Origin of the sequence: Pseudomonas sp. Yb2C2 (assembly GCF_052112325.1) — a bacterium.
GTDB lineage: Bacteria > Pseudomonadota > Gammaproteobacteria > Pseudomonadales > Pseudomonadaceae > Aquipseudomonas > Aquipseudomonas marginalis.
The window spans coordinates 1-57671 of record NZ_JAVAJK010000007.1 but is presented as its reverse complement, the minus strand read 5'-3'; the positions used below and the strand labels follow the sequence as shown (position 1 = coordinate 57671).

46 protein-coding genes, 1 tRNA gene and 1 rRNA gene (1 of these 48 running past the window's edge) are annotated in these 57671 nt (G+C 60.6%); 10 read left to right on the top strand and 38 right to left on the bottom strand.

Going from position 1 to position 57671, the window contains the following annotated elements:
* A protein-coding gene (gene purL, locus Q8X51_RS11660) for a phosphoribosylformylglycinamidine synthase (protein ID WP_407693874.1) crosses the window boundary here: on the bottom strand, positions 1-3115 show its 5' portion. 782 nt of this gene lie to the left of the window's left edge; only the first 3115 of its 3897 coding nucleotides appear in the window; it begins with the start codon at positions 3113-3115; its stop codon lies off the left edge, out of view.
* Positions 3116-3401: 286 nt separating this feature from the next.
* Between purL and mltF the strand changes: the two genes are divergently transcribed.
* A complete protein-coding gene (gene mltF, locus Q8X51_RS11655) occupies positions 3402-4862 on the top strand; it encodes a membrane-bound lytic murein transglycosylase MltF (protein WP_027605438.1) in 1461 nt (486 codons plus the stop codon).
* A gap of 128 nt (positions 4863-4990) precedes the next feature.
* Here mltF and Q8X51_RS11650 read toward each other — a convergent pair whose 3' ends face one another.
* The 5 genes from Q8X51_RS11650 to treP form a co-directional block, all read right to left on the bottom strand.
* Positions 4991-5263, bottom strand: coding sequence for a PTS transporter subunit EIIB (locus tag Q8X51_RS11650; RefSeq protein ID WP_065924849.1), 273 nt, complete (start codon positions 5261-5263; stop codon positions 4991-4993).
* Positions 5264-5265: 2 nt separating this feature from the next.
* The gene (ptsP, locus tag Q8X51_RS11645) at positions 5266-7791 is read right to left on the bottom strand and encodes a phosphoenolpyruvate--protein phosphotransferase (RefSeq protein WP_407693873.1); all 2526 of its coding nucleotides are present in this window, start codon (positions 7789-7791) and stop codon (positions 5266-5268) included.
* Between the two features lie 61 nt (positions 7792-7852).
* A complete protein-coding gene (locus Q8X51_RS11640; RefSeq protein WP_065947919.1) occupies positions 7853-9073 on the bottom strand; it encodes a maltoporin in 1221 nt (406 codons plus the stop codon).
* Positions 9074-9237: 164 nt separating this feature from the next.
* A complete protein-coding gene (gene treC / locus Q8X51_RS11635) occupies positions 9238-10884 on the bottom strand; it encodes an alpha,alpha-phosphotrehalase (protein ID WP_407693872.1) in 1647 nt (548 codons plus the stop codon).
* 56 nt (positions 10885-10940) lie between these two features.
* Positions 10941-12383, bottom strand: a complete 1443-nt coding sequence (treP, locus tag Q8X51_RS11630; protein ID WP_074847579.1) for a PTS system trehalose-specific EIIBC component — start codon at positions 12381-12383, stop codon at positions 10941-10943.
* Between the two features lie 238 nt (positions 12384-12621).
* Here treP and treR point away from each other — a divergent pair, with 238 nt between their 5' ends.
* Both treR and Q8X51_RS11620 read left to right on the top strand, forming a co-directional pair.
* Entirely contained in the window at positions 12622-13326 is a 705-nt protein-coding gene (gene treR / locus Q8X51_RS11625) for a trehalose operon repressor (protein ID WP_027605432.1), read from the top strand.
* Between the two features lie 65 nt (positions 13327-13391).
* Positions 13392-16451, top strand: a complete 3060-nt coding sequence (locus Q8X51_RS11620) for a membrane-targeted effector domain-containing toxin (RefSeq protein ID WP_065947922.1) — start codon at positions 13392-13394, stop codon at positions 16449-16451.
* 70 nt (positions 16452-16521) lie between these two features.
* Here the strand turns inward: Q8X51_RS11620 and guaA are convergent, their stop codons facing one another.
* The 4 genes from guaA to Q8X51_RS11600 form a co-directional block, all read right to left on the bottom strand.
* A complete protein-coding gene (guaA, locus tag Q8X51_RS11615; protein WP_027605430.1) occupies positions 16522-18099 on the bottom strand; it encodes a glutamine-hydrolyzing GMP synthase in 1578 nt (525 codons plus the stop codon).
* A gap of 80 nt (positions 18100-18179) precedes the next feature.
* Complete coding sequence (gene guaB / locus Q8X51_RS11610; protein ID WP_017478674.1) at positions 18180-19649, bottom strand: IMP dehydrogenase; 1470 nt, start codon at positions 19647-19649, stop codon at positions 18180-18182.
* Between the two features lie 104 nt (positions 19650-19753).
* Positions 19754-20302, bottom strand: coding sequence for a sugar ABC transporter ATPase (locus Q8X51_RS11605; RefSeq protein ID WP_065924854.1), 549 nt, complete (start codon positions 20300-20302; stop codon positions 19754-19756).
* A 91-nt stretch (positions 20303-20393) separates the two neighbouring features.
* The gene (locus Q8X51_RS11600; protein ID WP_065947923.1) at positions 20394-21161 is read right to left on the bottom strand and encodes a sulfite exporter TauE/SafE family protein; all 768 of its coding nucleotides are present in this window, start codon (positions 21159-21161) and stop codon (positions 20394-20396) included.
* Positions 21162-21260: 99 nt separating this feature from the next.
* Between Q8X51_RS11600 and Q8X51_RS11595 the strand changes: the two genes are divergently transcribed.
* The 5 genes from Q8X51_RS11595 (at position 21261) to leuA (ending at position 30832) form a co-directional block, all read left to right on the top strand.
* Positions 21261-22151 carry a LysR family transcriptional regulator gene (locus Q8X51_RS11595; protein WP_407693871.1) on the top strand — a complete coding sequence of 297 codons (891 nt, stop codon included), beginning with the start codon at positions 21261-21263 and terminating at the stop codon, positions 22149-22151.
* Positions 22152-22161: 10 nt separating this feature from the next.
* Entirely contained in the window at positions 22162-23541 is a 1380-nt protein-coding gene (gene xseA, locus Q8X51_RS11590) for an exodeoxyribonuclease VII large subunit (protein ID WP_065924857.1), read from the top strand.
* Positions 23542-23544: 3 nt separating this feature from the next.
* Complete coding sequence (locus Q8X51_RS11585; RefSeq protein WP_065924858.1) at positions 23545-24366, top strand: M23 family metallopeptidase; 822 nt, start codon at positions 23545-23547, stop codon at positions 24364-24366.
* Positions 24367-24861: 495 nt separating this feature from the next.
* Positions 24862-28782, top strand: a complete 3921-nt coding sequence (locus tag Q8X51_RS11580) for a dermonecrotic toxin domain-containing protein (protein WP_407693870.1) — start codon at positions 24862-24864, stop codon at positions 28780-28782.
* A 370-nt stretch (positions 28783-29152) separates the two neighbouring features.
* Positions 29153-30832 carry a 2-isopropylmalate synthase gene (gene leuA / locus Q8X51_RS11575; protein WP_027605424.1) on the top strand — a complete coding sequence of 560 codons (1680 nt, stop codon included), beginning with the start codon at positions 29153-29155 and terminating at the stop codon, positions 30830-30832.
* Between the two features lie 90 nt (positions 30833-30922).
* Here the strand turns inward: leuA and Q8X51_RS11570 are convergent, their stop codons facing one another.
* The 21 genes from Q8X51_RS11570 to trmJ all read right to left on the bottom strand — a co-directional run bounded on the left by Q8X51_RS11570 (position 30923) and on the right by trmJ (position 49894).
* Positions 30923-31714: an amidohydrolase gene (locus Q8X51_RS11570; protein WP_065924861.1), complete on the bottom strand. Its 792-nt coding sequence runs from the start codon at positions 31712-31714 to the stop codon at positions 30923-30925.
* On the bottom strand, positions 31702-32850 hold the full coding sequence (locus Q8X51_RS11565; RefSeq protein WP_407693869.1) for a pyridoxal phosphate-dependent aminotransferase: 1149 nt from the start codon (positions 32848-32850) through the stop codon (positions 31702-31704). Before Q8X51_RS11565 ends, Q8X51_RS11570 begins: the two co-directional genes overlap by 13 nt.
* 194 nt (positions 32851-33044) lie before the next feature.
* On the bottom strand, positions 33045-34514 hold the full coding sequence (gene der, locus Q8X51_RS11560; RefSeq protein ID WP_065924863.1) for a ribosome biogenesis GTPase Der: 1470 nt from the start codon (positions 34512-34514) through the stop codon (positions 33045-33047).
* A 204-nt stretch (positions 34515-34718) separates the two neighbouring features.
* Positions 34719-35870, bottom strand: coding sequence for an outer membrane protein assembly factor BamB (gene bamB, locus Q8X51_RS11555; RefSeq protein ID WP_065924864.1), 1152 nt, complete (start codon positions 35868-35870; stop codon positions 34719-34721).
* Positions 35863-36504, bottom strand: a complete 642-nt coding sequence (locus Q8X51_RS11550) for a YfgM family protein (protein WP_027605420.1) — start codon at positions 36502-36504, stop codon at positions 35863-35865. The genes bamB and Q8X51_RS11550 overlap by 8 nt, the downstream gene beginning before the upstream one ends.
* Before the next feature lie 41 nt (positions 36505-36545).
* Complete coding sequence (gene hisS, locus Q8X51_RS11545; protein ID WP_065924865.1) at positions 36546-37835, bottom strand: histidine--tRNA ligase; 1290 nt, start codon at positions 37833-37835, stop codon at positions 36546-36548.
* Positions 37836-37858: 23 nt separating this feature from the next.
* Entirely contained in the window at positions 37859-38968 is a 1110-nt protein-coding gene (gene ispG, locus Q8X51_RS11540) for a flavodoxin-dependent (E)-4-hydroxy-3-methylbut-2-enyl-diphosphate synthase (RefSeq protein WP_003175952.1), read from the bottom strand.
* 2 nt (positions 38969-38970) lie between these two features.
* Positions 38971-39972: a RodZ domain-containing protein gene (locus tag Q8X51_RS11535; RefSeq protein WP_065924866.1), complete on the bottom strand. Its 1002-nt coding sequence runs from the start codon at positions 39970-39972 to the stop codon at positions 38971-38973.
* Positions 39972-40730, bottom strand: coding sequence for a type IV pilus biogenesis/stability protein PilW (pilW, locus tag Q8X51_RS11530; RefSeq protein ID WP_407693868.1), 759 nt, complete (start codon positions 40728-40730; stop codon positions 39972-39974). The genes Q8X51_RS11535 and pilW overlap by 1 nt, the downstream gene beginning before the upstream one ends.
* Before the next feature lie 12 nt (positions 40731-40742).
* On the bottom strand, positions 40743-41891 hold the full coding sequence (gene rlmN / locus Q8X51_RS11525; protein WP_027605416.1) for a 23S rRNA (adenine(2503)-C(2))-methyltransferase RlmN: 1149 nt from the start codon (positions 41889-41891) through the stop codon (positions 40743-40745).
* A 29-nt stretch (positions 41892-41920) separates the two neighbouring features.
* Positions 41921-42346: a nucleoside-diphosphate kinase gene (gene ndk / locus Q8X51_RS11520; RefSeq protein ID WP_017846179.1), complete on the bottom strand. Its 426-nt coding sequence runs from the start codon at positions 42344-42346 to the stop codon at positions 41921-41923.
* Between the two features lie 91 nt (positions 42347-42437).
* Positions 42438-42638, bottom strand: a complete 201-nt coding sequence (gene iscX, locus Q8X51_RS11515; protein WP_065924868.1) for a Fe-S cluster assembly protein IscX — start codon at positions 42636-42638, stop codon at positions 42438-42440.
* Positions 42639-42652: 14 nt separating this feature from the next.
* Positions 42653-42994, bottom strand: coding sequence for an ISC system 2Fe-2S type ferredoxin (gene fdx, locus Q8X51_RS11510; protein WP_065924869.1), 342 nt, complete (start codon positions 42992-42994; stop codon positions 42653-42655).
* Between the two features lie 3 nt (positions 42995-42997).
* A complete protein-coding gene (gene hscA, locus Q8X51_RS11505; RefSeq protein WP_407693867.1) occupies positions 42998-44860 on the bottom strand; it encodes a Fe-S protein assembly chaperone HscA in 1863 nt (620 codons plus the stop codon).
* A gap of 53 nt (positions 44861-44913) precedes the next feature.
* Positions 44914-45435 (bottom strand): co-chaperone HscB, encoded by a 522-nt coding sequence (hscB, locus tag Q8X51_RS11500; protein ID WP_027605413.1) that lies wholly within the window; start codon positions 45433-45435, stop codon positions 44914-44916.
* A gap of 8 nt (positions 45436-45443) precedes the next feature.
* A complete protein-coding gene (gene iscA / locus Q8X51_RS11495) occupies positions 45444-45767 on the bottom strand; it encodes an iron-sulfur cluster assembly protein IscA (protein WP_024077295.1) in 324 nt (107 codons plus the stop codon).
* A gap of 28 nt (positions 45768-45795) precedes the next feature.
* Positions 45796-46182 (bottom strand): Fe-S cluster assembly scaffold IscU, encoded by a 387-nt coding sequence (gene iscU / locus Q8X51_RS11490; RefSeq protein ID WP_028617851.1) that lies wholly within the window; start codon positions 46180-46182, stop codon positions 45796-45798.
* A 99-nt stretch (positions 46183-46281) separates the two neighbouring features.
* A complete protein-coding gene (locus Q8X51_RS11485; protein ID WP_407693866.1) occupies positions 46282-47496 on the bottom strand; it encodes an IscS subfamily cysteine desulfurase in 1215 nt (404 codons plus the stop codon).
* 50 nt (positions 47497-47546) lie between these two features.
* Positions 47547-48038 carry a Fe-S cluster assembly transcriptional regulator IscR gene (gene iscR / locus Q8X51_RS11480; RefSeq protein WP_003194020.1) on the bottom strand — a complete coding sequence of 164 codons (492 nt, stop codon included), beginning with the start codon at positions 48036-48038 and terminating at the stop codon, positions 47547-47549.
* Between the two features lie 300 nt (positions 48039-48338).
* The gene (gene cysE / locus Q8X51_RS11475) at positions 48339-49121 is read right to left on the bottom strand and encodes a serine O-acetyltransferase (RefSeq protein ID WP_407693865.1); all 783 of its coding nucleotides are present in this window, start codon (positions 49119-49121) and stop codon (positions 48339-48341) included.
* A gap of 2 nt (positions 49122-49123) precedes the next feature.
* The gene (gene trmJ / locus Q8X51_RS11470) at positions 49124-49894 is read right to left on the bottom strand and encodes a tRNA (cytosine(32)/uridine(32)-2'-O)-methyltransferase TrmJ (protein WP_407693864.1); all 771 of its coding nucleotides are present in this window, start codon (positions 49892-49894) and stop codon (positions 49124-49126) included.
* Positions 49895-50039: 145 nt separating this feature from the next.
* Here trmJ and suhB point away from each other — a divergent pair, with 145 nt between their 5' ends.
* Positions 50040-50855, top strand: coding sequence for a type III secretion system regulator SuhB (suhB, locus tag Q8X51_RS11465; protein WP_003175971.1), 816 nt, complete (start codon positions 50040-50042; stop codon positions 50853-50855).
* A 108-nt stretch (positions 50856-50963) separates the two neighbouring features.
* Here suhB and Q8X51_RS11460 read toward each other — a convergent pair whose 3' ends face one another.
* The 6 genes from Q8X51_RS11460 to queA form a co-directional block, all read right to left on the bottom strand.
* Positions 50964-51506 carry a glycine zipper 2TM domain-containing protein gene (locus Q8X51_RS11460; RefSeq protein WP_015885750.1) on the bottom strand — a complete coding sequence of 181 codons (543 nt, stop codon included), beginning with the start codon at positions 51504-51506 and terminating at the stop codon, positions 50964-50966.
* A gap of 124 nt (positions 51507-51630) precedes the next feature.
* On the bottom strand, positions 51631-52545 hold the full coding sequence (gene secF / locus Q8X51_RS11455; protein WP_065924872.1) for a protein translocase subunit SecF: 915 nt from the start codon (positions 52543-52545) through the stop codon (positions 51631-51633).
* A gap of 9 nt (positions 52546-52554) precedes the next feature.
* Positions 52555-54423 (bottom strand): protein translocase subunit SecD, encoded by a 1869-nt coding sequence (gene secD / locus Q8X51_RS11450; protein WP_027605408.1) that lies wholly within the window; start codon positions 54421-54423, stop codon positions 52555-52557.
* A 62-nt stretch (positions 54424-54485) separates the two neighbouring features.
* Positions 54486-54824: a preprotein translocase subunit YajC gene (gene yajC / locus Q8X51_RS11445; protein WP_003175975.1), complete on the bottom strand. Its 339-nt coding sequence runs from the start codon at positions 54822-54824 to the stop codon at positions 54486-54488.
* Between the two features lie 43 nt (positions 54825-54867).
* Complete coding sequence (gene tgt, locus Q8X51_RS11440) at positions 54868-55983, bottom strand: tRNA guanosine(34) transglycosylase Tgt (RefSeq protein ID WP_003175976.1); 1116 nt, start codon at positions 55981-55983, stop codon at positions 54868-54870.
* Between the two features lie 5 nt (positions 55984-55988).
* On the bottom strand, positions 55989-57038 hold the full coding sequence (gene queA / locus Q8X51_RS11435) for a tRNA preQ1(34) S-adenosylmethionine ribosyltransferase-isomerase QueA (RefSeq protein WP_315872528.1): 1050 nt from the start codon (positions 57036-57038) through the stop codon (positions 55989-55991).
* Between the two features lie 108 nt (positions 57039-57146).
* On the opposite strand from queA, the gene Q8X51_RS11430 reads away from it, so the two are divergent.
* Positions 57147-57231, top strand: a tRNA-Leu gene (locus Q8X51_RS11430).
* Between the two features lie 338 nt (positions 57232-57569).
* On the opposite strand, the gene rrf is transcribed toward Q8X51_RS11430, so the two are convergent.
* Positions 57570-57671: ribosomal RNA gene (gene rrf, locus Q8X51_RS11425) — 5S ribosomal RNA — on the bottom strand; the annotation flags it as partial.

Below are 57671 nucleotides of genomic sequence, written 5' to 3'. Positions count from 1 at the left end.
TCTTGATGTACGGCGCGGCGATGTCCTGGTTGACGTCGAAGCTGAGCTTGGTGCTCAGGCCCGGGTTGTCTTCTTCCAGGATCACGTCGAATTCCTGCTCGGCGCAGTCGGCGTTGTCACGCAGGCGTTGGATCTGGTAGCTGGTCTCGGCCCACTGGCGTTGCAGCAAGCGGCGCTGGCCGGCAAACACGGTGTCGCCGTTGAACGAGATGTTGATTTCACCGTTGTTGATCGGCTGGCCGATCACCGCCACGCAGTCGTCCAGGCCAGCGGCGCTGAATTGTGCGAGGACGTCCGGCGTGGCGTCCTGGCGCACCTGGATCACCGCGCCCAACTCTTCGTTGAAGAGGATGCCGTTGATTTCAGAGGCGTCCTCGGCAACGCTGTCGAGCACGATGTTCAGGCCGCAGTGACCGGCGAAGGCCATCTCGACCACGCTGGTCAGCAGACCACCGTCGGAACGGTCGTGGTAGGCCAGCAGGTGGCCGTCGGCGTTGAGGCCCTGGATCACGGCGAAGAAGGCTTTCAGGTCTTCGGCGTCATCCACGTCCGGCGCCTGTTTGCCGAGCTTGCCGTGGGTTTGCGCGAGGATCGAGGCGCCCATGCGGTTCTGGCCACGGCCCAGGTCGATCAGGATCAGGTCGGTGGTGCCCTTGTCCATGCGCAGTTGCGGGGTCAGGGTCTGGCGGATGTCGGTGACCGGCGCAAAGCCGGTGACGATCAGCGACAGCGGCGAGGTGACGCTCTTGTCCACGCCTTCATCGTTCCAACGGGTGGCCATGGACATGGAGTCCTTGCCCACCGGAATGGTGATGCCCAGCTCCGGGCACAGCTCCATGCCGACCGCTTTCACGGTGTCGTACAGACGCGCGTCTTCACCTGGGTGACCGGCAGCGGACATCCAGTTGGCCGACAATTTGATGTCGGACAGCTTGCCGATGCGCGACGCGGCGATGTTGGTGAGGGTTTCACCAATGGCCATGCGGCCCGACGCCGGGGCGTCCAGCAGGGCCAGCGGCGTACGCTCGCCCATGGCCATGGCTTCACCGGTGTAGACGTCGAAGCTGGTAGCGGTGACGGCAACGTCGGCCACCGGCACCTGCCATGGGCCGACCATCTGGTCACGGGCCACCAGGCCGGTGATGGTGCGGTCGCCGATGGTGATCAGGAAGCTTTTGCTCGCCACGGCCGGGTGGTGCAGCACGCGTTCGATGCTGTCGGCCAGGTCCAGGGCGCTTGGGTCGAAATCATCGCCCAGCTCGGCTTCACGCACCGCCGAACGGTGCATGCGCGGGGCTTTGCCCAGCAGCACTTCGAGGGGCATGTCCACTGGGTTGTTGCCGAAGTGGCTGTCGGTCACCGTCAACTGCGGCTCGGCAGTGGCTTCGCCGACCACCGCAAACGGGCAACGCTCGCGTTCGCAGATGGCCTGGAAGCGCGCGAAGTCTTCAGGGCCGACCGCCAGCACGTAGCGTTCCTGGGATTCGTTGCTCCAGATTTCGTGCGGGGCCATGCCCGGCTCGTCGTTTGGAATATTGCGCAGTTCGAAACGGCCACCACGGTCACCATCGTTGACCAGTTCCGGGAAGGCGTTGGACAAACCGCCGGCGCCGACGTCGTGGATAAAGCTGATCGGGTTCTTGTCACCCAACTGCCAGCAACGGTCGATGACTTCCTGGCAGCGACGTTCCATCTCTGGGTTTTCGCGCTGTACGGAAGCGAAGTCCAGGTCGGCCGAGCTGGTGCCGGTGGCCATCGAAGAAGCCGCGCCGCCGCCCAGGCCGATCAACATCGCCGGGCCGCCGAGCACGATCAGCTTGGAGCCGACCAGGATCTCGCCTTTCTTGACGTGTTCTTCACGGATGTTGCCCATGCCGCCGGCCAACATGATCGGCTTGTGGTAACCGCGCACTTCATCACCATGAGGGGTGGTGATGGACTGTTCGAAGGTACGGAAGTAGCCGGTCAGCGCCGGGCGCCCGAATTCGTTGTTGAACGCGGCGCCGCCCAGCGGGCCTTCGATCATGATGTCGAGTGCGGTGACGATGCGCTCAGGCTTGCCGTACGGCACTTCCCACGGCTGCTCGAAGCCTGGGATCTGCAGGTTGGACACGGTGAAACCGGTGAGGCCGGCCTTTGGCTTGGCGCCACGGCCGGTGGCACCTTCGTCGCGGATCTCGCCGCCGGAACCAGTGGCCGCGCCCGGGAACGGGGCAATCGCGGTCGGGTGGTTGTGGGTCTCGACCTTCATCAGGATGTGCACCGGCTCCTGCACCGCGCCGTACTGGCGGGTTTCAGGGTCCGGGAAGAAGCGGCCGGCAACCGAGCCGACGATGACCGAGGCGTTGTCCTTATAAGCCGACAGAACGCCTTCGCTGTGCATCACGTAGGTGTTCTTGATCATGCCGAACAGGCTTTTTTCCTGGCTTTCGCCGTCGATGTCCCAACTGGCGTTGAAGATCTTGTGACGGCAGTGCTCGGAGTTGGCCTGGGCGAACATCATCAGTTCGATGTCGTGGGGGTTGCGCTTGAGACCGGTGAAGGCGTTGACCAGGTAGTCGATCTCGTCTTCGGCCAGGGCCAGGCCCAGCTCGGTGTTGGCCTTCTCCAGCGCAGCGCGGCCACCGCCCAGCACGTCAATCGCGGTCAGCGGCTTGGGCTCGGCGTGGCTGAACAGGCCGGCAGCCTGTTCCAGCTGGCTGACGATGATCTGGGTCATGCGGTCGTGCAGGCTGCTGGCGATCAGCTCGGCCTCGGCGTCGCTGAACCCACCTTCGACGTAGAACGCGATACCACGCTCCAGGCGCTGGATCTTCTCCAGGCCGCAGTTGCGGGCGATATCGCTGGCCTTGCTCGACCAGGGCGAGATGGTGCCGAACCGTGGTAGAACCAGGAACAAGCGGCCGGTCGGCTCTTGAACGGGAACGCTTGGGCCGTACTTCAGAAGGCGTGCGAGCACTTGCTGTTCGTCGGCGGTCAAGACGCCGGTAACGTCGGCGAAGTGAGCAAATTCAGCATACAGGCCTGTAACCGCTGGAACCTTCTGGCTCAGTTGTTCAAGGAGTTTGCTGTGGCGAAAGGCAGAAAGGGCAGGAGCGCCGCGCAGGATCAACATCTTCGGGACAGCCTCGGGAAGGGGTGTGCTTTGAGGCCGTGCATTCTAGCGTAAACCATCGCCAACGGCACCCGAAACGGCACCGCTGGCGGCTGCCGAACGTCAGTTGGCACGGTTTGCACGCTATCGGGGCGTTATCCAAGGCATTCCGCGCAGTTATTTTAACCGTCACAATCGGGCGCCAAGCCACGTTTCTGCGGGTTGCAGCACAGTTTTGGCGGCGCTAGCAGACAAGTCCGCCGCTGTCGAGATATGGCGCCGTGGGCCGTTTGCGTATACTGCGCAGATGTTCTCCCCAACTGCTTTGCGCCCGCGATGCGCCAGATGGCTCATCGTCACCGGACTCTTCCTGATGCTCAGCGCCTGTGTTGATAAACCCAGCACGCTCGAGCGAATCAAGGAGGATGGCGTATTGCGGGTGATTACCCGAAACAGCCCGGCGACTTACTTCCAGGACCGCAACGGTGAAACCGGTTTCGAATACGAACTGGTCAAGCGTTTTGCCGATGACCTGGGCGTGAAGCTGGAAATCGAGACCGCCGACAACCTCGATGACCTGTTCGGCCAGTTGGGCAAACCCAACGGCCCGGTGCTCGCCGCCGCCGGCCTGGTCAGCAGCGAGCAGCGCCAGCAACAGGTGCGTTTCTCCCATCCTTACCTGGAAGTCACCCCGCAGATCATCTACCGCAACGGCCAGTCACGCCCGACGAACGCGGCGGACCTGGTGGGCAAGAAGATCATGGTGCTCAAGGGCAGCACCCACGCCGAACAACTGGCGGCGCTTAAAAAGCAGAACCCGGCCATCGAATACGAAGAATCCGATGCTGTCGAGGTGGTCGACCTGCTGCGCATGGTGGACGAGGGGCAAATCGACCTGACCCTGGTGGACTCCAACGAAGTGGCGATGAACCAAGTGTACTTCCCCAACGTACGGGTGGCGTTCGACCTCGGCAATGCCAGCAACCAGAGCTGGGCCGTGGCGGCCGGCGACGACAACAGCCTGCTCAACGAGATCAACAGCTACCTGGACAAGGTGGAAAAGAACGGCACCCTGCAACGCCTTAAAGACCGCTATTACGGGCACGTCGATGTACTCGGCTATGTCGGCGCCTACACCTTCGCCCAGCATTTGCAGCAGCGGCTGCCCAAATACGAGAAACACTTTCGCGCCTACGCCAAGGAAGAAAAAGTCGATTGGCGCCTGCTTGCGGCTATCGGTTATCAGGAATCGCTGTGGCAACCGGCGGTCACCTCAAAGACCGGCGTGCGCGGCCTGATGATGCTGACCCAGAACACCGCCCAGGCCATGGGCGTGTCCAACCGCCTGGATGCCAGGCAAAGCATCATGGGCGGCGCCAAGTACCTGGCCAAGATCAAGGACGAGCTGGACGACAAGATCGCCGAGCCCGACCGCACCTGGTTCGCCCTCGCTGCTTATAACGTCGGCACCGGCCATCTGGACGACGCGCGCATCCTGGCGAAGAAGGAAGGCCTGAACCCGAACAAGTGGCTGGATGTGAAGAAGATGCTGCCGCGCCTGTCGCAGAAGCAGTGGTACAGCAAGACCCGCTACGGCTACGCCCGAGGCGGCGAGCCGGTGCACTTCGTGGCGAACATCCGGCGCTACTACGACATCCTGACCTGGGTGACCCAGCCCCAGCTGGAGGGTAACCAGGTGGTGGAAGGTAATCTGCATGTGCCGGGTGTGGATAAAACCAAGCCGCCGGAAGACACCCCGCAGCTATAAGAACACTGAAAAAACTAAAATGTGGGAGGGGGCTTGCTCCCGATGGCACAGTGTCAGCCACTGCATAGGCTGACTGATACACCGCCATCGGGAGCAAGCCCCCTCCCACATTTGGATCTCCACCGGTTTCAGAGGCCGGTGATCAGGTGTACCACTCCTCCCGCCAACACCATCACACCCGGCACACCTGCCGCTTTCAAAGCCGCCTCATCCAGCCGCCCCGCATCCTGCAATTGCACCCTCACCCGCGTCAGCGCCACCCGCCGCTGCGACTTGAGATTATCCGCCCCACCCAACGCGCTCAGCACCTCAGCCGACAACAAACCCGGCGCCGCTACGGTCTCGGCAATCAAGTCCGGCGTCAGAGCCTTCCAGAACGCCTGCTTCAATTTATCCAACATGCTCATTTCTCCAGCACAGGTGAAGTTTCAACGGTAGCCGCGTGATATTCGCGCAAGGCCTCGCGTACCTGGACAGCTTCTTCCAGGCCCAGTACCTGACGGGCGATGGTCTGGCAGTTGGCCAGGTCCAGTTCGCGCACGGTGGCCTTGATGGTGGGGATCAGCGGCACACTGACCGACAACTCATCCACGCCCAGCCCGATCAACACCGGCACCGCCAGCGCTTCGGAGGCCAGTGCACCGCATACACCCACCCACTTGCCATGGGCGTGGGCGGCCTTGACGGTGGTGGCGATCAGGCGCAGCACCGCCGGGTGAAAGCTGTCGGCCTGGCTGGCCAGGCGCGGGTGATCACGGTCCATGGCCAGGGTGTATTGGGTCAGGTCGTTGGTACCGATGGAGAAGAAATCCACATGGGGCGCAAACACATCGGCCATCAGGGCCGCCGACGGCACCTCGATCATGATGCCCAGTTTGGGCAACGCGTTGAGCCCAAGGACCCAGGCTTCTTCTTCCAGAATCTGGCGGGCCAGGTGCAGCTCCGACAGCAGACTGACCATCGGCAACATGATATGCAGGCGTGCCAGCCCGGCACTCGCAAGGATCGCGCGCAACTGTTCACGCAACAGCTCCGGGCGCTCCAGGCACAGGCGTATGCCGCGCAGGCCCAGGAACGGGTTGGTTTCACTGTCCATCGGCACATACGCCAGGGGTTTATCGCCGCCGACGTCCAGGGTGCGCACCACCAGATTGCGCTCGGTACCCAGGGCTCGGGCGATGGCGCTGTAGGTGGCGGCCTGCTCATCCACGCTTGGGGCGCGATTGCGATCCAGGTACAAAAACTCCGAGCGCAGCAGGCCGACGCCTTCGCCCCCGAGGGCCAGGGCTTGCTCCACCTCCTGCAACGAAGCGACGTTGGCAGTCACCTCGACGTGATGGCCGTCGCGGGTAATCGCAGGCACTGACGCCTGCGCCACGTCACGCTGGCGTCGCAGCACGTGCTGCTTACGCGCAGCTTCCAGCTGTTCGATCTCGACCAGGTTGGGGGCCAGGTGCAACTCGCCTTTGTCGGCATCGAGCAGGACCTGTTTGCCATTGGCCAGCGCCAGCACTTCAAGCCCGACCCCGCATATGGCAGGCAGGCCCAGGGCCCGCGCCAGGATCGCGACATGGCTGGTCGCCCCGCCGCCGACGGTGACAAACCCCAGCACCTTTTGGGGATCGAGGCTGGCGGTTTGCGAAGGCGTCAGTTGCTCGGCGACCAGGATCGCGCGGTCGGGCAGGTCCCAGGCGCGGTCTTGAATTCCGAGGATCAGCCTCAGCACACGCTGGCCGACATCCGCGAGGTCCGCCGCACGTTCGGCCAACAGGGCATTGCCCAGGTTCTGGAACAGCTGGGCAGTGGCGACCGTGGCGCTGTTCCAGGCAAATGCGGCGCTCTTGCCTTCGGCCAGCAGGCCGTGGGCTTGTTCCAGCAGCGTCGGGTCTTCGAGCAATTCCTGATGGGCGCGGAAAATCTCCGCCTGGGCACTGCCTGCCGCCTGGGTTTGCAGGGCTTGCAGCGCTTCGGTTGCAGCCAGCAAGCCACGGTCCAAAGCGCCGCGCTCGAACGCCTCGCCAGCGCCCTGTTCAGTCACCTTCAGCTCGGGTTCAGCAACCTGGACCACCTGGCCAAACGCCGATCCCGGCGATGCGCAAACGCCTCGCAGCAGCGTCGCCGACGATACCGGCACGGGCGCTTCAAGCTGTGCAGCCGGCGCCGCAATGGCCTCGCCGCAGCCTTCAAGCAACAGCGCGACCAGAGCTTGGATCGCCGCCTCGGCATCGTCACCGGCCGCACTCACTTGCAAGGTATCGCCCTGCACGGTTTGCAGCGCCATGATCGCCACCAGCGACTTGGCGTTGGCACTCTGGGTTTGCTTGTGCAGGTAAATGCTCGCGTTAAAACCTTTCGCGGCTTGTGCAAACACGGCGGCCGGGCGCGCGTGTAAACCGTTGGCGTTGGGTAAGGTCAACGGCTTTGAGAAGCGTGCATCGCCCTCCTCCTCATCGGCCTCCTCTACCCGGTTGCCGGGCGCTACCTGCAACACCGGCTGGCCCCGTTCCACCAGGCCGCTTGCCAACGGCGTGAACGGCTCGCCGCTGACCACCAGCATCAAGGTCAGCAAACTGCGTGCGTGGAGTGCCACATAGTCGGCATCGAATTCGATCAAGGCTTGCCCGGCTTCTACCCGCTGGCCTTCCTCGACCAGGCGGGTGAAGCCCTTGCCGGCCAGGCTCACGGTGTCCAGGCCGATATGCATCAGCACCTGCACGCCGTTGTCGTCGGTGACGCTGACCGCATGCCCACTGTCCTGGATATTGCTGATCACCCCGGCCAGGGGGGCGCACAGGGTCTGCGAGGTGGGATCGATGCACAGGCCGTCGCCGATCATGCGGCTGGCGAACACCGGGTCAGGCACCTTGTCCAGTGCCAGCAGCACGCCGGACAAGGGCGCCAGCAGTTCCAGGGGTTGAGTTGCGGTCATGACGTCACCTGCTGTTTTGTTCTGTAAAGATCCTTGGGTGGATGCCTATCCCATGGATGACTTATTTCCACCAGTATTCAACCTGCACGCCAACGTTCGACCCATGCCGCGCGGTGCCATAGGCGCCGGTGTCGGACAACGCCGAGCCCGCCGCCAGTTCATTCGCTGCACGCTTGGCCGCTTCGTTCCAGGTCGCATAGGTGTAGTACAAACGCACTTCCGGCCGCGCCCAGAAATCCGGGCCGTTGGGCGACCAGGTCGGGGCAAAGGTAAATTTGCTCAGCTTGCGCGTGCCGCCGGTGGCATCGACCTGATCATGCCCAAGCTCGGTGACCAACTTGAATTGTTCGCTGATCGCATACGCAGGGCGCACGCCGATGGACATCCAGGTCTGGTCCTGGCTGCCGGGGCGAATATCCTTCTGGTACACCGCCTCGATCTGCCCACCAAAACGCGGGGTCACCTGCCAGTCGAAGAACTCCACGGCGCGATAACTTTTGCTGCTGTTATCCAGGAAGGTATTGCCGGTGTAGCCCAGGCCGGTGCCGGGGCCTTCGCCGTACTGCAAAGCGAATTTGTTCTTGCCGCCCAGGAAGTTTTTTTGCACATGCTGCGCGGTGAGCGCCCAGCCGCTGTGGGTGTCGCGCCCGCCGGCCTTTTCGATATGGCTCAAGCCCAGCTCCAGCTCGCCGCCGGGGTTGGTCTTGAAGCCCGCGACGTTGAAGTCGTGACGGGTGGCGTATTCCTTCTGGTACAGGTTGTCCTTGCGCGAAATGGCGTAGCTGTACTTGAGGTCGCCGATCAGCACGTCCTCGATACCGCCGCCGGTGGCGCTCTGGTTCCAGTAGTAGAAGTCGGAAATATGGATGTCATTGCGTTTGTAGTAACGCCGACCGGCCCACAGCGAACCGCCATTGAGGGCAGGCAGGTTCGACCACTGCGCATACATCTGCGGCATGCGCGCCGAGCCGTTGTCTTCGCCCTGGAATTTAAGGGCGCGGTCGTATTGGTTGTACAGCGACGCCATGGCGTCGACGCTGAGCACCGAGCCATCGTCGAGGGTCAGCAGGTCCTGACGCAGTTCCAGTTCGGCGTACTGCTCGCATTCGTTGCCCAGTCGGTATTTGGTTTGCGCCCCCGGCAACTGGAAACATTGCTGCTTGCCACTGCCTGTCGACGTCCCCGCGCCGCTGCGCAAGTAACCGGCAAATTCCAGGGCCTGCGCGCCGAATGGCAGGCTCAGGCAGGATGCAACGAGGCCCAGCTTTATTGTTGTTTTCATGAATGCTCCTTCTATTTTTATTGTTTTATTACTGTCCTTGCACGACACGATTCCCTGTAGGAGCGAGCTTGCTCGCGAAGAACGCCAACGATTACGCAGCGATACTGGTTTAACGCGGCGCTCTCAGGTTTTTCGCGAGCAAGCTCGCTCCTACAGGGGGCGTATCAATCAATCAGGTGCAGCACGAACGATTCGTAGGGACGCAAGACGACCGTGGCCGAGCGTCGCGGGCAGTCGGGGTAGTTGCTGATCAGCAGGCGTTGCTCGGTCGCGGCGTCGATCACGTCGCCAGGCAGCTGGACCTCACAGGGCTGGCCATAGAAGTTGTTCAGCACCAGCAGGCGCTCGCCGTGGCCTTCGCGCAGGTACGCCCAGACCTGCAAATGGTCTTGCAGCAGTTGGCGGTAAACCCCCTCTTGAATCAGCGGTTCGTGACGGCGCAGGGCGATCAGTGCGCGGTAGTGATGCAGCACGGAGTCGGGATCGTCGCGCTGGTGTTCAACGTTGATCTGCGCGGCATTCGCCGGGAGGCCGATCCAGGGCTCGCCGCTACTGAAACCCGCATTCGGCTGCGCGTTCCACTGCATCGGCGTACGGCCGTTGTCGCGGGACTTCTGCATGATCGCCGCCATGCTCGCCGCTTCGGATTCACCGGCATCGCGCTTGAGGCGGAAGATGTTCAGGGTCTCCACATCGCGGTACTGATCGATGCTGTCGAAGCCCGGATTGGTCATGCCCAGTTCTTCGCCCTGGTACACGAACGGCGTGCCCTGGAGGAAGTGCAGCGCGGTGGCGAGCATCTTGGCCGAGACCACGCGATGCTCACCGTCGTCACCAAACCGCGAGACCACCCGGGGTTGATCGTGGTTACACCAGAACAGCGCGTTCCAGCCGCCACCGGCCTGCATGCCCAGTTGCCAGTCGGAGAGGATCTGCTTGAGTTGCAGGAAGTCGAAGTCAGCCTTCACCCACTTCTGCAGGTTCGGGTAATCGACTTTCAGGTGATGAAAGTTGAAGGTCATCGACAGCTCTTTCGACTCTGGCCGCGAGTAGCGAATGCAATGCTCAAGGCTGGTGGACGACATCTCGCCGACGTTGATCAGGTCATGGCCTTCAAAGACTTCGCGGTGCATCTCCTGCAGATATTCATGCACGTTCGGGCCGTCGGTGTAGAAGCGGCGGCCGTCGCTGTTGTCTTCGGGGAAGTCGGCGGGCTTGGAGATCAGGTTGATCACGTCCAGGCGGAAACCGCCCACGCCCTTGTCGCGCCAGAAGCGCATCAACTTGAACACCTCGGCACGCACCTGGGGGTTGTCCCAATTGAGGTCGGCCTGGGTGTGGTCGAACAGGTGCAGGAAGTACTGGCCGGTTTGCGCCTCGTATTCCCAGGCCGAACCGCCGAACTTGGACTCCCAGTTGTTCGGCTGGTCCCGCCAGATGTAGAAGTCGCGGTAGGGGTTGTCGAGGCTGCTGCGCGCCTGCTGGAACCACTCATGCTCGATGGAGGTGTGGTTGACCACAATGTCGAGCATCAGCTTGATGCCACGCTTGGCCGCTTCGCTGATCAGCAGGTCGCAGTCGGCCATGGTCCCGTAGCTGGGGTCGATGGCGTAGTAGTCGCTGATGTCGTAGCCGTTGTCCCGTTGCGGCGAGCGCAGGAACGGGGTGATCCACAGGCAATCCACGCCCAGCCATTTGAGGTAGTCGAGTTTGTCCACGATGCCCAGCAGGTCACCGGTGGCGTTACCCGCGTGGCTGTGGAAGCTCTTGGGGTAGATCTGGTAGATCACCGAGTGTTGCCAGTCTTGCATGGTGGGTTCCTTCAGTAGAGTTTTGTGCTGGCCTCTCGGGCCTCGATGGCGATTGATCAGGCGACGCGATAACCCGGCCGAACAATCTTCATGCTCAACGCACAGGTCAGTACAAACGGCACGACCATCGCGATGACCATCCCGATCACAAACATCGCGATGGATTGCGGCACGATCGAGATAAACCCAGGTAAACCACCGACGCCGATGGCCGAGGCCTGCACCTTGTTCAGCGACAGGAAAATGCTGCCCAGCGCCGAGCCCACCAGGGCCGCGTAAAACGGAAACTTGAAGCGCAGGTTCACCCCGAACATCGCCGGTTCCGTGATGCCGAAGTACGCGGAAATCGCTGAGGTCGAGGCCATGCTTTTATCCCGCGCATTGCGGGTGGTGTAGAACACCGCGAGCGCGGCGCTGCCCTGGGCCAGGTTGGACATCACGATCATCGGCCAGATAAACGTGCCGCCCTGGGTGGAGATCAGTTGCAGGTCCACGGCGAGGAACATGTGGTGCATGCCGGTGATCACCAGCGGCGCGTACAGCAGCCCGAAAATCGCTCCGCCAACCATCGGCGCCAGGTCAAACAGGGTGACCACGCCTTCGGTGATCAGGATGCCGAGGTGACGGGTCACCGGGCCGATGATCGCCAACGCGAGCACGCCGGTGACGACGATGGTGGTGATTGGCACGACCAGCAATTGAATGGCGTTGGGCACGCGAGCGCGCAGCCATTTCTCGATGACGCTCATGACATACGCCGCCATCAGGATCGGCAGGATCTGCCCCTGGTAGCCGACTTTCTCGATCTTGAACCAACCGAAAATATCGAAGTACGGCAGGCTCTGGCCGTCGAGCCCGGCGACCGCCTTGCCGTAGTTCCAGGCATTGAGCAGATCGGGATGCACCAGCATCAGGCCGAGCACGATGCCGAGGATTTCACTGCCGCCAAAGCGCTTGGCCGCCGACCAACCCACCAACGCCGGCAGGAACACGAACGAGGTGTTGGCCATCAGGTTGATCAGGCTCCACAGGCCATCCAGGTTCGGATACGCCTCCAGCAGCGTCTGGCCCTCGATGAACATGCCCTTGGCGCCCATCAGGTTGTTCACGCCCATCAGCAGGCCGGCGATGATCAACGCGGGCAGGATCGGCATGAACACATCGGAGAACACCCGTACCAGGCGCTGCATGGCGTTGGTCTTGTCGGCGCCCTTCTTCTTCACATCGGCGATGGTGGCGGCGGCGAGGCCGGTCTGTTCGCGCAGGGCGGCGTAGACCTTTTCCACTTCGCCGGGGCCGATCACCACCTGGAACAAACCGCCGGTGAAGAACGAGCCCTTGACCAGATCGACCTGGTTCAACGCGCTGTTGTTGACCAGGCTCGGATCCTTGAGCGCCAGGCGCAGGCGGGTCACGCAGTGGGCAGCTTGCTCAAGGTTGTCGCTGCCCCCGAGGTGCTCGAGGATCTCGCGGGCAATGTTGGAATAGTCGTGGCTCATGCTTGGTTTCCACTTTGATTTTTTTTATTGGGGGCAGTCATTGGCAGCACGCCGAAGGCAAAAGTACTCGTACAGACGAGTTAAAGCAACAACTCGTCTGTACGAGTTTGATTTTGTTTATTCCCTGCAGGACACCGCTGCGCTGCAAGCCGCAGAAATCCATGGGTCTAATGGACAAACTCCCGCTCTGCCTCTAAGGTTCCTGCCTTGAACGCCAACGCGGCACAGAGCCCTATCCATGAGCAAATACAACCAGATCTATACCGATCTGCTTGCCAGCATCACCACCGAACGCCTGCAACGCGGCACGCGCCTGCCCTCCGAAACCGAATTGATGGACAGCTACCAGGCCAGCCGAGGCACCGTGCGTCGCGCCATCGAGCAACTGCAGGAACGTGGGTTTGCGCAAAAGATCCACGGCAAGGGCACCTTCGTGCTCTCGCCCAACCCGATTGAGTTCCAACTCGGCGGCATCGTCAGCTTCCACGAAACCCACGCCGACCTGGGCGATGACGTACGCACCGAAGTGGTCGAATTCACCCAGCTCCCCCTGGAAGGCCCATTGTTGCAACACATCGAGGCCGAACCCGGCAGCCTCATCACACGCATCAAACGGGTACGGCGCATCGGCGGCAAACGGGTGATCCTCGACATCAACCACTTCGTCGCCGACCTGATCCCAGGCCTGGACCAGGCGATCGCCGAACAGTCGATCTACGCCTTCATCGAGCAGACCTTGCAACTGCAGATCAGCTACGCCCAGCGCACCATCGAAGCCCTGCCCCGCAGCAAGGACGACCAGACGCACCTGGACCTCGAAGGGCAAAGCCATGTGATCGTGGTGAGCAACCAGACGTTTTTGCAGGACGGGCGACAGTTCGAGTACACCGAGTCGCGGCATACGTTGGATAAGTTTTACTTCTCCGATATCGCCAGGCGCTAACTATCTACCCATCGCCCGTCTAAACGGCTTGGCATGCTCGGCTCTTCCCCCTTAAGGAGAGCAGCATGCCGCTTGCCGACACCTCCCCCGCCGCTCAGCAACAACTCAGGGCCCTGGCGCCCATCGTGCTGGATGCGTGCCCGAACATGCAGAGGATGGCCATCGAGGCCGCCCGCGAGATTCTCGCAAAACACGGTCTGGCGACCCTGGATCCCGATCACGTGCACTGGCACCGCTTCACCGGCGGTGTCGGTGACCCGGCGACGTTTACGGGCTGGAGCCACAACGAAAAACCCCAGGCGTCGATGACGCTGACGCAGCTGGTCATTCACCGCTTCGAGGTACATGACCAGGACAATGCCGACCTGCTCGACGGTGATGGTGGCTTTTATCGCGAGGGTGCCGAGGCGCGGTTATTCGATCAGCATAACGAAGTGCGGCTGTCCGCCAGCGCGGTGCTCAAGGACTTCTGGGCGATCAATTTCAGCGATCGCTACACCACGCGCATGGATGCATTCTGGAGCGCTCACTTCGATGATTTTCGCACCCTGGCCAAGGTCAACTGCCTGGCCGAGGCCCTGCAAGCACGACAGGCCGGGGATCTCACCACGTCGCAGTTGCAGACGGTGATTCGGGCCCTGGCCAGCAATCTGTGCTGGCCCCCAACCCTGTCCAACCTGCAGGCCAAGGCCACTTCAGCCGGCGGGCTGCGTGTGGCGGCGCTGGATATCGGTGGACATACCGCCACGGATATCCTGCGCATCGTCGACGGCGATGGGCGGCAAATCCTTTATGTACCGGGCGAGTCACAGGCCTTCCACTGTTTCGAGACCCCTGCCGACCTGCATTTCTGGCTGCTGAACCAGACCAGCCACCCGGATAACCGCGCCCGCTTCATGGCCCATTTCCCGCTGTCGGCGCAGATCCAGCAGGACGACACCGCTGCCGTGACGTGGAAACAGATGCTGCTCACCCCCGTGCTGATCTATCGCACCGCCCAGGCCCTGGCGGGTACCCTGCCGCCGGACTGGGTGGACAAGGGCCTGTCCCACCAACTCGACCAGTTGTTTGTCGACTGGGGCACCTGGGACCACCGCCTGATCAATCAAGCCGACCAGGCCATCGAGGACGATGCCTTTACCTGGCTGGCGCAATCGAGTCAGACGCGCATGCGCAATGACGCGGATTTTTCCCTGCGCAGCAATGGCGACCTGCGCAAGAAACTCTGGATCGGCTACCTGAACGCCTTTGGCAAAACCTTTGGCCCGATGGCCGTGGTCGGCTGGCCGGTGGCGTTGGTGGTCGTGGGGGCCAGTGCGGCAAATCTTGGCCTGAACATCGACCAGGCCATCAACGGCAAGACCCCGGCCGAACGCCACGCCGGGGAGCTGGGCGCGGTATTCAGTGCCATCGATACGCTGTTTAACCTGGCACTGTTGAAAGCCGACGGGGTCATGCCCGATATCGCCGAAGCGGCCGACACCCTCGCAGTGGAGCCCATTGAGTTGACGCCGCCCACAGCGCCCGCCAGCGCACCGCCGGTGCCTGAGCCTGCGGTACCTGCCACCTACCAGGCCAACCTGATACTGGAAGGAGAACACCTGGATACCGCCCCCGGAAAATTCCAGCAGGTCTATAGCCTGCGGACCTCCGACGGCATGCCTCAGCAAGCCATCCTGATGAACGATCAAGCCTATTACGTGCGCTACGAAGCCGACCCCAACGGTCGTGGGCATTGGGCGATTGTCGACCCGAACAACCCCCATGGCTTTTCCGGCGCGCTGCCGGTGCGCCTGAACGAACTCAACGAATGGGAACCTGTGCCCCACAGCAACGGCTTGAAAGGCGGCGGGGGAAACTCCAGCAAAAGCGCCCGGGGGCCGGCCCCCTCGCGGGTCCCGCCACCGCCACAAGCGATGACCACGCCACCCCACTCGCTGCGCAGGGTGACCAGCCCCTTCGATACCCCGCCATCCACCCGCCCGGAAGTGAAACGCTGGGCAATGGGCCTCACTGAAACCCATGTTCACAGCCGCTTCGGCCGTATTGACCGCTTCACCTACTACTTCGGCGAAACGCACCGCAAACTGCTGCAATCGGCGCAAGACTTCTACAAGGAACTGTCCTGGACCCGCCTGCCACCTCGTCCGGACATCCCCGCCTTTGAACCGACAACGGCCTTCGAAGAAGTCCTCGAACGCCTGCCCGAAGACCTACCGGGCTACGTCATCGGCGAAACCCTGGACCGTATCAGCAGCACCCGCCTGCTGATCAACAACATGCCGCTCTTCGCGCGCAAGGGCGTGAAAACCCTGTATATGCGGCGCCTGCTCAACGACTTCGCCCAGGATGATCTGAACCACTACTTCCAGACCGGCAAGATGCCGGAGGACCTGGAAAGCTACCTTGGCAAGCTGGGCACCGATCCATCCGGGCAGTTCAATGAACTGGAACTGGTCAAGACCGCCAGGGCCAATGGCATACGCGTGCAGGCTATCGATTGCGCAGCCCATTACAAATACCCCACCCCTATCGCCGATCTTTCAGAGCAGGTGATGAGCAATTACCTCGCCCACCTCCTTATCCAAGCCGACATAGCGCTGAACGGCGGCGGTAAATGGCTGGTACTGACCGGGGCCAGAAACATCAATACCTTTAATGGATTCGCCGGTCTCAGTGAACTGGAAGGAGGTATCGGGCTGCGTATAGAAGAGGTCTTTCCGGGGCAAGGCAACGAGGTGCGTATCGACCCCGGCATCGCCATTGATCGCGACAACGCCCCCAGTCATGAAAGCGTCGGCGACAGCTTCGACACCTTGAATGCCGACCTACGCGTACAAGTGGAAGCCCCGCCGGTGCACAGGACGCTGGAGCAACAGCAGCGACTGCTGTTTCGCAAGGGCATGTACCTGATCGACAAAAACCAGGGCAACTACACCCTGCGGCACCACAGCAGAGACAGGGGCATCGTTGCGACCCCCATCAATCGACTGGCCGACGGCAGCTTTTACATCGACCGCCCGGCCTGGGCAGGCGTGCATGACATACGGTTCCCCACGCTGGAACAGCTGTCCAGCGCCCTTACCAATATGGGCATGAGCCTGCAAAGTCGGCTTCCTGCCTGACAGGCAATAAAAAACCTGGCCGAGGCCAGGTTTTTACTCACTCAACGCAGGCCATTCAGGCTCGCCTTGCTTATTCCCACTCAATCGTCGCCGGCGGCTTGCTCGACACGTCATAAGTAACGCGCGAAATACCTTCGATCTCATTGATGATACGGCCGCTGACGGTTTCCAGCAGTTCGTACGGCAGGTGTGCCCAACGGGCGGTCATGAAGTCGATGGTTTCCACGGCACGCAGGGCCACGACCCAGGCGTAACGACGGCCATCGCCTACAACGCCTACGGACTTAACCGGCTGGAACACCACGAACGCCTGGCTGACCTTGTGGTACCAGTCGGCCTTGCGCAGTTCTTCGATGAAGATGTGGTCGGCACGGCGCAGCAGGTCGGCGTATTCCTTTTTCACTTCACCGAGGATGCGCACGCCCAGGCCCGGGCCGGGGAATGGATGGCGGTAGACCATATCGTACGGCAGGCCGAGTTCCAGGCCCAGACGGCGGACTTCGTCCTTGAACAGTTCGCGCAGCGGTTCTACCAGCTTGAGGTTCATTTCCTCAGGCAGGCCACCCACGTTGTGGTGGGACTTGATCACGTGGGCCTTGCCGCTCTTGGCACCGGCCGACTCGATCACGTCGGGGTAGATGGTGCCTTGGGCGAGGTACTTGATGTTATCCAGTTTGTTGGACTGGGCATCGAATACGTCGATGAAGGTACGACCGATGATCTTGCGCTTCTTCTCCGGGTCGGATTCGCCGGCCAGGTTGTTCAAGAACTGCTCTTCGGCGTTGGCGCGGATCACCTTGACGCCCATGTTCTCGGCGAACATGGCCATTACCTGCTCGCCTTCGTGCAGGCGCAGCAGGCCGTTGTCGACGAACACGCAGGTCAGTTGGTCGCCGATGGCCTTGTGCAGCAGCGCAGCGACCACGGAGGAGTCAACGCCGCCGGACAGGCCGAGCAGCACGTTGTCGGTGCCGACCTGGGCGCGTACGTTGGCGATCGCGTCTTCAGCGATTTTCGACGGGGTCCACAGGGCTTCACACTCGCAGATGTCGAGGATGAAGCGCGACAGGATGCGCCCGCCTTGCTTGGTGTGGGTCACTTCCGGGTGGAACTGCACGCCGTAGTAACGACGCTCGTCGCTGAACATGCCAGCGATCGGGCAGCTCGGGGTGCTGGCCAGGATGTGGAAGTCTTCCGGCATCCTGGTGACCTTGTCACCGTGGCTCATCCATACGTCGAGGCCGAACAGGCCATCGGCGTCGATGTGGTCTTCGATGCCGTCCAGCAGGCGGCTCTTGCCGACCACGTCGACACGGGCATAACCGAATTCACGCAGCTCGGAACCTTCAACCTTGCCGCCCAGTTGCTCGGCCATGGTCTGCATGCCGTAGCAGATACCAAAGACAGGAACGCCCAGGTCGAACACGGCTTGCGGGCAACGCGGGCTGTTGGCTTCGTGCACGGACTCGGGGCCACCGGCGAGGATGACGCCTTTCGGTGCGAATTCGCGAATCGCTTCGTCATCCATGTCGAACGGGTGCAGTTCGCAGTACACGCCGATTTCACGCACGCGGCGGGCGATCAGTTGGGTGTACTGGGAACCGAAGTCGAGGATCAGGATGCGGTGGGCGTGAATGTCGAGGGCCATGAAGTCAGTCTCGTCTAATGAATCAGAAACAACTCGGGGCTGAAGAACAGCCCCGGTTACTTAACATTTTGCTGGAAGCCTCAACCTACGCGGTAGTTTGGCGCTTCCTTGGTGATCTGCACGTCGTGGACATGGGATTCAGCCATGCCTGCGCCGGTGATCCGTACGAACTCTGGCTTGGTGCGCATTTCTTCGATGTCGGCGCTGCCGGTGTAGCCCATCGAGGAACGCAGGCCGCCCATCAGTTGATGGATGATGGCGCTCAGGGTGCCCTTGTACGGCACACGGCCTTCGATGCCTTCCGGCACGAGCTTCTCGGCGCCTGCCGAGGAGTCCTGGAAGTAACGGTCGGAAGAGCCTTGCGCCTGGGACATGGCGCCCAGCGAACCCATGCCGCGGTAAGCCTTGTAGGAACGGCCCTGGAACAGTTCGATCTCGCCCGGCGCTTCTTCGGTACCGGCGAACATCGAGCCCATCATTACGCAGGAAGCACCGGCAACGATGGCCTTGGACAGGTCACCGGAGAAACGGATGCCGCCGTCGGCGATCAACGGTACGCCAGTGCCTTCAAGGGCCGCGGCGACGTTGGCGATGGCGCTGATTTGCGGCACGCCCACACCGGCAACGATACGCGTGGTGCAGATCGAGCCAGGGCCGATACCGACCTTGACCGCATCGGCACCGGCTTCGGCCAGGGCCTTGGCGGCCGCGCCGGTGGCAATATTGCCGCCGATCACCTGCACCTCAGGGAAGTTCTGCTTGACCCAGCGAACGCGGTCGATCACGCCTTTGGAGTGACCGTGGGCAGTGTCGACCACTACCACGTCAACGCCGGCAGCCACCAGGGCCGCCACGCGGTCGCCAGTGTCTTTGCCGGTACCGACCGCAGCGCCGACGCGCAGACGACCTTGGTCATCCTTGCTGGCCAGCGGGTAAGCTTTGGCTTTTTCGATGTCATTGACGGTCATCATCCCTTTGAGGGCGAATTTGTCGTCGACGATCAGCACGCGCTCGATGCGGTGCTTGTGCAGCAGTTCGCGCACGTCGTTCTTGTCGGCGCCTTCCTTGACAGTCACGAGGCGCTCTTTAGGCGTCATCACTTCGCGGACGGTGACTTCAAGACGGTTCTCGAAACGCACGTCACGGGAAGTGACGATGCCGACCAGGTCGCCATCGTGCAGTACCGGAACGCCGGAGATGTTGTGCAGGCGAGTCAGGTCGAACAGGTCACGCACGGTAGCGTCGGCTTCGATGGTGATCGGATCCTTCACCACACCGGCTTCGTAACGCTTGACCTTGCGCACTTCGGCAGCTTGCTGCTCGATGGTCATGTTCTTGTGGATGATGCCGATGCCGCCTTCCTGGGCCATGGCAATGGCCAGACGGGCTTCGGTGACGGTGTCCATGGCAGCGGAAACCAGGGGAATATTCAGCTCGATGCCACGGGTTAGGCGGGTCTTGAGACTGACTTCGTTAGGAAGCACCTCGGAATAACCGGGCACTAGGAGAATGTCGTCGAATGTCAGAGCTTCTTGGCTGATACGCAGCATCGCGGGGGCTCCCGAGCGGGAAAATGGAAGCGCGCCATTATACTCAGACACCCCCCAGGTCTCAATGTAAAACTCTGACATATTTGGGAATAGTGATAGAAGGACTACAGCTCGACTTTGACCCAGCTGATCTTCTGGTCCAGCCAATCGGCGAATTCGTCGATAAAGCTCTGCTTGAACCCCGCCTCCGCCCAGTTGTTGAAGATGAACCCCAGGTTGGAAAACCCGCACGCCTGCAGGAACAGAAAACCGTTGATGTCATCTTCATGCCCACACAGCGGGCAGGTGAAGTTGTCGGTGTGGCCGGGCATCCAGTCTTCCAGGCTTTCGAACAGCGCCTCGCCGACTTCCTTGAGGCATTCCGGGCAGCCGGCTTCTTCGAGAAAGCCCTTGGCCGGGGTATAGATGCAGCGCTTGTAGATGATCTCCAGGCCGTTGACCGGCTCGTTGAACGGCAGCGCCTCGGGGTGCAGCACCACGGCGCGGGCGCCGTCGGCCAGGGCATAGGCCATGCGGTTGCCGGTGCGGCCACAGGTGGTCAGTTCTTCCTTGATGATGTTCTTGCGCACCAGCCACCGCACGATCGCCCGGGCGCGGGGTTCGTGGACGGGCAAGGTGGAGATTTTCGGGACAAGGATGCTTTGGGAATTCATGGGAGACCTGCGGCGTGGCTTCTGGCCTCATCGCGGACAAGCCCGCGATGAGGCCCGGGAGGACGGCAGCTTAATCCCTGAAGAAATCAGGTCAAGTGCTCAAGTACCGCCCAATCAACGCAATGCCACTGGCCAGCACCAACCACGTCACCAGCCGGACGAAGGCCTCACGGGACATGCGCATGGTCAGCCTGCGCCCACACCACAGCCCCAGGGCCATCGCCGGCAGCAGGCACAGCGCCAACATCAACAGCGGCCAGTCAGCATACACCCCGGCGATCAGGAACAGGCTCAGGCGCACCACCGTGCTGCAACTGATCAGCGCGCTTTGGGTGGCGCGCGCCGCGTCCTTGGGCAAGCGGCTGTTGAGGTAGATTGCATATAAAAAGCCACCACTGCCGAACAACGCACCGAACAACCCACCTACGGTGCCCATGGGGATCGACCAGCCAGCGGCCAGCTGCGTTGGCCGGGTTTTCACCGCCAGGCTGTAGATCGCATAGGCGCTGATAAACAGCCCCATCAGCAGCAGCAACAGGTCCGAATGCAGGTTGAGCAGAAACACCACGCCCAGGGTGCAGCCAATCGCCATGCACGGCAGCAATCGCAGCAGCTCCGGCTTGTTCACGTCCCGGCGCGTTTGCAGCAGGCCGCCGAAGGCCGCGACGAAATCCAGCAGCACCAGCAGCGGGATGATCTTCGACAGCGGCATAAACACAATCAGGATCGGCCCCGCCACCAGCGCCGTGCCAAAACCGGCGATGCCGAACACGATATAGGCCACCACCACGCCCAGGCCGATCACCAGCCAATCCATACCACCAAACGACCACTGACTCATCAGCTCAACCGGGCTCATGGGTAATTCCTTATTGGAGATGACCATCACTTTAGCCATCGGTAAGGGATGCGACTAATATCTTCAAGGCCCTCCACCTATCTCGAAAAGGCATGACGTGTGATCTCCACCCGCCAACTGCGTTACTTCGTCGAAATCGCCGACAGCGGCAGCTTCAGTGCCGCCGCCGAACGTTTGTTCGTGGCGCAATCGGCCCTGAGCCGGCAGATCAAGGAGCTGGAAAACCAACTGCGAACCCCGCTGTTCGAACGCACCGCGCGCCAGCCGCGGCTGACTGCCGCCGGTGAAGCCTTCTATCCACGGGCGCGCAACCTGCTGGGCGAATTGCTCAAGGCCAGCCAGATGGCGACCCAAGTGGGCAACGGCGAATTGGGCACACTGCGCCTCAGCCATTCGAGCACCGTGCCGATGAGCGGGCCTTTACTGCAAGGCATCGGCACCTGGCTGGAGCGCTGCCCTGGGGTGTCGATGGATATCGGCAAACTGTCCTCCGAAGCGCAGCTGGAAGAAATCGCCGACGGTCGCCTGGAAGTCGGGGTGCTGCGTTTACCCGTGCTGCGCCAGCGCGAAGGTGTACGGGTCATGCCTTTATACAGCGAACCCCTGCTGCTGGCCGTGCCTGCGAGTCATGCGCTGGCACGCAGCCAGGCGCCCATCGAACTGGAGCAACTGAAAGACCAGGCGTTTATCTCGATCCCCCATCCCCAGCGTGGCGGCCTGAGTTATCTGTCGGCCGAACTGTGCATGCGTGCGGGATTTTTCCCCAAGGCCGCGCGAGTGATGTCACGCAAAACCACCCAGTTGCAGTTGATCCAGGCCGGTTTCGGTATAGCCTTGCTGCCAAAGTCCATGCAGGACATTGCCCCCGCCAACGTGCACTTTTTGCCCCTGGCCGACCCGGACTGCCTGAACACCGTCGCCCTGGCCTGCCAGCAGTCACCGAGCGCGTTGGTGGAGCAGTTCTGTCAAACCCTGCACGAATGCCTATAAACTGCCGCCCATGATTAAAGATCCCTTTGCCCGCTTGGGCCTGGACCGCGAAGTCCTGACTGTCAGCCAGCTCAACGGCCGCGCGCGGGTGTTGCTGGAAGACGTGTTCACCAATATCTGGGTCGAAGGCGAGATCTCCAACCTCGCCCGCCCGGCCTCCGGCCATGTGTACTTCACCCTCAAGGACAGTGGCGCCCAGGTGCGTTGTGCGCTGTTTCGCAATAACGCCGCGCGGGTCCGCCAGGCGTTGAAGGATGGCCTGGCGGTGAAGGTACGCGGCAAGGTCTCGCTGTTCGAGGGCCGTGGCGACTACCAGTTGATCCTCGATACCGTCGAACCCGCCGGGGATGGCGCGCTGCGCCTGGCCTTCGATGCCCTGAAGGAAAAACTCAGCGCCGAGGGCCTGTTCAGTGCCGAACGCAAGGTGCCGCTGCCCGCGCACCCGCGCCGCATCGGCATTATCAGTTCGCCCACCGGTGCGGTGATCCGCGACATCATCAGCGTGTTCCGTCGTCGCGCGCCCCAGGTGCAATTGACGTTGATCCCCACCGCCGTACAAGGCCGCGAAGCGATCCCGCAGATTGTGCGCGCGCTGAAGCTGGCGGATGCCCGTGGCTTTGACGCGCTGATCCTGGCCCGTGGCGGCGGTTCGCTGGAAGACCTCTGGTGCTTCAACGAAGAAGCCGTGGCGCGGGCAGTGGATGCTTGCGTGACGCCAATCGTCAGTGCCGTCGGCCATGAAACCGATGTGTCCATCAGCGATTTCGTTGCCGACGTACGCGCGCCCACACCTTCGGCGGCCGCTGAGTTGCTGGCCCCCGACGCCGGCAACCTGGTGCGCCAGGTCGAAAGCCTGCACCGCCGCTTGGTGATGCTGATGCGCAATCGCCTGACCCACGACCGCCTGCGCCTGGAAGGCATGGCCCGGCGCCTGCGGCACCCCGGCGAACGTCTGCGCCAGCAGGCCCAGCGCCTGGATGACCTGGATATGCGCCTGCGCCGCGCCTTCGAGCGCAGCCTCAATACCCGCCGCGAACGCCTGATCCGCCTGGAAACCCGTCTCGCCGGCCAGCATCCGGGGCGCCAGTTGGCCCTGCTGCGCCAGCGCCTGGACAGCCTTGCCGAACGCCTGCCCCGCGCCATGCGCGAAGGCCTCAAGGCGCGTCGCCTGCAACTGCAAAGCCAGGTGCAGACGTTGCACGTAGTCAGCCCGCTGGCAACCTTGGGCCGTGGCTACAGCATTTTGCTCGACGAGCGTGGCCAGGCCATCCGCAACGCCGCACAGACCCACACCGGCCAGCGCCTCACCGCGCGCCTCGGTGAAGGCCAATTGCAGGTGCGGGTGGAAGATAACCACCTGACCCCCGTCACCCTTTCGTTATTGGATTGATTGATGCCACGTTTCTTTAGTGTGTTGCTGCTGCTATGCCTCGCCGTTAACGCTCATGCCGACAGCTATATCAGCCGTACCTTGAACAAGCCGGTGCCCGGCGGCGTTGCGGTGGTTGAACTGGGCCCTTCGGCTACCGCGCCGAAAGCCACGTACCAGGGCAAACCCGTGCTGGTGGTGAAGGAGCAGGACAACTGGCTGGCGATTGTCGGCATCCCGCTGACGGTCAAGCCGGGCAACGAGCGCATCAGCAGCGGCGGGCGCAGCCTGCCGTTTATCGTCGGCTACAAGAAATACCCGGAACAGCGCATCACCCTGAAGAACAAAAGCCAGGTCAACCCCGACCCGGCGCAGCTCAAGCGCATCGAGGGCGAGTTGGCCGTGCAGCTCAAGGCCTATCGCAGTTTCAGCCCGAACCTGCCGAGCAACCTGGTGCTGGACAAACCGGTGAACGGGCCGCTGTCGAGCAAGTTTGGCGTACGCCGTTTCTTCAACGATGAAGAGCGCAATCCTCATTCGGGCCTGGACTTTGCCGTGCCGGCCGGTACACCGATCAAGACGCCGGCGAACGGTAAGGTGATTCTGACCGGCAACTACTTCTTCAATGGCAATACCGTGTTTGTCGACCACGGCCAAGGCTTTATCAGCATGTTCTGCCATATGTCGAAGATCGATGTAAAAGTCGGCGATCAACTGGTGCGCGGTACGGTGGTGGGCAAGGTCGGCTCGACGGGCCGTGCGACCGGGCCGCATATGCATTGGAATATCAGCCTCAATGACGCACGGGTCGATCCTGCGATATTTATCGGCGCCTTCCAGCCCTGATACGCGGCAGCGCATTCAGCCCGGTCTGGACGTTCAAACCCCACGTATAGACCGGTCACTGACGACCGCCCTCTTTCAACAACCATGGCGCCGATTTCGACACAGTGCGTCGCCATTCCCGCCTATTTTCGAAGGAACCGTCATCGCTTGACTTGCCACCCACACATCGAATCCCAGGGAGGACAATTCGCTCACAAGGACACATAAAGCAAGTCTTGTGGAGTTTCCTTAATGCATATCTCTGACTTCAGGCCCGCGCAACCCCAAACCGTTATTCCCCCTTCTCGCCCTGCATCATCTACGCCAACAGCCCAGAACGACAGCCCAGGCCCACAACCCGCCCCCGCCAGGTCTCGTTCGTCCGTACGGGGACTCGCCAGCCTCTCCGCCCCTTACTCATCGGGCATAAACCCCGCCACTGCCATCCGCAGCCCTCTCTCGAATCACTTCAAGATCGGCGATCTGCAGCTACTGAATGAACAGTACTCCAGCCTCATGGACGAGATGGCCTCACAGCAACGCCAGCGTCCTGATTTCAAAAACTTTTTGCAGACACGGCTGGCACAGGCGTTTCCTCAACTGAATCCCCTCGACCCGGACAAGGTTTCGTTCAATAGCTATACGTCAAACAACGGCGTAGAACAGTTGAAATCCTCCGAGCCGATAATGACTGCCTTGAGCCGTGCGATTCGGGAAATCTATGCCAACCCGAGCAAACAGCTATTCGAGACACCGGGGGTCAGGACCGAATTTGTGACCCGGCCAGCGCCCGATGAGGCAGTCAATGTCCTCCAGCCCACCGGCTCGCTGCACACCATCGCCAGGAGCATTGCCACCGAGTACGCTCAGACGCTTCGGGAATACTGGACTACGCCCCAGCTCTCAGCGAACTCGCCCTCGCCACAGGACCAACTGCTATGGGTCCACAAACATCAACTGTCGACCCTGGCAGCCATCCGCAAGATGGACGGCACGCTGAGCCCGGCCAGTAAAGAGTTGATCGACAACGCGCTGCGCTACCCGTCTCTAGAGGAACGGGAAAGTAAACTGCCTGACGGATCAAGGCCCGGTGTGTACCCCATCACCATTGATGACGGCACAGTACAGGGTGCAGCCTTCGCCGGTGCGTTCATGATCACCAGCAAGGATGGCTCTTCAGCGTCCACCCCGACCTGGCCTGCCACCGGTCGGGAGATTAAGCTCAACGACCAGAATGGCCCCGTGGTGCTCTATACCCCCAGCGAAGGTTTCGAGGAATTCGCAACCCCGGCACTGTTACGCGAAGCATTGGCGCAACGGCTCGACAGCGGCGGGCCGGCCGCCGAGCTGTTGAGGCAAAGCCTGCCGCTTTCGCTGCAAAACCGCGCGTCGCCGCCTACGGGGGATGACTTGATGCTAGGCGTGGCCCCCCTGGCCGGGGATGTGCAGGCAGAGGGGATAAATTTGCTGCTCCAGCGCCAGGGCGCGGAAGTCGATGCGTTGATGGCCAGGACATTCACCCCGCAGCGGCCATCAAGCCCCACATCAACGCTGGGGCCGACGCTCATGACGGCCCTGGATGATGCCGCTGACTGGTCGGCACAAGTCGACGGCAGCAACGCCATGCTTGCGCGTAACGAGAAATTGGCCGAGAAAGGCCAGCCGGGCTGGTTGAAAAACCTCAGCCCCGCTCAAGAATTGCTCTACAGCCACTTGGAAGGGAAAGCGACAAAGAGCGCTGAACAACTCGCCCCCCTGCTGGAAAACATTCCGTCCTTATCCAGCTTTGCCACGTCGCAAATGAATGAGGCGCTGAAACAGGCTTACCCCCAGGCCAATGTGGACGCCGATCAACTGATGGTTAAAGTAGTCACCAAGACGCGTTTCCACCTCGGTCGCTCCGGCATTCCACAACCCCCCTCCACTACCATCACCTATCTGTCACTGTCCGACCTGGCCCTGAAAAACCCAAGCCACTGGGAAATGGGCGAAAGCCACAAGCACACCGAAACCACCATGACCCTGGCGCTGCAAGACACCAAGGGCTCACCGGTTCCAGATGATCAGAGGCGGCCGATCACCCTCGATACACAACAACTCAAGCACCTGGTCTACACCGCAGATGTGGGTGGCGAATACACCAAGCTGCTGGAGACGCGCATGGCGCCGGATGCCGCATCGGGGCCGGCTGCTGATTTACACAAGGCGTGGAAAGCCAGCAATGCCGACTTGATGGTGAAAGAAGCCTTCCTGGCACAACTCAACCCCGGTGGGTTCCAAGCCGATGCCAGCACCGACAAGACCTTGAAGCGGGGCCTACAGTGGATCAACGCGGTTCTGGATCATCCGGATCCGGCCCAGCGTGCGAAGGTGGATGGACAAACGATTGTTGCCAACACCCTGCTCCAGCTGGGCCTACCGGTTCGCGGCGTGATGGTCATCGGCAATCAAACCGACGCTTCTGTGGTGCTCTACAGCCCCGGAGCCCCCGACGGACTGGCGTTCAGGGAACTGCCCAACCTGGACGCATTGACGACGCTGCTGGAGAAGAAAGAATGGCAGGCCTATACCCAGAGCAGAAAATCGCCAACGGAAAAGGACGATTTTCAGCAATCCGTGGACGCTGCGCGCCGAGTCGTCACCAGTGGGGGCACCGACCTTCTTGCAGCCGCCGAGGTTCTTGACAAAGGAAGAAAAAGCCTCGCTGGTTCCATAACCCTAAAGCCGATGGAAACAGACATCCACGATGAATTGTTCACTCAACAGACGCGCTTGCTAATCGATAAAGCCGACTTCCAGTCAACCAGCAGCGCAGAAGTGAACGCCGAATCGACGCGTAACAAGATCATGTTTGGCGTGGAGGTGGGCAGCCTGTTTCTGGACTTCATACCAGTCATCGGCAAGGGCATTTCTACCGGGGTAAAGGTGGGCAGTCGGCTCGGCCGAGCGGCACTGAAAACCATCCAGGGCAATGCCCGGCACTTGCCAGGTGGACTGCTCACACGCGGCGGCCGGGTCAACCTTTTCGCCGACTTCACCGCGCTTGCATCAGGCCTGCCCCATGTGCCGAGCACGCCTTTGCGTCCGGTGTTTCGCGCGGCGGGAACGCCCGTCCCCGCCGCTCCCGTCGCAAGGTCGCTGCTCACCCAGGGAACGCCCCCGCCCGGCGCGCCTGTCCCGCCTGCCGTCCCTTCGACCAGCGCGGGCATCAGGGCGTCCCAGGCAATCCCCAGCCCCGTCGCGCAATCCGTTACGCCACCGCGAGACCTGAGCGCCTATTCCGTCCCTGAAGACACGCTTAGAGGCGTCAGACCAGACGCCAATGGCATTTATCAAGTGGGAGAAAACTGTTACATCCGCTATACCGACAGCACCGGAATCAACCGCCCCTACCAGATTTATTCTGTGTTCAACGCCAGGCATGGGCGGGTCAGTATTATCGATCCCAAAGTGCCGTCGGATGCCCCCAGCATCTACAAGAATGTGGCGTTCATGGAATCAACCGGGACAGGGGAATGGCGCCTGAGTGAGTTGCCCGGCGCCAAGAGGCACAGAGGACGAACTTCACCACCGGGCGACGAATATATGGATCGCGTGCTCAGTGGCAAAGCGGCCAGAGACTTCGACGGGAACGCGGCCACCACCGGGCAACTGAGGCGTTGGTTCAGGCGTGACGTGCAGGACTTCTTTGCCCGCATGAGTGCGGGGCAACTGCCGGCACGGCCTGCCATTCCAGCCATCCCTGACAATGCGACGTCGGCCCAGCTGATTAAATCGACCTTGGCGCCAGCCGATGTAAATGGCCTGGTCATAGGCGAACTTCACGACGAGCCAGGGGGCTACAAGTTCATCATTGAAAACATGGCGAACTTAAAAGCAAACGGAGTCACAACGATTTATCTCGAAAATGCCCCGTACTTCGAGGGCTCTCCAGTGTTCGGCGCCGGCGCCTATCAACCTCAGGATGCGAGATATGCCTATCCCCGCCCTTACGATTACTCAACCTATGCACCAAACAGTCCGACCCCGTATGACCTCATTCAGGAAGCCGACAAACACGGCATTAAGGTCATAGGGCTCGAGCATCCTTACCTCACAGCCCATAGCGATAACTTCGCGGCCAGGGCTGGTAACCAAGGCTACGTCCAAGAGCGCTTGTCAGACTTCAATTACTACGCGACAAAAATCATTGGGAAGACACCACCGGGGGAGAAATGGGTGGCGTTGGTTGGCAACGCGCACATGAATACGGCCGCCGGTGTTCCAGGGGTTGCCGAGTTGAACAAAGGGGTCGGAATCTCGATTATCGAGGCTCCCCAGGGCGCAAAAAGCTTGGCGATCCCCCGAGCCGCGAAAGACACTACCTCCCCAAGTTTCGCCGATTTACAACCGGATATTGAATTCAAGCAAAACGTTGATGATCTACGACTACCGTAGCAGGCAACCCAGGATGCCGTACCGGCGCTAACGTCGCCGTACGGCAACCACCCATTGCGCACCCACGAAGATGAGCAAAATAAAAACCAAAAAAAACCACAAAATAAACAATAAAAAACTACAAAAATGCGAAACCGTAGATTTTCTATCAATTTTTCTTGAGCGCTTGCCATCTCCTATCCCCCGCAGGTAGGGTTAAATCCATGAAAACCTCTCACACCCTCATCCAGCTTCGCCAGCACCGCAGCCTGTGCCTCGTCAGCGCACGACTGCCAGGCTGAATCGATCTGCCTCGTCTTTACGTTTTATCCCTAAAAACAGTTCTACGGCAGGCCGCCTTTTCTCGGCCCCTACAACAAAGGATTTCCCGATGAGCATGCTCAAAGACCCGTCTTCGAAGTACCGCGCGTTTCCGACCATCGATATCCCGGACCGCACCTGGCCTTCCAAAACCATCACCACCGCGCCGATCTGGTGCAGTTCCGACCTGCGTGATGGCAACCAGTCGCTGATCGAGCCGATGGACGCGGTGAAAAAGCTGCGCTTCTGGAAGACCCTGGTCGCGGTCGGCGTGAAGGAAATCGAGGCGTCGTTCCCTGCCGCATCGCAAACCGACTTCGACTTCGTGCGTACCCTGATCGAAGACAACCACATCCCCGAGGACACCACCATCCAGGTGCTGACCCAGGGCCGTGAAGACTTGATCGCACGCACCTTCGAATCCCTGCGCGGCGCCAAAAAGGCCATCGTGCACCTGTACAACGCCACATCGCCGTCGTTCCGCCGCATCGTGTTCAACCAGGACAAGGACGGCATCAAGGCCATCGCGGTCAACGCGGCCAAGCTGTTCGTCAAGTACGCCGCCCAGCAGCCGGAAACCCAGTGGACCTTCGAGTACTCGCCGGAGACTTTCAGCGCTACCGAACTGGAGTTCGCCAAGGAAGTCTGCGATGCCGTGATCGAGGTCTGGAACCCGACGCCTGAGCACAAGATGATCCTCAACCTGCCAGCCACCGTCGAGTGCGCGACGCCGAACATCTATGCCGACCAGATCGAGTGGTTCGGTCGCCATATCAACCGTCGCGACAGCGTGATCATCAGCCTGCACACCCACAACGACCGCGGCACCGGCGTAGCCGCCACCGAGCTGGGCCTGATGGCCGGCGCGGACCGTGTCGAGGGTTGCCTGTTCGGTAACGGCGAGCGTACCGGTAACGTCGACCTCGTCACCGTGGCCTTGAACATGTACACCCAGGGCCTCGACCCGCAGCTGGACTTCTCCGACATCGACGGCGTGCGTAAAGTCGTCGAGGAGTGCAACCAGATCCAGGTACACCCACGTCATCCGTACGTCGGCGATCTGGTGCACACCGCCTTCTCCGGTTCTCACCAGGACGCGATCCGCAAAGGCTTCTCCCAGCAGAAAGAGGATGCGCTGTGGGAAGTGCCGTACTTGCCGATCGATCCGGCCGATATCGGTCGCAGCTACGAGGCGGTGATTCGGGTGAACAGCCAGTCGGGCAAAGGCGGCATCGCCTACCTGCTGGAGCAGGAATACGACATCAGCTTGCCGCGCCGCATGCAGATCGAATTCAGCCAGGTGGTCCAGGCCGAAACCGACCGTGTGGGCCTGGAGATGACCGCACCGCAGATCTACGCGTTGCTGCAGCGTGAATACCTGCAAGCCAACACTCCGTACGCGCTGGTCAGCCATCGCCTGCAGGAAGAAAACGGCAACAGCTTTGTCGAAGTGGAAGTCTCGGGCAAGGGCCAGGGCGAAACCAACCTGCACTGGAAAGGCAAAGGCAACGGCGCACTGGAAGCCCTGGTAGCCGGCCTGCCGATTGGGGTGGAGATCATGGACTACAACGAACATGCCATCGGCGCGGGCACCAACGCCAAGGCCGCGGCCTATATCGAGCTGCGTGTGAACGGTGAACGCCCGGTGCATGGCGTGGGTATTGATGAAAACATCACCACGGCGAGCTTCAAGGCACTGTTCAGTGCGCTGAACCGCTCGTTGAGCCAGCAGGAAGCGAAAGCGGCGTAACCTTCGCCGTCATACAGAAGGCCCCTGGGTGAGAACCCAGGGGCCTTTTTTATTGAGTTTCAGATTTGGGTTGCCCCCGATAACGGCCTGTCAGACAAACTGAAAGCTATCGGCATCCAGGTTCGCCGGAAACCTGGTGCGGTACGCCGCCAGTTCAGCCGCGTCCAGGCACACCTGGAACACCCCGTTCGCCTCCCCCGCACTCAGCAGGCTCTCACCCTGGAAATCCAGCACCTGGCTATCACCGGTGTAGGCAAAGCCCTTGCCGTCGGTGCCCACTCGATTCACCGCCGCTACGTAGCACAGGTTCTCGATAGCCCGCGCCGGCAACAAGCGGTTCCAATGCTGGCGCCGCGCCCCCGGCCAATTGGCGGTGTACAGCAGCAAGTCAGTGTCCTGGGCATCCCGACTCCACACCGGGAAGCGCAGGTCGTAGCAAATCAGCGGCCGAACACGCCAGCCTTTTAATTCGAACTGCACCTGGCGCTCGCCGGGGGTGTAGTGATTGTGTTCACCGGCCATACGAAACAGATGACGCTTGTCGTAGTGCAACACCTCGCCATCCGGCCGCGCCCACAACAGGCGGTTGCGGTGGCTGCCATCAGCGGCCTGGATGATCACGCTGCCGGTGATCACGGCGTTGTACTTCGCAGCCTGGGCCTGGAGCCACTGATGGGTCGGGCCGTTTTCCGGCTCAGCGAGGGTTTGCGACGCCATGGAGAAACCGGTGGTGAACATTTCCGGCAGCACGATCAGGTCGGCGCCGCGGGCCTGCTCCAGCAGCCCCTCGAAATGCTCGAGGTTGGCCTGGCGGTCGTGCCAGGCCAGGGTGGTCTGGACCAGGGCGATATTCAAGTCAGGCAATGCCGTCAGATCACGCATAGTTTTTCAGCCGCTTGTCGCAGCGTCTCCTCGCGCTTGGCAAAACACAGGCGCACCAGGCGCTGGCCTTGCGGTGGGCTCTGGTAGAACACCGAGACCGGGATGGTCGCCACGCCATGCTCGCGGGTCATCCACAGGGACATGGCGACGTCATCCAGGTCCGGGCGTATTTGTGAGTAATCGACCAACTGGAAGTAGGTACCGGCCACCCGGCTAAAGCTGAAACGCGACGGTGCCAGCAGGTCGCAGAACAGGTCGCGCTTGGCCTGGTAGAACCCCGGCAGTTCATCGACGTGCTCCGGGTGTTCGGCCATGAAATCGGCCAACGCGAACTGCAACGGGGTCACGCCACAGAAATTGACGTATTGATGCACCTTGCGCAGTTCGGCCGTCAGGGCCGGTGGCGCGACCACGTAGCCGGTTTTCCAGCCGGTGACGTGGTAGGTCTTGCCGAAGGAACTGACCACGAACGCTCGCGGGTACAGCTCTTCATGGGCCAGCACGCTGATGTGGGGCACGCCGTCGAATACCAGGTGTTCGTAGACCTCGTCGCTGACCAGGTAGATATCGCGGTCGCGGATCAGTTCGGCCAACTGGTCCAGCTCGGCGCGGCTGATCAGCGCGCCGGTTGGGTTGTGCGGAGTATTGAGGATGATCATGCGCGTACGTGGCGACAGCGCGGCCTTGATCCTCTCGAAGTCCAATGCAAAGCCTTGCAGGCTCAGTTGCACATGCACGCAGCGGCCACCGGCCAGTTCGACTGAGGGCTCATAGCTGTCGTAGCAGGGGTCGAACACAATGACCTCATCGCCAGTGCGAATCACCGCCTGGATCGCGCAGAAGATCGCGGCGGTGGCGCCAGGGGTGATGGTCACTTCACTGTCGGCATTCACCGTGGCGCCATAGCTGCGGGCGATCTTGGCCGCCACTTGCTGGCGCAAGGCCGGCAGGCCGGTCATCGGTGAATATTGGTTGTGCCCGCTGGCGACATGTTTGCCCACGGCATCGAGCAAAGCCTGAGGCCCATTGAAGTCGGGAACCCCCTGGGACAGGTTGAGCGCGCCGGTTTCGGCAGCGAGTTGCGACATGGTAGTGAAAATAGTCGTGCCGACATTTGGCAGCTTGCTGGTGATCATGGGAGCCCCCTTCGGGTGAGCTGCAAGTTTTAAGCTGCAAGCTGCAAGCAGGTCAAGGGGCAAACCGCCAGGCACAAAAAAGGGCTCATTCAGAGCCCTTTTTTGTGCCTGGCGGTTTGAGCTACAAGCTGTAAGCTTCAAGCCGCAAGCAAACCCGCTTTAGCTTGCAGCTTGTAGCTTACAACTTGCAGCTGCTACTTTTTATCCCTGCGCTTCTTGTCAGCCTTCTTGTGGTGAGTCATCAAACGACGCTTCTTGTTCACCTGCCGGTCAGTCAATGTGTTCTTGTTGCCTTCGTACGGGTTCTCGCCACCCTTGAACTCGATACGGATCGGCGTACCGACCAGTTTCAGGACACGGCGGTAGGTGTTTTCCAGGTAACGCACGTAGGACTTGGGCACCTTCTCGATCTGGTTACCGTGGATCACGATAATCGGCGGGTTGGCACCACCCAAGTGGGCGTAACGCAGTTTGATCCGGCGGTTGTTGACCATCGGCGGTGCGTGCTCGCCAACGGCGTCTTCGAGGATCTGGGTCAGACGGTTGGTCGGCCAACGGGTAACGGCGGACTTGAACGAGTTCTGTACGGAAGCGTAGAGGTTACCCACACCCGTGCCGTGCAGGGCCGAGATAAAGTGGATATCGGCGAACTCGACGAAGAACAGGCGGCGCTGCAGCTCGATCTTGACGAAATCGCGCTCGCTCGGCGTCATGCCGTCCCACTTGTTGATCGCGATGACCAGGGCACGACCGGCTTCGAGGGCAAAACCCAGCAGGTTGAGGTCGTGGTCCACCACGCCTTCGCGGGCGTCCATCACGAAGATCACCACGTTGGCGTCTTTGATCGCCTGCAGGGTTTTCACCACGGAGAACTTTTCAACTTCCTCGTGGATCTTGCCGCGTTTGCGCACACCGGCGGTGTCGATCAGCGTGTACTTCTCGTCGTTACGCTCGAACGGGATATAGATGCTGTCGCGGGTGGTGCCGGGCTGGTCGTAGACGATTACCCGGTCTTCACCGAGCATGCGGTTGACCAGGGTCGACTTGCCCACGTTCGGGCGACCGATGATCGCAATCTTGATACCGTCTTTTTCGCTTGGGCCAGGAATGCGCTTGGCTTCCTCGCCTTCGGCAACGATCTCTTCTTCGCCTTCTTCTTCCTCGGCGTCATCCTTAGGGAAGTCGCGCAGGGCGACTTCCAGCATCTGGGTGATGCCGCGACCGTGGGCACCGGCGACCGGGATCGCGTCGCCAAGCCCCATCGGGCTGAATTCGGCACGGGCCGCCTCAGGATCGATGTTGTCGATCTTGTTGGCGACCAGATAGGAACGCTTGTTGCGCTTGCGCAGGTGCTCGCCAATCATCTGGTCGGCAGCGGTGTAGCCCGCGCGGGCGTCCACCAGGAACAACACGACATCGGCTTCTTCAATGGCCAGCAGGGACTGCTCGGCCATCTTTTCGTCCATGCCATGCTCATCACCGGAGATACCACCGGTGTCGACAATAATGTAGGAGCGCCCTTGCCACTTTGCCTCACCGTATTGGCGATCACGGGTCAGACCGGACAAGTCGCCGACAATGGCGTCACGAGTCCTGGTCAGGCGGTTGAACAAGGTGGACTTGCCGACGTTAGGTCGGCCCACCAGGGCGATTACGGGAACCATGCGGCTCTCCACTTCGTTATTTCAGAAAATACAAAAGCCGCTGCAAGGCAGCGGCTGGTGCTCGACTGTAGGAGCGAGCTTGCTCGCGAAAAACGCAATGGCACCGCGTTTATTCAGACAGCACGCGTTATCGTTAACGATTTTCGCGAGCAAGCTCGCTCCTACAGGTGAAGCTGCTTGAGGGGTTACCCCCAAGCATAGTTCTTACTTGATGGTCAGGGCTTCCAGCTTGCCGCTGTTGCCAAACACATAAAGCATGTTGCCCACCACCAGCGGACGAGCACGCAGGCCGTCGCTGTCGATACGCTCACGACCTACAAAACGACCATCCACCTGGCTCAGCAGGTGCAGGTAGCCTTCGAAGTCGCCGACCGCTACATAGCTGGAGAACACTTCCGGAGCCGACAGTTGACGACGGGCCAGGGAGTCATTGCTCCACAGTGCAGTGGTGGAACGCTCGTCGACACTTTCAACGGTGCCGGACGCCAGGCTTACGTAGACGCTGCCAAACCCTTGGGCGACACCCGCATAACTGGAAGCATCGCGCTGCCAGTTGACACGGCCGCTCTGCAGGTCCAGCGCGGCAACGCGGCCTTGGTAAGTGGCGACGTAGAGGGTTTCGCCCGACAGCAGCAAGCCACCGTCGATGTCCACTACGCGATCCAGCTCGGAACGACCTTGGGGGATGGCCACACGGGTTTCCCAGGCAGGCACGCCGTTCCTGGTGTCCAGGGCGACTACTTTACCGGTCGACAGGCCTGCAACGGCCAGATTGTTGGTCACAACCGGACCACTGGTACCGCGCAAGGTCAGCACCGCCGGGGTGCTGTCGTACAACCAACGCTGTTCGCCGGTGCTGGCGTCCAGGCCGATCACACGGTCATCCTGGGTTTGCACCACGACGATATCGCCGTTGGTGGCAGGCGGTGCGAGGACTTCACTGGTCACGCGAGCGCGCCATTTCTCTTCACCGGTGCTGGAGTCCAGCGCCACGACTTCGCCCTTGAGCGTGCCGAGCATGACCATGCCGTAACCCACGCCTACGGCGCCGGACACCGGCAATTCAAGGTCTTTCTTCCACTTCACGTCGCCGTTCATGCGATCCATGGAGATCACCACGCCGGTTACGTCAGCGGCCACAATGTTGTCACCGTCGATTGCCGGCACCAGCATATTGTAGGTCTCGCCCTGGCCGTCACCGATGGAGCGGCTCCATTGCTTTTGCAGGACGACTTCTTCCTTGAAGCTGGTCAGCTCGGCCGGAGGCAGTTCTTTTTTACTGTTGCTGCTGCAACCCGCGGCCAGAACGGCCAGAGCCAGCAATGCTGCATGTTTCCAACGGATCACGTCATGCATCCCCTTTGGCCAGGTCGTCCAGCTTGATTTGTAAGCCACCGACTGCCGCCTCATCAGACAGCGCCGCCTTGGCTTTCTTGTACGCAGCATTGGCTTCGTCGGTACGACCCAATTGGACCAACAGGTCGCCCTTGAGCTCTTCGCGAGTGGCTACAAATGCCTTGTCCGCATCGCCGTCGAGCAGTTTGAGTGCTTCGTCAGCCTTGTTCTGTGCCGCCAATACCTGGGCCAGGCGCTGACGCGCGATTTCACCCAGGGTCGGGTTGGTCGGCTTGTCGGCGATGGCCTTGAGTTCTGCGGCGGCGTCATCCAGCTTGCCGGTATCGACCGCGACTTTCGCGACGAACAGGCTGCCGTATTGGGCGTAGGTGCTGCCGCCGAATTCGTTCTTCAGCTTGCCGGCCAGGTCTGCAACCTGCGCGGGGTCGGGCTTGCCGTCCGGCGTCAGTGTAGTTTCCAGCAATTGCTGATAAACGATCGAGGCGCCCTGGGACTGGTTGGCCTGATACTTTGTCCAGGCTTGCCAGCCGAACACCACCACTAAAGCCAGCAGACCGCCAGTAACCAGGGGCTTGCCGTTACGCTGCCACCAGTCCTTGAACTCGGCCAACTGCTCATCATCAGTACTCGACACCCCAATACTCCTTAATCGCTAAATTCGGCTGTTCGACAGCTTCAACCCTGCACGACGCAGGTGGCCAAGTGCGCAGCGAGCGCATCAAAGGCAATGTTCTGTTGCTCGCCCTGGCCACGCAGGGGTTTGAAACCTATCACTTGCTGGGCCAGCTCGTCATCGCCCAGGATCAGTGCGTACAGTGCACCGCTCTTGTCGGCCTTCTTGAACTGGCTCTTGAAGCTGCCTGCGCCGGCATTGACCTGAAGGCGCAGGTTTGGCAACTGGTCACGTACTTTTTCGCTCAGGGCCAGGGCGGCCAGTTCGGCGGCCTCGCCAAAGGCACACAGGTACACGTCCACCTGACGGGAGATTTCTTCCGGAACCTTCTCCAGGGTTTCCAGCAGCAGGATCAGCCGCTCGATCCCCATGGCGAAGCCCACGCCGGTGGTCGGCTTGCCGCCCATCTGCTCGACCAGCCCGTCGTAACGGCCACCCGCACACACGGTGCCCTGGGCGCCGAGCTTGTCGGTGACCCACTCGAACACGGTCTTGCTGTAGTAATCGAGGCCACGCACCAGCTTGGTATTGATCACGAACGGAATGCCGGCCGCGTCCAGACGAGCCTTGAGGCCTTCGAAGTGAATGCGGGATTCGTCGTCCAGGTAATCGGCCATTTTCGGCGCATTGACCAGCACGGCCTGGGTGTCGGCGTTCTTGGTATCGAGGACGCGCAACGGGTTGGTCTTCAGACGACGCTGGCTGTCTTCATCCAACTTGTCCAGGTGGGCGGACAGGTACTCGACCAGGGCCACTTTATAGCGGCCGCGGGATTCACTGGTGCCCAGGCTGTTGAGCTCAAGCTTGACCGCGTCGCGGATGCCCAGCAGGCCCCATAGGCGCCACGTCAGCACGATCAGCTCCGCGTCGATGTCCGGGCCGTCGATGTTGAATACTTCCAGGCCGATCTGATGAAACTGGCGATAACGGCCTTTCTGTGGACGTTCGTGACGGAACATCGGGCCGATGTACCACAGTTTCTGCGGCTGGCCAGCACCGGTGAGGCCATGCTCAAGCACGGCGCGCACGCACGCGGCAGTACCTTCCGGACGCAAGGTCAGGGAGTCGCCGTTACGGTCTTCAAAGGTGTACATCTCTTTTTCGACGATGTCGGTCACTTCACCGATGGAGCGTTTGAACAGCTCGGTGAACTCGACGATCGGCATGCGGATCTGCTTGTAACCGTAGTTATCCAGCAGGCGCGCGACAGTACCCTCGAGGTAGCGCCACAACGGCGTTTGCTCCGGCAGGATGTCGTTCATGCCACGAATGGCTTGCAGAGACTTGCTCACATCAAATCCTTAAATTCGTTCAATCAGCCGCGAGCGATCAGCGCTGCGTCAGCCGCGACCTTTTCGGCCGCTTTCTCGCGGATCAGCTTTTCCAGCTCATCCACCAGATTGTCATTCGTTAACTTCTGCGACGGCTTACCGTCGATGTAAATCAGGTTCGGTGTACCGCCGGTCAAGCCCACATGGGCTTCCTTGGCTTCACCCGGGCCGTTGACCACACAACCGATCACTGCAACATCCAGCGGCACCAGCAGGTCTTCGAGGCGCAACTCCAGGTCGTTCATGGTTTTCACCACGTCGAAGTTCTGCCGCGAGCAACTCGGGCAGGCAATGAAGTTGATGCCGCGTGAACGCAAACGCAGGGATTTGAGAATGTCGTAGCCGACTTTCACTTCCTCTACCGGGTCTGCCGCCAACGAGATGCGGATAGTATCGCCAATCCCTTCGGCGAGCAGCATACCGAGACCCACCGCAGATTTCACTGTGCCTGAGCGCAAACCGCCGGCTTCGGTGATGCCCAAGTGCAGCGGCTGCACGATTTCCTTGGCCAGCAGGCGGTAGGCTTCCACCGCCATGAACACGTCGGAGGCCTTTACGCTGACCTTGAAGTCCTGGAAGTTCAGGCGTTCGAGGTGTTCAACATGACGCAGTGCAGACTCGACCAGCGCTGCCGGGGTCGGCTCGCCGTACTTCTTTTGCAGGTCTTTTTCCAGGGAACCGGCGTTGACGCCGATGCGGATCGGGATCCCGCGATCACGGGCAGCGTCCACCACAGCGCGCACACGGTCTTCACGACCGATGTTGCCCGGGTTGATGCGCAGGCAATCGACACCCAACTCGGCCACACGCAAGGCGATCTTGTAGTCGAAGTGAATGTCGGCAACCAGCGGCACCTTGACTAGCTGCTTGATGCGACCGAAAGCCTCGGCAGCGTCCATGTCCGGGACGGATACCCGAACGATGTCTACACCGGCCGCTTCCAGGCGATTGATCTGGGCAACGGTAGCGGCAACGTCATTGGTGTCGCTGTTGGTCATGCTCTGTACCGCGATGGGGGCGTCGCCACCCACCGGCACCGAGCCGACCCAGATCTTGCGCGATACGCGACGTTTGATTGGAGATTCGCCGTGCATGACTATTGTCCCAACTTCAGGCGAGCGGTCTCGCCAGTGGTGAACGGCGCTACGTCTACAGGCTGGCCGTTGTAGGCCACTTGCGCGCCACGGGCGAAGCCCAGACGCAGCGTCAAAGGAGGCTTGCCGCCCAGGTCGAGCGTATCGCCCTTACGCTTGAGACCACTGACCAGCACTTTGCCGTTGCCATCGGTGACTTGCGTCCAGCAGTCAGCGACGAAGGTAATTTGTACACGCCCGTCACCGGCGATCAACGCAGGGGTGGTGGGTGGTGAAATCGCAGGGGCTGCCGGAGCGGTTGGCGCCGTAGTCGCTGGCGCCGGGACCGGAGCAGCCGGTGTATGAGCCTGGGCAACCGGAGCCGCGGGGGTATGGGCTGGCGTGGCCGGTGTCACTGGGGCCGGTACGGCAGCGGTCGGGGCACTTTCCGGTTCGGACGGCTCAGCGGTGGCCGGGGTTTCGGGGGCAGCCTGGCCTTGGGCAACGGCCTGGTCTTCCGGCTCATCCAGCGGATGAATCTGGGTGGTGCCGTCGGCGCTCTCGACTTCGACGTGCTCCATGGCGTTGCTGGTCAGGTCTTTACTGCGCTGGGACGTCTGGTCTTGCCACCAGACGAAACCGCCGCCGATCACGGCGATCAGCAACAACAGGCTGACAATCCGCAGGATTGTGTGGGAAACCCGCACCGGCTCTTCGATGCGACCCAGGCCATGCACATTGCTGCCCTGGGAGTCGGTGCCGGTGAACTGGTCGAATTCCTGGACCAACACGGCCTGGTCGATGCCCAGCAACTTGGCGTAGGCGCGGATATAACCACGGGCGAAGGTATGCCCAGGCAGCTTGTCGAATGCGCCGGCCTCAAGGTTGCCCAGGGAGGTGGTGGTCAAATTGAGCTTGAGGGCCACTTCCGCCAGCGACCAACCATTGCTTTCGCGGGCCTGACGCAAAGTGTCGCCTGGGTTTACGCGATTAGCTGCTACAACTTCCGGGTGCGCCGCTTTCATCATTGCTCCGACAGGTATTGCTGATATTCCGGCGTACCGGGATAGAGTCGTTCGAGTTGCTGGCCAAAACGTGCGGCCGTGTCGTGTTCTTCATGAACCGTCGCCAGGCGCACGCCGAGCAATAGACTACGTGCATTTTGCCCGCTGAGCAGGCTAAAACGCTCGTAATAGTCACGTGCCGGCACATAATGCCTGTCTTCGTAGGACAACTCAGCCATTTCGAGCAACGCTCGTGGCTGATGGCCGTTCAAGTGCAGGGCTTTTTCCAGCTGCTGGCGTGCGCTGTCGCGCTGGCCGAGGTGCATCGAGGTCACCCCAAGGTTCTCGAACACCCGCGCGCGCCCAGGATAGAGGGTATCGGTACTGGCTTGCTGGAAATAAAGGGCGGCCTGGCCAAAACGCTTTTGCTTGAACAGGAAACTGCCGTAATTGTTCAGCAATTTCGGATCGGCAGGCCGTGCGGCCAGGGCTTTGTTGAAATACCGGTCAGCCAGTTCAGGCTCGGCCTGGGCCTGGAACACCAGGGCCAGCGCAGCGTTGGCGTCGGCATCGTCGCTGTCCAGTTCAAGGGCTTTTTTCAACGGCACCTTGGCCTGCTCGCTCATGCCTTGGCGCAGGTAACCCAACCCCAGTTGCACATAGGCAACCCGCGCCTCGTCACGGCCCTTGCCGGTTTGCAAAGGGCTGTCATGGCCCGATGAAACACAACCGGCGGCGAGGCCGGTAACAAGCAAAAGCAGCGCAAGGCGCAAGGGCATAGAGATCCTCTCTCAGATTCGATTCACAGCAATTTGCGGCAGATCGTCGGCGGCGTTCAATTCACGCACGGCGATATAGCGCTCGCTGCGGCGGGTGCGGTCCATCACCTGCCCGACCAATTGACCACAGGCGGCGTCGATGTCTTCACCACGGGTGGTGCGCACGGTGACGTTGTAGCCGGCCTGGTGCAGTTGATCCTGGAAACGGCGAATGGCGTTGTTGCTTGGCCGCTCGTAACCAGAATGTGGAAACGGGTTAAACGGAATCAGGTTGATCTTGCACGGGGTGTTCTTGAGCAGTTCAATCATCTCGACCGCGTGTTCGACCTTGTCGTTAACATCCTTGAGCATGGTGTACTCAATGGTCAGCACACGTTTTTCGCCCAAGGTCGCCATATAACGCTGGCAGGATTCGAGCAGCATCTTAAGCGGATACTTCTTGTTGATCGGCACCAATTGGTTACGCAATGCGTCATTGGGTGCGTGCAGCGACAACGCCAGGGAGACGTCGATGTGCTTGGCCAGCTCATCGATCATCGGGACCACGCCGGAGGTCGACAGGGTCACACGGCGCTTGGAGATGCCGTAGCCCAGGTCGTCCATCATCAGGTGCATGGCTGCGATGACGTTGTCGAAGTTCAGCAGCGGCTCACCCATGCCCATCATCACCACGTTGGTGATGGCACGGTCGACGGTCGCCGGGACGCTGCCAAAGGATTTGTTGGCAATCCACACCTGGCCGATCACTTCGGCGGCAGTGAGGTTGCTATTGAAGCCTTGCTTGCCGGTGGAGCAGAAACTGCAGTCCAGGGCACAGCCTGCCTGGGACGAAACGCACAAGGTACCGCGCTTGCCCTGGGGAATGTACACGGTCTCCACGCAGCTGCCGGACGCTACGCGCACCACCCACTTACGGGTGCCGTCGCTGGAGATGTCCTCGCTGACCACTTCGGGGCCACGTACTTCAGCAATAGCCTTGAGCTTGTCGCGCAGGGCCTTGCTGACGTTCGTCATGGCGTCGAAATCGTCGACGCCAAAGTGGTGAATCCATTTCATTACCTGACCGGCACGGAAACGCTTCTCCCCGATTGAGTCGAAGAATTTTTCCATTTCCTGTTGAGTCAGACCCAGCAGGTTGGTTTTTACAGTCGATGTCGTCATGGATTCACCCTCACTCTTTAAGCCGATGCTTAGCGAGTGGTTACTTCGGTAGCTGCGAAGAAGTACGAGATTTCGCGAGCAGCAGCGGCTTCGGAGTCCGAACCGTGAACAGCGTTGGCGTCGATGGAGTCAGCGAAGTCAGCACGAATGGTGCCGGCAGCGGCTTCTTTAGGGTTGGTAGCGCCCATCAGCTCACGGTTCAGAGCGATGGCGTTTTCGCCTTCCAGAACCTGAACAACAACAGGACCGGAGATCATGAAGGCAACCAGGTCGCCGAAGAAGCCACGAGCGCTGTGCTCAGCGTAGAAGCCTTCAGCTTCAGCCTTGGACAGTTGCTTGAGTTTCGAAGCTACAACCTTCAGGCCGGCTTTTTCGAAACGAGTGGTGATCTCGCCGATGACGTTTTTTGCAACAGCGTCAGGCTTGATGATGGAGAAAGTACGTTGAACAGCCATGGTGTAACTCCAGAAACGGTAATTTACGAAAAATTAAACCCGCGAATTATACGCGGGTTCTTGGGTATTGCCTAACTGCGTAAGGGAGGCGTCAGTCCTGCTCTTCTTTCCAGGCAGTCTGGATAGCTTCCAGGACCTTTTCGCCACCGCGATCGCGCTCATCATCAAAGCCTGGCAAGGCCATGACCATGTCACGCAAAGCAACAAAATTCAGGGAATAGGGATCCGTATCCGGGTTGCCGTCGGCCAACAGGATAGCGATCTCTTGCACATCAACCCATTTAAGACTCATGACACTTCCTTGAATCAGTGCGGCGCTTCGGCCGCATGGTTGAGCGAATATTTCGGAATTTCGACGGTGATGTCTTCAGTCCCGACCTTTGCCTGACAGCTTAGGCGAGAAGTGGCTTCCAGGCCCCAGGCGCGATCAAGAAAATCCTCTTCCAGCTCATCGGCCTCTTCCAGGCTACTGAAGCCTTCGCGAATGATGCAGTGGCAGGTGGTGCAGGCGCACACACCACCACAGGCACTTTCGATCTCGATGTGGTTGTCATGGGCAACTTCGAGGATGGACTTGCCGGTCTCAGCCTCAACAACCATACCGTCCGGGCAATGCTCGGCGTGTGGCAGAAAAATGACCTGCGGCATTAATTATTCCTCGATTTCATTCAGGTTGCGCCCGGCCAGTGCGGCTTTTACCGTCTGATCCATGCGGCGGGCAGCAAAGGCGTCAGTGACCTGCGACAAGCGCTTGGTCTGCTGCTCGATGGCGTAACCATCGTTGCCTTTCATCAGTTCGGCCAGCTCCTGCATCTGCAGGTCGATGACCATGCGCTCTTCGGCATCCAGCAAACGCTCGCCGTCGGCATCAAGGGCGCCCTGCACCGCTTCAAGCAGGCGCTGGGCATCCACTTGTTGCTCGCGCAGTACACGCGCGACCTTGTCGTCACCGGCGTATTGGAACGAATCCTTGAGCATCTTGGCGATTTCACCGTCAGTCAGGCCGTAGGACGGCTTGACCTGGATGCTGGCCTCCACGCCGGACGCCAGCTCGCGCGCGGCGACGCTGAGCAGGCCGTCGGCGTCGACCTGGAAGGTCACGCGAATCTTCGCCGCACCCGCGACCATGGCCGGGATGCCGCGCAATTTAAAGCGCGCCAGGGAGCGGCAGTCACTGATCAGCTCGCGCTCGCCTTGCAGCACATGAATCATCATCGCCGTCTGACCATCTTTATAGGTCGTGAAGTCCTGGGCGCGAGCGACGGGGATGGTGGTGTTCCGCGGAATCACCTTCTCCATCAGCCCGCCCATGGTCTCCAGCCCCAGGGACAGCGGGATCACGTCAAGCAGCAGCAGTTCGCCGCCATCGCGCTTATTGCCGGCCAGGGTATCGGCCTGGATGGCGGCGCCGATGGCGACCACCTGGTCCGGGTCGATTTCCGTCAGCGGCTGGCGACCAAAGGCTTCGGCCACGGCTTCGCGAACCCTTGGCACACGGGTTGAACCGCCGACCATGACCACGGCACCGACGTCTTCCAACTCGATACCGGAGTCACGCACGGCACGACGGCAGGCTTTCAGGCTGCGGGCGATCATCGGTTCGATCAGCGAATCAAAGGCTTCGCGAGTCAGCTTGGCGCACCAACTGCCGTAGGAAACGTCAACAGAAGCAGCGTCAGTCAGCGCCTCCTTGGCGGCACAGGCCGTTTGCAGCAAGTTACGCTGCTCGCCCGGATCCAGGTCAGCGGACAAGCCGGCGCTGCTGATGATCCAACCCGCGATGGCGTGGTCGAAGTCATCGCCACCCAGCGCTGTATCGCCACCGGTAGCCAGTACTTCGAACACGCCGCCAGTCAGGCGCAGGATCGAAATATCAAAAGTGCCACCACCCAGGTCGTAAATAGCGACCATGCCTTCGGCATGCTGGTCCAGGCCATAGGCCACGGCCGCAGCAGTCGGCTCGTTGAGCAGGCGCAACACGTTCAGGCCGGCGAGTTTCGCCGCGTCCTTTGTGGCCTGGCGCTGGGCATCATCGAAATACGCCGGGACGGTGATCACCGCACCGACCAGTTCGCCACCCAGCGTGGTTTCCGCGCGCTGGCGCAGCACCTTGAGGATATCCGCCGACACTTCCACCGGGCTTTTCGGGCCCTGGACCGTGTCGATGAACGGCATATGGGATTCACCACCGACAAAGCGGTACGGCAGCTGGTCGCCCAATTGCTTGACGTCGGACAGGCCACGACCCATCAAGCGCTTGACCGACAGCACGGTGTTCAAAGGATCGGTAGACGCCGCCAACTTGGCCGACTCACCGACTTCGGTGCGGTCAGCGTGATAGCGCACGGCGGACGGCAGGATCACCTGGCCGTCAGCGTCGGGCAGCGGCTCGGACAGGCCGCTGCGCAAGGCAGCAACCAGGGAATTGGTGGTACCCAGGTCAATCCCCACCGCCAGGCGACGCTGGTGCGGTTGAGGGCTTTGGCCGGGTTCGGCGATTTGCAGTAGAGCCATGGTAATCAGGTCTTATCTGTCTATCAGGCGCGCATCACGGGCAGCACACTGGGTTAATCGTCGAGGCGCTCTTCCAGCTGGCGCACTTCGTAGGTGAGCTTGTCGAGGAACTGCATGCGCCGCATCAGGCGCTCGGCCTGTTCACGTTGCGCTGCATCGTCCCAACAGGCTGCGAAGCTTTCGTTGAGCTCATCCTGGGCAACTTTCAGACGACGCTTGAAGACCGCGACACCCGCCACATCGGCTTCGTCCTGCAGGTCTTCGAGCTCTTCACGCCACTGCATCTGCTGCATCAGGAAGTCCGGGTCGTGCACGGTCACTTCCAGGGGCAACTCGCCACCGTTCATCGCGAGCAGGTAACGCGCGCGCTTCGGTGGGCTTTTGAGCGTCTGATAGGCTTCGTTGAGGCTGGCCGATTGCTCCAGCGCCAAGCGCTGCTCACGCTCGGAAGCGTCAGCGAAGCGGTCCGGATGCACCCCACGCGCCAATTCTCGGTAGCGCGTGGCAAGCTGCTCGAGGTCCAGCCGAAAACTCGGCTGCAGCTCGAATAAAGCGAAATGACAAGGAGTACCCACGAATAGCCTCAGATGTTGAAGCTTTCGCCGCAGCCACATTCACCGCGCACGTTGGGGTTGTTGAACTTGAAGCCTTCGTTCAACCCTTCCTTGACGAAATCGAGTTCGGTGCCGTCCAGGTAAGTCAGGCTTTTAGGGTCGATGATCACTTTCTCGCCGTGACTTTCGAACACCTGGTCCTCATCAACCACCTCGTCGACGAACTCCAGCACATAGGCAAGGCCGGAGCAGCCCGTGGTGCGAACACCCAGACGAATCCCCTCACCTTTACCGCGCCCATCCAGGGAGCGTCGCACGTGCCGCGCAGCCGCTTCTGTCATGCTGATAGCCATCGTTGACTCCTTACTCGTCGCCAAATGCTTAGATCAAGCCTTTCTTCTGCTTGTAGTCGCGAACGGCCGCCTTGATGGCGTCTTCTGCGAGCACGGAGCAGTGGATTTTCACTGGCGGCAGGGCCAGTTCTTCGGCCAGCTGGGTATTGCTGATAGTCACAGCCTCATCCAGGGTCTTGCCTTTCATCCATTCGGTCGCCAGGGAGCTGGAGGCGATGGCCGAACCGCAACCGTAAGTCTTGAACTTGGCGTCTTCGATAACGCCAGCGTCGTTGACCTTGATCTGCAGGCGCATCACATCGCCGCACGCCGGAGCGCCGACCATGCCGGTGCCGACATCAGGGTCTTCCGCGTCCATCTTGCCGACGTTGCGCGGGTTTTCGTAGTGGTCGATGACCTTTTCGCTGTAAGCCATGGTACTGAATCCTCACTCATCAGGGCCGCTCTGGAACCCTGTAGAAACGCCTGCGTTTTCCGCCACGTTCCTACAGAGCTTGGGTGGCGGCTTCTATAGTTAGTGTGCCGCCCACTCGATCTTGGAAATATCGACACCGTCTTTGTACATGTCCCACAGCGGCGACAGGACGCGCAGCTTGTTGACGGCTTCGCAAACCTTCTGCGCGGCGTAGTCGACTTGCTCTTCGGTGGTGAAGCGGCCGAACGTAAAGCGGATCGAGCTGTGTGCCAGTTCGTCGTTGCGGCCCAGGGCGCGCAGTACGTACGAAGGCTCAAGCGAAGCCGAGGTACAGGCCGAGCCGGACGAAACCGCCAGGTCCTTGAGCGCCATGATCAGCGACTCGCCTTCGACATAGTTGAAGCTCAAATTCAGGTTATGCGGTACACGGGCAGTCATGCTGCCGTTGATGTACAGCTCTTCAAGATTCTCGACCTGCTTGTAGAAGCGATCGCTCAGGGCCTTGATACGTACGTTTTCGGCAGCCATGTCTTCCTTGGCTACGCGGAAGGCTTCGCCCATGCCGACGATCTGGTGGGTCGCCAGGGTGCCCGAACGCATGCCGCGCTCGTGACCGCCGCCGTGCATGGTGGCTTCGATGCGCACGCGTGGCTTGCGGCTCACGTACAGTGCGCCGATGCCTTTGGGGCCATAGGTCTTGTGGGCCGAGAACGACATCAGGTCGACTTTCAGCTTGGACAGGTCGATATCGACCTTGCCGGTGGACTGAGCAGCGTCGACGTGCAGCAGGATGCCTTTGGAGCGAGTCAGCTCGCCGATGGCCGCGATGTCGTTGATGGTACCGATTTCGTTATTCACGTGGATCACGGAAACCAGGATGGTGTCTTCACGCAGCGCGGCTTCGATCATGGCCTGGGTGACGATACCGTCGGTGGTTGGCTCAAGGTAAGTGACCTCGAAACCTTCACGCTCCAGTTGGCGCATGGTGTCGAGGACAGCCTTGTGCTCAATCTTGGTGGTGATCAGGTGCTTGCCTTTGGTCGCGTAGAAATGCGCCGCGCCCTTGATAGCCAGGTTGTCGGACTCGGTGGCACCGGAGGTCCAGACGATTTCACGCGGATCTGCGCCAACCAGGTCGGCAACCTGGCGACGAGCGTTCTCGACCGCTTCCTCGGCTTTCCAGCCGAAAACGTGGGAACGGGAGGCCGGGTTGCCGAAGTTTCCGTCGACCAGCAGGCACTCGCTCATCTTTTGCGCGACACGCGGATCAACCGGGGTGGTCGCTGAGTAATCAAGGTAAATCGGCAATTTCATGGACTTTCTCCTAAATCAGGCTGGCTGGCGTGCCGTTAGCTCTTCGGCTGTCACTCGACGGCGGACGCTTCGATCTTGTCCAGACGCGGCGCCTTGGTATTGCAACGGCGCTGGTCCTGACGCTGGGCTACTTCTTGCACCTCACGGCGAGTCACAAGATCAGCCAAGCTGATACCACTCAAAAACTCATGGATCTGCAGGCTCAAGTCACACCACAAGTGGTGCGTCAGGCAGGTGTCGCCGGCGTGGCAGTCACCCAGGCCCTGGCACTTGGTCGCGTCGACGGATTCGTTGACCGCGTCGATCACCTGGGCCACCTGGATGCCCTGCATGTCGCGGGACAGCTGATAGCCGCCGCCCGGCCCACGCACACTGGAGACCAGATTGCTACGGCGCAACTTGGCGAACAGCTGCTCAAGGTAGGACAGGGAAATGCCTTGGCGCTCGGAGATATCGGCCAGGGACACCGGCCCAGTTTGCGCGTGCAAGGCCAAATCAAGCATGGCGGTCACCGCGTATCGGCCTTTTGTAGTCAGTCTCATGGACAAGTACCAAGGTGTTTCAGAATGGGAGCAAGTATGCGATTCCCGAGTATTTAAGTCAACTATAAGACCTAGTACTTTAGTCAGGATTACCCGTAAAAAGGGCGCGCGAATCATAGCAGGACGGGGCGAGGACGAACAGCGGCAGCGCGGCGACGGCTCGATATCGAGACCAATGGAGATCACATGTGGGAGGGTTCTACACCCCGATAGCGGTGGATCAGTCAATATATTGGGTGACTGACAGATGGCCATCGGGGGCGCCCCCTCCCACATGGGCCTAGCAGCAAATGTGAGATCTCAGCCAGCTTTGGTGGCGGGCTCACTCTTGATCTCGGCGAAGTCCTCTTCGCGCAGCTCAGGCAGGTCTTTCGCACAGTAGCTGCTGCCCAATTCCTTCAGCGCGCCGCACATACCGTCCAGCTTGCCGTCCACCGCTTGCAGGTGGTCAAGCAACTGGCCGATGGCGCGCGCGACAGGGTCGGGCATGTCTTCGCTGACACCGTAGGCATCGAAACCGATTTTTTCGGCCATGGCCTTGCGCTTGGCTTCCTGCTCATCGCCCACTTCCGGCTTGACGATGATCCGCCCCGGAATCCCCACTACAGTGGCGCCGGCCGGCACGGCCTTGGTCACCACGGCGTTGGAGCCGACTTTGGCGCCAGCGCCTACGGTGAACGGACCAAGCACCTTGGCGCCCGCACCCACCACCACACCATCCTCCAGCGTCGGGTGGCGCTTACCCTTGTTCCAGCTGGTGCCGCCCAATGTCACGCCCTGGTAGAGGGTCACGTCGTCACCAATCTCGGCAGTCTCGCCAATGACGATGCCCATACCGTGATCGATAAAGAAGCGACGTCCCACCTTGGCACCTGGGTGAATCTCGATCCCGGTCAACCAGCGGCCGAAGTTCGACACCAGCCGCGCCAACCATTTCCAGCCCATATCCCACAAGGCGCCGGACAGGCGATGGATCCAGATCGCGTGCATGCCCGGGTAGCAGGTCAGCACCTCAAAGGCGTTGCGCGCCGCCGGGTCACGATGGAAAACACTCTGGATATCTTCTCGCAAACGCTCGAACATTTTTAATCCTTCCGCTTAAGAAGCTCGCCACGGGCCGCTTTCTGGGTTTCCGTGAGGATGCCACGCAATATATTCATTTCCGCTCGACTGACCGAGCTGCGCCCGTACAGGCGGCGCAGGCGCGCCATCAAGTGCCGAGGTTTTTCCGGATCGAGGAATTCGATGGCCACCAGGGTTTGCTCCAGGTGCTCATAGAACCGCTCCAGCTCGTCCATGGTGGCCAGTTCGCCACTCTTGGTCGACGCCACTTCATCCTTCTCTACCTTGCTCGGCTGCCCTTCAGCGGCCAGCCAGGCCATGCGCACTTCGTAACTCAACACCTGCACCGCTGCCCCGAGGTTCAGCGAACTGAACCCAGGGTCTGATGGAATGTGCACGTGATAATGACATCGTTGCAGCTCTTCATTGGTGAGGCCGGAGTCTTCACGGCCGAATACCAGGGCGATTTCAGCACCGCCGGCCGCCTCTTCCACTACCGTGGTACCGCACTCACGCGGATCCAGCAGCGGCCAGGGGATGCGGCGGTCACGGGCGCTGGTGCCAAGCACCAGGTTGCAGCCGACCAAGGCGTCTTCCAGAGTGGCGACCACCTGGGCTTTTTCCAGGATGTCATTGGCGCCGGATGCGCGGGCATCGGCCTCGTGGTGCGGGAACACGCGCGGTTCGACCAGCACCAGGCGCGTCAGCCCCATGTTTTTCATGGCTCGCGCCACCCCGCCGATATTGCCGGGATGACTGGTATTGACCAAGACGACACGAATGTTTTGCAGCAAGGTAGGCGCTCTCGGACACGGGAAAGGGGAGCAAATCTTACAGAACAGCCTAAGGTTATGCCATGAAAGCTAACGTCGTCCTTCACCTGAAGAAAGTTTCTGCTAGAATGCTCGGCTTTCTTTAACAACCTTAGGTGACACATCCATGCAGCCCATGCTGAATATCGCGCTGCGCGCCGCCCGCAGCGCCAGTGAATTGATCTTCCGCTCCATCGAGCGCCTGGATACCATCAAGGTCGACGAAAAAGACGCCAAGGATTATGTGTCCGAGGTGGATCGCGCCGCTGAACAGAAGATCATCGACGCGCTGCGCAAGGCCTACCCTACCCACGGCATCCTCGGCGAGGAAACCGGCCTGCACAAAGGCAGCGGCGAAGGCGAAGACTACCTGTGGATCATCGACCCACTGGATGGCACCACCAACTTCCTGCGCGGCATCCCGCACTTTGCCGTCAGCATTGCCTGCAAATACCGTGGCCGCCTGGAACACGCTGTAGTACTCGATCCTGTTCGCCAGGAAGAATTCACCGCCAGCCGTGGCCGTGGTGCCCAACTGAACGGTCGTCGCCTGCGCGTCAGCGGTCGCACCAGCCTGGATGGCGCCCTGCTGGGTACCGGCTTCCCGTTCCGTGACGACCAGATGGACAACCTGGAGAACTACCTGGGCATGTTTCGCGCCCTGGTTGGCCAGACTGCCGGCATCCGTCGCGCTGGCGCGGCCAGCCTGGACCTGGCCTATGTGGCTGCCGGTCGTTTTGATGCGTTCTGGGAGTCGGGCCTGTCCGAGTGGGACATGGCTGCAGGCGCCCTGCTGATCCAAGAGGCCGGCGGCCTGGTGAGCGACTTCACCGGCGGTCATGACTTCCTGGAAAAAGGCCACGTCGTTGCCGGCAACACCAAATGCTTCAAGGCAGTACTGACGGCGATCCAGCCGCACCTGCCGGCTTCGCTGAAGCGCTAAGCGAGCGAGCAAAAAAAAGCACCCTGTGGGGTGCTTTTTTTATGCCTGGGATTTGCTTGGTGTGAGCTTAAATACCAACACCACCACAAATCAAATACAAGAGAAGACTTACTGCTGGTTCTGGCCCAGGACGAGACGCCCTTCCTTGTCGACTGGAATCTGGCCGCCCGGATCACGATCCATGCGCACCGAACCTTCCTTGCCATCCAAGGTGTAACGCACGTCATAGCCAACGACCTTGTCACTGATGTCGTTGACGGTGTTACAGCGAGTCTGGGTGGTGGTATAAGTATCGCGGTTCTGCATGCCTTCCTGAACCTTGTTACCGGCGTAACCACCACCGACCGCACCGGCCACAGTGGCCAGCTTCTTGCCGTTACCGCCACCGACCTGGTTACCCAACAGGCCACCGGCCAGCGCACCAACCACCGTACCGACGATCTGATGTTGATCCTGCACCGGCTTCTGCCGGGTCACTGCGACGTCCTTGCAGACTTCGCGAGGTGTTTTAATCTGGGTTTTCACCGGCTGCACCGCCAGCACTTGCGCATACTCAGGGCCGCTTTTTACCAGGCTGTAGGTGGCAACAGCACCCCCGGCAGTTACACCGACAGCACCCAATACCGCACCAACCAGTAACGACTTGTTCACGTTGAACCTCCTGACCATCACAAACGGACCGAAAGATCCGCGCTATACCCAGCCTTGGAGCAAAAAAAAAGGCACGAGTTCAATACTCGTGCCTTTTTTGTAACAGCAGATCAACAAGCGCCAATCAAGGACGATCGTCGACCTCTTTGCCAGTGGCGGCAGGAGGGATCAGGTCTTCGCTGTTGAGGTTCAGCCAGATCAGCACCACGTTGGCGATGTAGATCGACGAGTAGGTGCCTGCCAGGACGCCGATGAACAGCGCCAGGGAGAAGCCCCACAGGTTGTCGCCACCGAAGATCATCAGCGCCGCGATCGCCAGCAAGGTGGAGATCGACGTCGCCATGGTCCGCAGCAGGGTCTGGGTGGTGGAGATGTTGATGTTCTCGATCAGCGACGCCTTGCGCAGTACGCGGAAGTTCTCGCGAACCCGGTCGAATACCACGATGGTGTCATTGAGGGAGTAACCAATGATCGCCAGCACGGCCGCCAACACGGTCAGGTCGAAGGTGATCTGGAAGTACGCCAGGATACCCACGGTCACGATCACGTCGTGGATCAGCGACACAATGGCGCCGACACCGAACTTCCACTGAAAGCGGAAAGCCAGGTAGATCATGATACCGACCAGCGCCATCAGCATGCCGAGGCCGCCCTGGTCGCGCAGCTCTTCACCCACTTGCGGGCCCACGAACTCGACGCGCTTGACCGACGCAGGGTTGTCACCACCCACCTTCTGCAAGGCTTCGGCTACCTGGTGACCCAGTTGCGGGTCTTCGCCAGGCATGCGCACCAGCAGGTCGGTGGTCGCACCGAAGCTCTGCACGATGGCTTCGTGATAGCCGGCCTTGACCAGTTCACTGCGTACCAGGGTGACGTCGGCGGGCTTCTCGTAGGTCAGCTCGATGAGCGTACCGCCGGTGAAGTCCAGACCGTAGTTCAGGCCCTTATGGAACCAGCTGAACAACGCCAGAACGGTAAGGAGCAAGGTGACGCCGAACGCAATGTTGCGAACGCCCATGAAGTTGATTGTACGTAACATGGCAGCCCCTTAAATCCACAACTTCTTGAAGTCACGCCCGCCAAAGATCAGGTTGACCATTGCGCGGGTCACCATGATGGCCGTGAACATCGAGGTAAAGATACCGAGGGACATGGTTACCGCAAAACCTTTGACCGGGCCGGTGCCCATGGCAAAGAGAATCCCGCCAACCAGCAATGTGGTCAGGTTGGAGTCGAGAATCGCGGTAAATGCCCGGCCGAAGCCTTCGTTGATTGCACGCTGTACGGTCATGCCGGCGGCGATCTCTTCACGAATCCGCGAGAAGATCAGCACGTTGGCGTCTACCGCCATACCCATGGTGAGTACGATACCGGCGATACCTGGCAAGGTCAGCGTAGCGCCCAGCAGCGACATCAGGGCCAGCAGCATCACCATGTTGCCCGCCAGGGCCACGGTGGCAATGATGCCGAAGAAGCGGTAGATGGCGATGATGAACAGCGACACGAACAGCATGCCCCACAAGGCCGCGTCGATACCCTTGGTGATGTTGTCGGCACCCAGGCTCGGGCCGATGGTACGCTCTTCAGCGAAGTACATCGGCGCAGCCAGGCCACCGGCACGCAGCAACAGGGCCAGCTCCGAGGATTCGCCCTGGCCGTTCAGGCCGGTGATGCGGAATTGAGCACCCAGCGGCGACTGGATGGTCGCCAGGCTGATGATCTTCTTCTCTTCCTTGAAGGTCTGCACCGGTACGTCTTTCTCGACGCCGTTGACCATTTGCTTGGTGTAGGTGGTCACCGGGCGCTGCTCGATGAAGATCACCGCCATGCTGCGACCAACGTTGCTGCGCGTGGCGCGGCTCATCAGTTCGCCGCCGTGACCATCCAGGCGGATGTTCACTTCAGGGGTACCGTGCTCGCCGAAACCGGCCTTGGCGTCGGTCACCTGGTCACCGGTGATGATCAAGCCACGCTCGATCAGCGCCGGAGGACGGTTGCCTTCACGGAACTCGAACTCTTCGGAAGTTGCACGGGAAGCACCCGGCTCAGCCGCAAGACGGAACTCCAGGTTGGCGGTTTTACCCAGGATACGCTTGGCTTCAGCGGTGTCCTGCACGCCCGGCAGCTCAACCACGATGCGGTTGGCGCCCTGACGCTGAACAATCGGCTCGGCCACACCCAGCTCGTTGACGCGGTTACGTACCGTGGTCAAGTTCTGCTTGATGGAGTATTCGCGGATTTCCGCGATTTTGGCCGGGCTCATCGCCAGACGCAGTACTGCCTGACCATTCAGGTCGGCCGGTACGATGTCGAAATCGTTGAAGTTCTTGCGGATCAGCGCACGGGCCTGTTCACGGGAGGCCTCGTCAGAGAAGCCCAGCTGGATGGCACCGTTGAGCTGCGGCAGGCTGCGATAACGCAGCTTCTCTTTACGCAGCAGGCTCTTCACGTCGCCTTCATAGACCTTCAGGCGTGCGTCGAGGGCTTTGTCCATGTCGACTTCCAGCAGGAAGTGCACACCACCGGACAAGTCCAGACCCAGCTTCATCGGGTGCGCGCCAATGCTGCGCAACCACTGTGGCGTGGTCTGTGCCAGGTTCAGGGCAACAACGTAATCGTCACCCATGGCCTTGCGTACGACATCTTTTGCCGGCAATTGGTCTTCTTGCTTGGTCAGGCGCAACAACCCGCCCTTCGCACCAGCTGCCAATGTTGCCGCTTTAACCTGGATACCCGCGTCGGCCAGCGCCTTGCTCGCGCGCTCCAGGTCAGCCTGGTTGACCTGCAGCGAAGTGCTGGCGCCAGTGATCTGGATCGCCGGGTCATCAGGGTAAAGATTGGGAGCGGAATAAATAAAACCGATCGCCAGCACCGCCAGGATCAGTACGTATTTCCACAGAGGGTATTTGTTCAGCATCACGCCGCCCGCTTATAACGCGGGGCGCCTTGCGCGCCCCGTCGATTGGTAAAGGTTGGAACTTAGATCGCTTTGAGCGTGCCTTTTGGCAGCGTGGCGGCGATGGCGCCCTTCTGGAACTTCATTTCCACGGTGTCGGACACTTCCAGAACCACGAAAGCATCGGAAACCTTGGTGATCTTGCCCGCGATGCCGCCGGTGGTCACGACTTCGTCGCCTTTCTGCAGGCTGCCCAGCAGGTTCTTCTGCTCTTTGGCACGCTTGGCCTGTGGACGCCAGATCATCAGGTAGAAGATGACCAGGAAGCCGACCAGGAAAATCCACTCGAAACCACCGCCCATAGGGCCGGCAGCAGCAGGCGCAGCGGCGTCAGCCATGGCGTTAGAGATAAAAAAGCTCATTTAGCACTCCAGTTGCAAATAGTGAATCTTAGGGTCGGAAAACTCAGTCCAAGGGCGGCACAGGGAGCCCGCGCTTGGCATAGAAGGCATCGACGAAGGCGGCCAATGTACCCTGTTGAATAGCCTCGCGCAAACCAGCCATCAGGACTTGGTAGTGACGCAAATTGTGGATGGTATTCAACATGCTACCCAGCATTTCCCCGCATTTGTCCAGATGGTGCAGATAAGCACGGGAGAAGTTCTGGCAGGTGTAGCAATCACAGGTGGGATCCAGCGGCGAATCATCATGGCGATGGAACGCGTTACGGATCTTGAGCACGCCTGTATCGATGAACAGATGCCCATTGCGGGCATTACGGGTTGGCATCACGCAATCGAACATGTCCACACCGCGGCGCACACCCTCTACGAGATCTTCGGGTTTGCCAACGCCCATAAGGTAACGAGGTTTGTCAGCGGGCATCAGGCCTGGCAGGTAGTCCAGTACCTTGATCATCTCGTGCTTGGGTTCGCCCACCGACAAACCGCCGATGGCCAGGCCGTCAAAACCGATCTTGTCGAGGCCTTCCAGCGAGCGTTTGCGCAGGCTTTCATGCATGCCGCCCTGGACAATGCCAAACAGCGCCGCGGTGTTGTCGCCATGGGCATTCTTCGAACGCTGGGCCCAACGCAGGGACAGCTCCATGGAAATCCGCGCGACGTCCTCATCAGCCGGGTACGGTGTGCACTCGTCGAAAATCATCACGATGTCCGAGCCCAGGTCGCGTTGCACCTGCATGGACTCTTCCGGGCCCATGAATACCTTGGAACCGTCCACCGGCGAGGCGAAGGTCACGCCCTCCTCCTTGATCTTGCGCATGGCGCCCAGGCTGAACACCTGGAAACCACCCGAGTCCGTGAGGATCGGGCCTTGCCACTTCATGAAGTCATGCAGGTCGCCATGCTTCTTGATCACTTCAGTGCCTGGACGCAGCCACAGGTGGAAGGTGTTGCCGAGGATGATCTCGGCGCCGGTGGCGACGATGTCACGCGGCAGCATGCCTTTAACGGTGCCGTAGGTGCCCACGGGCATGAATGCCGGGGTCTCTACCGTACCGCGCGGAAACGTCAGGCGACCGCGACGGGCTTTGCCGTCGGTGGCGAGCAATTCAAACGACATACGACTCATAGTTGTTCCTCTGGGCCGCGCGGCGCCGGATTACGGGTGATAAACATCGCATCACCGTAGCTGAAAAAACGGTATCCATTGTCGATGGCTGCTTTGTACGCCGCCATTGTTTCGGGATAACCCGCGAAGGCCGACACCAGCATCAATAGCGTGGATTCCGGCAAATGGAAGTTGGTCACCAGGCAGTCGACCACATGGAACGGCCGGCCTGGGTAAATAAAGATATCGGTGTCGCCACTGAACGGTTTGAGCACGCCATCACGCGCCGCGCTCTCAAGGGAGCGCACGCTGGTGGTGCCCACCGCAACCACCCGCCCGCCGCGCGCCTTGCAGGCGCTAACTGCGTCCACGACGTCCTGGCTGACTTCCAGCCATTCGCTATGCATATGGTGGTCTTCGATGTTATCCACACGCACCGGCTGAAACGTGCCGGCCCCCACGTGCAGGGTCACATAGGCGGTCTCGACGCCCTTGGCGGCAATCGCATCCAGCAGCAGTTGATCAAAATGCAGCCCGGCAGTCGGCGCGGCCACGGCACCGAGGCGCTGGGAATAGACCGTTTGATAGCGCTCACGGTCCGAGTCTTCGTCGGGGCGGTCGATATAAGGAGGCAATGGCATATGACCGACGCGCTCCAGCAACGGCAAAACCTCTTCGGTGAACCGGAGTTCGAACAGCGCATCATGACGCGCTACCATCTCGGCTTCACCGCCACCCTCGACGAGGATGCTCGAACCCGGTTTCGGCGACTTGCTGGAGCGTACATGGGCCAGCACACGATGGCTGTCCAACACCCGTTCCACCAGAATTTCCAACTTGCCGCCGGATGCTTTCTGGCCAAACAGCCGTGCCGGGATGACCCGGGTATTGTTGAACACCATCAGATCGCCCGGACGCAAATGCTCAAGCAAATCAGTGAATTGACGGTGTGCGAGGGTGCCGCTGGCCCCGTCCAGGGTCAGCAGTCGACTGGCGCGACGCTCGGCCAAAGGGTGGCGAGCAATCAGCGAATCCGGGAGTTCAAAAGTAAAGTCAGCAACGCGCATGATGGGGTTCGTCTAGCAGGGCCGGGAAGTCTAGCGGAAATAGTGAAAATAGACCATGAAACGTGATTGACCAACGGTAATCTCATCTCTATACTTCGCCGCCATTGAGCCCTGATGGCGGAATTGGTAGACGCGGCGGATTCAAAATCCGTTTTCGAAAGGAGTGGGAGTTCGAGTCTCCCTCGGGGCACCATCTTAAAGAAAGACCTTGAATTTCAAGGTCTTTTTTTTCGTCTGCAGAAAAGCGCCCTGAGGCCGCGACAGCTCCCAGAGAGCGAGATAGCGCGACTCCCCTTCATATCATCATAAAGTCCAGCAGGCCCACTCACAGGCCTTTGCGAGGACGCTAAAACGACCCTTGGTTAACCCTGGACCCACCCAAAGTACTGCTAGCGCTTCGAGCGGAGATCCTGTTTCCTTTAATGGGCATGGACTTTAGCACTGAAGCCCCTCCCGAGGCGCCTCTTCGCACTTTTCGACCGCCCAAAACAAAACCCCATCTGCTTTCGCAAATGGGGTTTCGGAATTTAATCTTGACGATGACCTACTCTCACATGGGGAAACCCCACACTACCATCGGCGATGCATCGTTTCACTGCTGAGTTCGGGATGGGATCAGGTGGTTCCAATGCT

What these genes read in the sequence shown, in the direction of transcription:
- mltF (WP_027605438.1), top strand. Translation starts at nt 3,402, where the DNA reads ATGTTCTCCCCAACTGCTTTGCGCCCGCGATGCGCCAGATGGCTCATC.
- Q8X51_RS11650 (WP_065924849.1), bottom strand. Translation starts at nt 5,263, where the DNA reads ATGTTGGATAAATTGAAGCAGGCGTTCTGGAAGGCTCTGACGCCGGAC.
- ptsP (WP_407693873.1), bottom strand. Translation starts at nt 7,791, where the DNA reads ATGACCGCAACTCAACCCCTGGAACTGCTGGCGCCCTTGTCCGGCGTG.
- Q8X51_RS11640 (WP_065947919.1), bottom strand. Translation starts at nt 9,073, where the DNA reads ATGAAAACAACAATAAAGCTGGGCCTCGTTGCATCCTGCCTGAGCCTG.
- treC (WP_407693872.1), bottom strand. Translation starts at nt 10,884, where the DNA reads ATGCAAGACTGGCAACACTCGGTGATCTACCAGATCTACCCCAAGAGC.
- treP (WP_074847579.1), bottom strand. Translation starts at nt 12,383, where the DNA reads ATGAGCCACGACTATTCCAACATTGCCCGCGAGATCCTCGAGCACCTC.
- treR (WP_027605432.1), top strand. Translation starts at nt 12,622, where the DNA reads ATGAGCAAATACAACCAGATCTATACCGATCTGCTTGCCAGCATCACC.
- Q8X51_RS11620 (WP_065947922.1), top strand. Translation starts at nt 13,392, where the DNA reads ATGCCGCTTGCCGACACCTCCCCCGCCGCTCAGCAACAACTCAGGGCC.
- guaA (WP_027605430.1), bottom strand. Translation starts at nt 18,099, where the DNA reads ATGGCCCTCGACATTCACGCCCACCGCATCCTGATCCTCGACTTCGGT.
- guaB (WP_017478674.1), bottom strand. Translation starts at nt 19,649, where the DNA reads ATGCTGCGTATCAGCCAAGAAGCTCTGACATTCGACGACATTCTCCTA.
- Q8X51_RS11605 (WP_065924854.1), bottom strand. Translation starts at nt 20,302, where the DNA reads ATGAATTCCCAAAGCATCCTTGTCCCGAAAATCTCCACCTTGCCCGTC.
- Q8X51_RS11600 (WP_065947923.1), bottom strand. Translation starts at nt 21,161, where the DNA reads ATGAGCCCGGTTGAGCTGATGAGTCAGTGGTCGTTTGGTGGTATGGAT.
- xseA (WP_065924857.1), top strand. Translation starts at nt 22,162, where the DNA reads ATGATTAAAGATCCCTTTGCCCGCTTGGGCCTGGACCGCGAAGTCCTG.
- Q8X51_RS11585 (WP_065924858.1), top strand. Translation starts at nt 23,545, where the DNA reads ATGCCACGTTTCTTTAGTGTGTTGCTGCTGCTATGCCTCGCCGTTAAC.
- Q8X51_RS11580 (WP_407693870.1), top strand. Translation starts at nt 24,862, where the DNA reads ATGGACGAGATGGCCTCACAGCAACGCCAGCGTCCTGATTTCAAAAAC.
- leuA (WP_027605424.1), top strand. Translation starts at nt 29,153, where the DNA reads ATGAGCATGCTCAAAGACCCGTCTTCGAAGTACCGCGCGTTTCCGACC.
- Q8X51_RS11570 (WP_065924861.1), bottom strand. Translation starts at nt 31,714, where the DNA reads ATGCGTGATCTGACGGCATTGCCTGACTTGAATATCGCCCTGGTCCAG.
- Q8X51_RS11565 (WP_407693869.1), bottom strand. Translation starts at nt 32,850, where the DNA reads ATGATCACCAGCAAGCTGCCAAATGTCGGCACGACTATTTTCACTACC.
- der (WP_065924863.1), bottom strand. Translation starts at nt 34,514, where the DNA reads ATGGTTCCCGTAATCGCCCTGGTGGGCCGACCTAACGTCGGCAAGTCC.
- bamB (WP_065924864.1), bottom strand. Translation starts at nt 35,870, where the DNA reads ATGCATGACGTGATCCGTTGGAAACATGCAGCATTGCTGGCTCTGGCC.
- ispG (WP_003175952.1), bottom strand. Translation starts at nt 38,968, where the DNA reads ATGCACGGCGAATCTCCAATCAAACGTCGCGTATCGCGCAAGATCTGG.
- Q8X51_RS11535 (WP_065924866.1), bottom strand. Translation starts at nt 39,972, where the DNA reads ATGAAAGCGGCGCACCCGGAAGTTGTAGCAGCTAATCGCGTAAACCCA.
- pilW (WP_407693868.1), bottom strand. Translation starts at nt 40,730, where the DNA reads ATGCCCTTGCGCCTTGCGCTGCTTTTGCTTGTTACCGGCCTCGCCGCC.
- rlmN (WP_027605416.1), bottom strand. Translation starts at nt 41,891, where the DNA reads ATGACGACATCGACTGTAAAAACCAACCTGCTGGGTCTGACTCAACAG.
- ndk (WP_017846179.1), bottom strand. Translation starts at nt 42,346, where the DNA reads ATGGCTGTTCAACGTACTTTCTCCATCATCAAGCCTGACGCTGTTGCA.
- iscX (WP_065924868.1), bottom strand. Translation starts at nt 42,638, where the DNA reads ATGAGTCTTAAATGGGTTGATGTGCAAGAGATCGCTATCCTGTTGGCC.
- fdx (WP_065924869.1), bottom strand. Translation starts at nt 42,994, where the DNA reads ATGCCGCAGGTCATTTTTCTGCCACACGCCGAGCATTGCCCGGACGGT.
- hscA (WP_407693867.1), bottom strand. Translation starts at nt 44,860, where the DNA reads ATGGCTCTACTGCAAATCGCCGAACCCGGCCAAAGCCCTCAACCGCAC.
- iscA (WP_024077295.1), bottom strand. Translation starts at nt 45,767, where the DNA reads ATGGCTATCAGCATGACAGAAGCGGCTGCGCGGCACGTGCGACGCTCC.
- iscU (WP_028617851.1), bottom strand. Translation starts at nt 46,182, where the DNA reads ATGGCTTACAGCGAAAAGGTCATCGACCACTACGAAAACCCGCGCAAC.
- Q8X51_RS11485 (WP_407693866.1), bottom strand. Translation starts at nt 47,496, where the DNA reads ATGAAATTGCCGATTTACCTTGATTACTCAGCGACCACCCCGGTTGAT.
- iscR (WP_003194020.1), bottom strand. Translation starts at nt 48,038, where the DNA reads ATGAGACTGACTACAAAAGGCCGATACGCGGTGACCGCCATGCTTGAT.
- cysE (WP_407693865.1), bottom strand. Translation starts at nt 49,121, where the DNA reads ATGTTCGAGCGTTTGCGAGAAGATATCCAGAGTGTTTTCCATCGTGAC.
- suhB (WP_003175971.1), top strand. Translation starts at nt 50,040, where the DNA reads ATGCAGCCCATGCTGAATATCGCGCTGCGCGCCGCCCGCAGCGCCAGT.
- secF (WP_065924872.1), bottom strand. Translation starts at nt 52,545, where the DNA reads ATGTTACGTACAATCAACTTCATGGGCGTTCGCAACATTGCGTTCGGC.
- secD (WP_027605408.1), bottom strand. Translation starts at nt 54,423, where the DNA reads ATGCTGAACAAATACCCTCTGTGGAAATACGTACTGATCCTGGCGGTG.
- yajC (WP_003175975.1), bottom strand. Translation starts at nt 54,824, where the DNA reads ATGAGCTTTTTTATCTCTAACGCCATGGCTGACGCCGCTGCGCCTGCT.
- tgt (WP_003175976.1), bottom strand. Translation starts at nt 55,983, where the DNA reads ATGTCGTTTGAATTGCTCGCCACCGACGGCAAAGCCCGTCGCGGTCGC.
- queA (WP_315872528.1), bottom strand. Translation starts at nt 57,038, where the DNA reads ATGCGCGTTGCTGACTTTACTTTTGAACTCCCGGATTCGCTGATTGCT.